Below are 49,960 nucleotides of genomic sequence, written 5' to 3'. Positions count from 1 at the left end.
GTTTGCTCTCCGACCAGACCGGCAACGACGACCGCGTCAAGACCGACGGTGACGTCAACGTCTTCGCCGCCTCCATCAGCATGCAGTTTTAAGGGGGGAGAACCTTATGATTCGCGGAACCTTTAACGGGACCCTCTACGGGGCCCTCTACGGAACGTTAGTCCTCACCACCGCCACCGTCCTCACCGCCTGTGGCGGCAGTGATGGCTCCAGTATGCCCGGCAATGACGCCAACGATGCTCAGCGACAAAGCCTCCTCTACGCCTACCCCGATGACGGGCAGGCCGAAGTGCCCACCAAGGCACCGGTGGTGCTGCGCTTCACCAGTGACGTGTCGCTCGGCGACGTGGAACAGAGCGTCACCCTGTGCTGTGACGCCGAAGGCGGCAACCTGGACTACACCGCCGAAACCGTGGGCCCGGACCCGCGCGGCGTGATCCTCACACCGGCGCAATCGCTGAGCCCGCTCACCGACTACACCATCGCCATCAAGAACCTGCGTCTGCGTAACGGCACCTCCGCCGACCGCACCCTGCGCTTCACCACCCGGCCACTGGCCGAAGGGCCCAGAAGCTTGGTGGTCAAGGACGACGACTTCGCCATCGACCGGCAGATGCCCAATGGCGACACCAACGAACCGATCATGGATTTCTCCAGCTTCCGGTTCCAGTTCACCCAGCCAGTGGACCGCGCCAGCGCCCGCTACGGCGACACCGTGGTGCTCACCGACAGCAGTGGCGCAACCGTGGAAGCCACGCTCCTGATCAACGGCCACTACATGACCGTGGACCCGAAACCGGAGTATCTGACGCCCGGCCAAAGCTACACGCTGAGCCTCACCAACGGCCTCACCAGCACCTTTGATGAAGCCTTCGCCGGCACCGAGATCAGCTTCACCCCGGCGGACTCCTCACCGCGTGGCGAACCGGCCATGCTGGTGCAACGCATCACCCAGAGCGGCCTGTCCCGCCTCACCGGCAAGAACATCAACCAGGTGCCCGTCAACGGCACCCTGCTCGGCGAAGACGTCAACGTCACCCAGGCCAGCGCCGACGCCGTGGTGGCCGAACTGGCGGACGTCACCGAATACCCCGACGTCACCCCGATCCGCCTGCCCCGCGGCACCAAGCTCAGCGGCAGCGCCATCGAAATGGTGATGATCGGCGGCGAAGTCCCCGCCGGCTTCGGCTCCGGCCCCGTGGACATGCGCCTCACCAGCGACGCCAGCGGCTACCTGGTGCCCAACCCCTACAACGTCCACGACCGCGCCGACGGCCTGCGCATCGTCCACCTGCTCATGGACGTGGGCATCGCCACCGAGGACCCGCGCGCCAACGGTGGCTTCACCCAGGACATCATGCACATCGAATTGGTGGGCGTGGCCGAAGTGGACACTGAAGCCGGCGTCCTCAACCTGGATGCCGTCGGCATGGTGGAACCCAACATCCTCGGCCAGGAATACGGCTACGGCCTGCTCAGCTTCCAGCTGCAGTCCTACAAAGATCAGCTCAACGCCCCCACCGCCCCGGAAGACACCACCGGCCCCACCCTGCAAAGCTGGACCCTGGGCACGGACACCATCACCGGCGAAGACAAGTCCCTGCTGGCCAAGCCGGGGGATCCGATTATCTTGAACTTTGATGAGCCGATAGATCCGCAGAGTGTGGAAGGCAATGTCATCCTCTATAAAACCGTGAACGGCGGAGCGGAAGAAGAAATGCCGGCGCAGGTGTATGTGGATGGCGCGGCGATTGTGGTAAAGCCGGAGGAGGATTTGCAGTATAGCCCGGAGGAGGCTCCGGTTGGTTATCGGCTATCAGTAATCGACATCCTTGATATTGGCGGAAGGACTCTCCAAAACCCCGTCAATGAGACCTTCTCTCTCTCAACCAAAATCGAAAATACCGGCCTTATCGCAAAAATGCCTTCCGGGCCTCCACTTCTAAGATATGACCTCCTACAGAGGCGAGAGACTGAAAGTGCCGCAGTTATCTTAGCAAGTTATCCTGGGTATCCTTGCGCATTAAAACAAGAACTTCTAAATGATATCGGTAATGGAGACAAAGACCCAACTCGCGACTTAACTAACAATAAATCCGGAATATGCGCCGGAGGCTTTCCCGGATTAGAGAGTACAAATGCCACCGAAGCAGATCGAAAACCGCTCGATGACGCCATTCCCGTGATGAGTCTACCGGAAAATCGCACCATATTTATCTCTCTATCAAAAGAGATCGATCCATCCAGTCTATCTTTAGGCACAACCTTTACAGTCGAAAAAATAGACAACCATGAAAACAAAATAGAAAATATAAACGGGAAATTATTTACAGAAGGAAACAACATCTATTTCACCCCAGAAAAACCTTGGGAGTATGGCACGTTATATAAATACACCCTAGCTTCATCAGGATATACCGTTGAGACGACCAGCAATGGATACGTTAGAAAAATAATATCTAATGATAATTATAAATGCGGAACAGACAGCGTCTGTGATAAATCTGGCCTCCCTATACAAACAGCGTCAATAGGCTTAACAACTATCAAAGAAGTTAGAAATGGCCCCAGTGGAATGACCTACAACTATGCAATGATACCAACAGGACCAGATTTAACTGCTGGCGGCCCCGACTTTACCCAATTTTTCCGGGGCGCCAAAGCCACAAGCGATGTCCTCCAGATTCTTACAACCGAACCTATAGCCGACACAAATCATAACTTTATGAGTGAACGAAGCAACATCGGCACCAGCACTCCACCGATATATACGGTTGGAGAATATTTATTTGACCTCGAAGAGTATGGTCCTGGCGAGCAGCTCAACGAAACGGACCCAAGTTTATACCCAAACTACGACCCTGCTGGACTCCAACCCGCTCCCAATAGTGCAAAAGTGCTATCCAGATTTAGAAACCCCAGCATTGAAAGCCGATTGGATTCAATAAATATATTTGGCTTGAATTTTGGCTGCTCGTACGACAATAACAATGAACCGATGGCATGCCCCGATCAAAAATTCACTTACTTAATTTCTGCAATAGCAGCAGAAGTAACTAACGAAATTGACGATACGGGCATCAAGGTAAAAATGTGGCCATCCATGGTTTATGGAACATCGTTAGACATATACACCCTTCAACAGCAAATACCTAGCGCCCCAATCCTCCCTTTTCCCGGAGCGACAGGAAAACAGATACTTAGAATGAGATACGATGGCCAACAAAGAGACGGAGCAATAATCGCCAGAATCAAAGAAAAAAATGGTAGGCCAGTGTTGACTGCCAGCCTGGATCTATATGTCGAAGCACCATATTCGGCTGAGCTAGGGATAACATCTTTACGTAATTCAATAAGACTAAGATCTTATGAAATATCAATGCATATGGAGGGACCAATTTCTTTCATGGATGATGGGCGAATGTACGTGGAGCAATTCAACACCAACCCGGTTGACATTCTCATGGTCATCCACAGTGACGTAGACGGAGCGTGGATGGGATACGCGGATCTCTTCATCCCCGAGCAAGGAAGCAGATTAAACTTCATATCAAAATCAATAAAATAACCCGGATAGGGAGGGGGAGCCTTTCCCCCTTCTCCCTAACCATTTTGCTTCAAATTCCACCTCACGATGGGAAGCCTTTCGGCCCAGCTAATTCTTGGGCTTATAGTCAGACTCCGTAAAACAATTCCCCAATATGGCTCACTCAACTCCACTTTCTGGCAGCTTATATATTTTCAGGCCCGCTAACCTCGACCCCAAGCCAGCCGCTCGATCCAAGCGCCCAAGGTATGAGCATACTGTCATGCGTGTTCCCCTACACCACTAAACACCTGAGGCAATCTCATGCTTCGCCGTACATCCCTTAGTAAGCCCCTTTGAATTTGTCTTCTCGAGTCAGGTACTCACTGTCTAGGTCTGTGTAACCGATCTTCTTGCGCTTCCTTTCCAGCTCCATCTTCCGGTCACGTGATAGCAGCTTTTTCCGTGCCCTCCCCTTGCCTCGATCTACTCCTGCGCTATGAGCTATGCTATCGGGCTCACCTCATCAACCCAAAAACTATATCGTGATCGTTCTCACAAATGCGTTTTGTCCGCATACAAATGTACTCAGCCTTCGATCCTATTCCATCGCTTGTTTCACGAGATCACGACGGCGTGAAGGTTGAGGCATTCAGCAACTGTTTCCGTAAGCCACACAGGAGTCAACGATACACTATGTTCCCTCACAACTCGCGTATCAATTCTTGCTTTCTACGAATGCCTAACGATAGCCGATGAATAGAGCCTCGCATACCACCATCGCGGCTAGCTCGGAGGCCATTATCATCTCGGTGTGGAGGACAAACTTTGTCGCGAATGAAAGACAAAATTCTCGTTTTTCATCAAGATGTAGTAGCAGATGATCGGAAGGCATCAGCCCCCAGCATCACGATTTCCGGCTCGGTCGGTGTGGAGAATCTGTTAGCGTATCTCATAAAAACAAAGCCCCGGCAAACTCCAGGGCTTTGTTAGCAACCAGAGAGGTGACCAAAGTCACCCTTTCACACTCTCACCCTATTACCATGCATTAGCGTCGTTATAGTAAAGATCTCCACTAATTTCACAACCTGATTCTACATGTCCTGGATTATAGATAGGCCCATTAAACGCAAAGTAAGAACCGGGTGAACCAACTCCATTGTTGTGGAACTGCACATCGTGCATGTGGCCATTGGAGATATTAATACCCAGGGCGGATACCGAGAAATTAATATTGCCTATGGAGCCAGTTGCAAACCCAGTATAAGGCGCCAAAGTGCCAGGGTTTGAAATAAAGCTATTGTCATCCCAGGTTGTTTCCTCTGAATCATCATCGGCATACCAGTAGGGATTGAAATTAAGATCAACAAGTCCACAAAGAATACCACCAGTCACGGACCCATCAATCACTCTAATGCTGAAATCATCACCTGTTTCGGTGTTCATTCGGGCTTGGCCGTTCAGTGTTAGAGTACAATCCAAGCCAACGCCGCATCGCAGAGACGTCTCGCCTGTAAACGGGAATGTATCCCCTGTCCCAGATGTTCCACCGGGACCGAACCAATCGTTCTGAGTCGTGTGATACCAGTTCCCCGAATCAGTCCATTCCATGCAGTCAAAACCACTAGTGTTAGTGGTAGGGCACCTCCCCGAGGAAATTGTGGCGGAGGCATTCAGTGCTATTGCGCCGAAGGATACAGCAGCCAGTCCAGCTATAACTTTCATCGTATTCATGATCTTCTCCATATTTAGTCGAACGAATCGTTACTACTTCCGTGGTTCGTCATGATTCAGTTATCCGGTTTGGGTGATCCCCCCTCGCCGGACTTTCGACCCTATCAAAACCACAAAAAGCAACAAGACAAAAACAAAGAATAATTTCCTGAAAACCAAACTTTATTTATGTAAAAGAAAACACCCCTTCAAAATCAAACACTTAACCTTTCACTTCTGCGCCATTTTTGGGGAACTTCTGGGGTATTTTTTTGATCTTTTTGGTCGTTTTAATTACCCCAGAAGTTGCCAAGGAACTTCTGGGGTAATTATTTTTTAGGCTAAAAAGGTTGGCGAAGGTGACATGGGTTTCTGTGGGGATGTTGGGGGAGAGAAGGAACGGCGGTTATTCGCTTGCTAGCAAGCTTCCCACAGTGGAGAAACTGTTGGCGGAGGAGCGAGTGCGAAGCCATAGGGGCGGAGATGGCCCGGCGGTTGTGTGGTGAAGAGGCAGTAGTTGATATTCGCTTGCAGCGGCCCGCCGCCCGGACAAAGCTCCTGCAGCGGCTTTGTTGTGAGGTGGTTTTCTGCCCCGGGGGGGGATGCTTCCTACACTGCCCTTTGCTTGTGGCGGACAGAGTTTTCCGTCAGGGCTGACAGACCGGGACCTTTCTTCTCCCCATACTGATTCTGCTATCCAGACAGATAATTCATTTGAGTGATTCGGCTTGAATCACTATGATTAACTTTGAATCATATATATCCAAGGAGCCCCATCATGGCCCGGACAGAAACCAAGGTATTGACCGCCCATATCCCCCTTCCTCTGGCCGAGAGAGTCGACCAGATGGCCCAACGGCTGGAGCGCTCCCGCGGCTGGATCATGAAACAGGCGCTGGCTGCCTGGCTCGATCAGGAAGATGAGCGAGAGCGACTCACCCGCGAGGCTCTGGCTGACGTGGACGCCGGTCGCGTCATCGACCATCAGGCCGTGCAGGCGTGGGCGGACAGCCTGGGCACCGATGAGCCCCAGCCAGTACCGCGCTGATGGAACTCAAGTGGACCAGCAAAGCACTTTCCGATCTGGCTCGCTTATACGAATTTCTGGCCCCCGTGAACAAACAGGCCGCCGTGCGGGCTGTGCAGGCATTAACCGAAGCTCCCACCGTCCTGCTGACCGACCCACGTCTCGGTGAGCGGCTTTTTGATTTCGAGCCTCGTGAAGTCAGACGATTGCTGGTCGGGGATTACGAGATGCGCTACGAGATTCAGGAATCCACCCTCTATATGCTACGGCTCTGGCACACTCGGGAAGGCCGCTGAGTTCCTGGTTGCCCGAATGCGGACGAAACGCGGCGCATACGAGTCGCGATTCGCTTGCGAGCAAGCTTCCCACAGCGGCTTCGTGCCCTCCCCTAAGGGAGCCTTCCTACACTACCCGTCACTTTCGACTGACGGTTCTTTCCGTCAGGGCTGACAGACGGATCGCGGAGTGCGCGTCATATTACTCCCCTGCTGATTTGGGGAGGATTCATGGGGGAGCACGACACCGCTTATAAATTTCTGTTTTCGCATCGCGCTCTGATGCGGGATTTGCTGCTTGGGTTCATGGAAGGGGACTGGGTCCGGGAGCTGGATCTGGATTCACTGGAAAAGGTCAGTGACGGCTACGCTACCGGTGATCTGCTTAGCCGCCACAATGACGCGCTCTGGCGGGTACGCTGGAAACGCGAATGGGTTTATCTCTATCTGATGCTGGAGTTTCAGTCCACGGTGGAGCGCTTCATGCCGGTGCGTATCCTCACTTACATCGGTCTGCTGTATCAGGACCTGATCCGGCGTGAGGAACTAAGCCCAGACCGCCGGTTACCACCGGTACTGCCCATAGTGCTGTACAACGGAAAGGGACGTTGGCGCGCTCCGGTGGCCCTGGACAATTTGATTCAGCCCCCTCCCCACGCCGTGCTCCCCTATTTGCCCCGGCTACAGTTTCTACTTTTGGATGAGGGCGCTCTGCTTCACGAGGGCGCCCTGCCTGGGCAGCGTAATCTGGTCGCCGCCATATTCCGGCTGGAGCAAAGCCAGGCCCCGGAAGACCTGTCTCGGGCCTTCTCCCATTTGCTAGAATGGCTCAAGGGGCCTGAGCAGAGTGAACTCAGACAAGCTATTCTGGAATGGCTACATCGCCGGGGCCCCAGTCTGGCTCCGGAAATCAGCTGGCGGGAAGTTCGAAACTTACAGGAGGCGAACACCATGCTGGAAGAACGCATACAAGAGTGGAAAGCCCAATTCCGCCGGGAAGGGCTCACCAAAGGCCGAGAGGAAGGTCGGGAAATAGGTTTGGAGGAAGGTCGGGAGGAAGGTCGGGAGGAAGGTTCCACCGCCGAGGCCCGAAATATTCTGCGGCGTCAGTTGATACGCCGTTTCGGTACAGTCCCTGAACACATCGATGTCAAACTGAACGGCGCCAGCCGGGAACAGCTGGAAGACTGGATCGACCGGCCTTACGAGGTGGAAGAGCTGGAAGACGTCTTTCGCTGATCAGGTCGGGGATTCTGGCTCGGTTCCGGTTCGCGAACCGGGATTCGCTTGCCAGCAAGCTTCCCACAGTGGCTTCCCGGCTCCGCGGGAATCAGAAATGGCAGCGCTCTTTTGCTCTATGGCTTATCGGTTTTCTGTAGGGCCGCGTCGAAGTAGATCACCTTGTTATTCGGTGCTTTTTTCATGGCATCCTTGAGTTCTTGCAACACCGCCCATTCATCAATGTCATCCTCATCGTCCACGGTGAGGCTTTCGGTTACTTTTTTCACCAGGGTTGGATCGCTGTAACCCCAGGCCACCGGGCGGGGCAGGAAAAGGCTCCAATAGCCGTTCTCCGGCATTCCAAACATCGAGACGCAGGGCACTTTCTCATCAATGGCGATGGTGTGGTTGGGCAGTTGCTTCACGGGCAGCTTCAGACACCCCCACACCAGATCCACATCCTCTTGCCCACGCATATCGGCCAGGGCCAGCAAGGTCAGCGGCTTGGTCTCGATTACAATGGCGGGGATCAGCAGGCCGTTTTCATAGGCGATGTCCCGGTGACCGACGGGCCTGGGAAAAGCACGAAGTACAAGCAACAGCAGCAATGTCATGACCAGCAGAATCAGCCACCCACTGGTATTGCCGCTCCTGTAGAGGGAGAAACTGCAGACGCCGGTGAACACGGCAAGGGCAATCACCACGTAAAACAGAGGACTGAACTTACTCGGGTATTCGTCATAGGTCTCCATATGAACAGGATCCGGCGGCATGTTCATGGCCCGTGTGGCAAACGTATCATTCCAGGACTCACCGACCTGTCCGACCCGGCTGTCATCATTCATTCCGCTCTCCTTGCACAAGGGATGATTCAAACAGGAAAACCTTAGCACACCCTTCTGCCCTCCCACAGCTTGAAGCGGCGTACCTGTGAACCGCTTGATCCGTGGGAGCCGGCTTGCTGGTTAATAACGGCACAAAGATGAAAAGATTCGCCAGCAAGCTGGCTCCCACAGCGGCTTCGTAGTGTGATCCCCAGGGACTACCCGCCTTCGGAGGGTTTCGCGATCAGGGCCGCCATGCCTCGAATATCGCTCTTGCCGGTCCGATATTCGATCAGAAACTCCTTGCTTCCCCGCCTCACGATGATCTCACCAATGCCGCTATCCACCACGGAGCGGCGGGCCAACAGGTCGTCTTCCTTGGTTCCCAGTGGATAGCCATTGGCGGAAAAGATAACGTCGCCTTTTTGGAAGCCGAACTTCTTGACCAGGTCTCCCTCTTCATCGATCACCCGGTAGCCATTGGCGGTCTCCGGGCTCACCGGTTCCACCCCCATGGTTTTCATGGCCTTGTCCCGGTCACTCAGCAGCTTTTCCACCTCCGAATCGTCTTTCTTGTCATCCCGAGCCGGCTGTGCCGAGGCCACGATCCCTGGCATCGCTTCCCAGTCGAGTAGCAGCAGCTTCTCCAGGCGCCCTCCCCGCTTGAGCAACACGTGATCGACCCGTAATGCATTCAGAGTGGCGCCACGGATCAGCTCATCGCCCACGTGATACAGCCCCGCTTCCCCGCCTTCCGGCTGGATGATCGCCCAGCCGTGCTGGTCCATCCGGTTATGGAAAACGCCGAGCAAGGTGAGTTTCATCCGGGTTTCTGGAGCATCGGAATGCACTTCAACCGTACCGCTCCCGGACAGGTACTCACCGAACAGATTCCAGCTCTCGATTTCCACTTTCGTCAGCGTTGGGTTTCGCGAAGCCGCGGTTACGGGGAGATCGTCCGCGGGCATCCGTTCCGGCGGCTTGGGGCCGTGGATCAGCAGCGTCACGGTCCACACCACCAAGTATACCAACACGCCAAGCAGCACCAGCGATATCAGGTAGCGTGCGGCGCGACCCAGCACGGCGATCAGAGCAAGACGGTTCATTGCCAAAAGACCTCTTGATCAACGCACCGCCGATTATTCTTCACTGTCGTCGCCCGGTGGGCTTTCACCCTCCTGTCTTGGGCTCTTTCTGGGCCTCCCCCGGGGCCGGCCATACACACGCTCACCGTATTTTTCCGCCACTTCACGGATGAAGCGGTCCGAGCCGGTAACCAGCCCCCGGGTCACCGCGTTGACGATGAAGTCCACTTCCTTCGGGTTGTTGCCCATACGCAGATATTCCCGGTAGGCGAGGCGACGCTCATCCCGGTTCGCCCCCAAACGCAGATACGGTTCCGGGTCGTCCAGCCAGCTTGTCTGGGTCTTCTCGCAGCGCATGCGCAAGCTGCTATGGGCGTACTGGTTGATCTTCTGCACCAGCCCCCGTGTCACCGGCAACAGCTCGATCATTCTCATGATGGTCAGCACCCACTGGCTGGGTTGTACCGGCGTGGACAGGAAGCGGCTTTCCCAGGGCGACTCCTCCCCATGGATCTTCTTGAAGAACAGCGCGGTGCGGCAAGACAAGCCTTTCATGAAGCGTGACACTTCCGTGGCCCGCCCGGTGGGGGTGATCAACAAATGGACTTCGCCGGGCAGCAGACACCAGGCGTGGATCTCGACTTCGTACTCCCTGCGCAATTCCAACAGCTGCCGCTCGCAGTAGTTGAAGTCCACCGTGGTACGAAAGATCGGGCTGCCGTCTCGGGTTTTATGCACTACATAGTGAGGGACACCTTGCAGCAAAACGCGTTCCTTGCTGCTCATAGCGCTTCTCCTTGTTATTGATTTCGCTGAGCTTCCCCGGCCCAGACTGCGCCGGGCTTACATAACATTACTTCCTGGTACGGTTATGAAACTAAAACCCTAACGCTTTTAGAGCTCTTTAGGAACCCTTTAATATTTACAGTCGTGCACTTTTAATAAGACAATGATTTTGTATTTCCTGCCCCCTTTTTAAGCACCCCATTTAAAGCCTTTTCCGGGATTAGCAAACGCTCACTTGATTACAAATCGGTGTATATTGAAACCGCCTTTGTATACCCGTTTTTGCGCCTTTCTCAGGTTCTTACGTCCGGCTTTTTGCATCCACACATAGGAACCAAATAAATCGCAATAAGCGGGTCTTCTCTTAGTCACTTTTGATGGACAGGAAAAGCTACTACGCGTCCATCTGTTCTCTATTGGCAAGAGGTCAACCAAAGCGGTTTACAAGGTCGCTCAAACCTCCTTGAAGAGCGGCGACAAAATTTTAGGGACGCTCCCTGGCGTGGCGAGAAGGAAAAGAGTCCCCCAGGGTGAAGCCGGGGGACCCTGGGCCACCGATATCAGCTGGCCGGCCGGACCGTGTAATGCATGTCGGAGCGAACGAAACGCGCGTCATCGTCCAGAAACTCCAGGGTGTATGGCGTGCTCTGGAATACATGGCGGGATTCGCCTTGATCCGAGGTCAGCACATACATGGACGCCTTTCCGTCCAACGCGGCCTCAAGGGCAATCCAGGTGCCACGTTCCACCGTACCCTCCTGTGTCAGCTCATAGGTGGCCACGCCGCTAGCAGGTGAGCCGTGCAGGACCAAGGTGGCCCCAGGGGCCACTCCGTTCTGTGCCGCCACCAAACGATTGAATACTGCGTTATCGTCCTGCGCCCACGCCGGAGAGAAGCCCATTACGAATACGGAACCCAACATCATCATCAGCTTTTTCATGAGACAACTCCTTTCAAGGTTACATTGTTGACTTGCTGCTTTGATGAGGAACCCATGGCGCTGTTACAGGAAAAAATAACTTTACTGAAATGGCCGCGCCCTAAGAAAAAAATGAACAAAAAAAACCTCCCGGCTGCTGCCGGGAGGCATAGGGTCTTTACTGTCAGCTCGCCGGACGAATCTCGTAGCCCATGCTGGAGCGGACAAAACGCTCGTTACTGTCCAGAACCTCCAATGTGTACCGAGTGCTTTGGAAGACATAACGCGCCTCCCCCCGGTTTGGCGTCAGCACATACATGGACTCATTGCCTTCAAGCGTCGCCTTCAGTGAGATCCAGGTACCGCGTTCCACCGAATCGCCTTGTTTCAGCTCATAGGTGGCGATACCACCGGAGGATGACTTTCCGTGTAAGGTCAGGGTAGCTCCAGGCGTGGACTGATCCCATGCGCCCACCAGGCGGTCGTACACCGTACTGTCATTTTGTGCCCAGACCGGAGACACCGTCAAAACCGTCAATCCGCTGAGTAACATCAGTAACCGTTTCATGATACACCTCCTTTCAAAGTTCTTTGTTCTATCGCTTTGATGAGACATGGGAGGTGTCGTTACAGCCGATCTATAAAAATCCTTTTTTCTTTTAATTAAAAATCGGATAAGGAGTATATCGATATACCGCCAAGGACAACTTCGCCCTTGGCTCAGCTCGCTCATTCTGCATTTCGCGCCCGCCAGCCATCGAAGTTTAAGAGAGCATCCTCTTCACGCAGCAGATAAAGAGCGAGACAAGCCGCCAACATGGGCCAGGCGGCGAAAAAGAGTAAATGGTCGAAAGGGGCCAAGTATTGCCGCCAGGAAGACAGCGTCGAAACCGCATGCATGACCAACACCAGTCCATAGCTGACGCGTCTCAGGACACCCGCCACGAAAGCGAGGACTATGATCATTTGCAGGATCGCCAGGACTGTAAAAACCGTGCTATCCAGCCCGCCCAGGCCATAGAAGTTGGTGAAAATTTTGCTGGTGTGCCCGGGGTTCAGAAACTTGTCCAGGGTCCACATGAACATAACGATGAATACTCCAAGACGAAGTGAGAGCAACGATACGGTCAGAGACGTCATGGTGAAGACCTCCTCGGGTTAGAGCTTACTTAGTTCCCGTAGATGCACGAAGATCGGGAACGTTACACTTGATGAGCCCGCCCCGGCGGGCGGAGCACGTAACCCAATTTCTTTCCACACCTTCCCCTATGACGCTGTAAGACCATGAAATACAATAAAAACTATGGTATCTGTACGGTGCCAGGAATGCCCCAACACCATTCGGATCAGTACCCGCATGGAAAGCTCGCACATCAGTACGGACGGATGACGCAACAACAATACCCATTTGGGAATGGCTTCAAAGGATCGATATGGAAAACATAGAGAATCCCGAGTTCGTCGCGCGATTACGGAGTGGTGACGACACCGCCTTTGCCCTCCTGGTAAAACACTATCACCCCCGCCTCCTGAGTACCGCCCGCAGTCTTCTGCAACCGGCCGATGCCGAGGAAGCGGTACAGGAAGGCTGGATTTCCGCCCACCGCGCGCTGCCCCGCTTCGAGGGCCGCAGTACCGTATTGACCTGGCTGACTCGCATCGTCATCAATCAGGCACGCATGCAACTACGCCGCGCCGGCCGGGAGATCCAGTTCGATCCCACCGCCGACGATGTTCTGTCGCACCGATTCAACGAGGATGGCCGTTGGCAGCTTCCGCCGCACAAGTGGGATATGCAAGGTCCCGACTCCCTGCTTACACGGGATGAACTGAAGGATTGCATGGAAAAACATATGCATGTCATGCCCGATAGCCAACGCTTGGTCCTGGAACTTCGTGACATTCAGGGGCAGGACTTCGATACCATCTGTAACATTCTCGAAATCAGCACATCCAATGTTCGAGTCCTGTTACACCGCGCCCGTACGCGGCTGTTTCAGATGGTCGATCATTTTCAGGAGACCGGCGAATGTTGAAATGCACAGAAGTAGTACAACGCGCCGATGCTCTGGTGGATGGGACGCCCTTGAGTTTCGCCGAACGACTGGCCTTGCGCTCTCACTTGATGCTTTGCCGTCACTGCCGCCGCTATGTGCGCCAGTTGAAGGCGCTCACCGAGCATTTGCGCGAGCACACTTTGGTCGAACCGTTGGATGACGAGACCGTAAACGCCATCTTGGCCCATCGTGATAACGCTAACTGACTTCAAAGGCCCGCGGGGAGAACGACCATGAACCGTCGTTTGAGAGATATCTGGCATTCATATCGTAGCCTGCCCCTTTGGGTTCAGCTTTGGGTCGGCCTGATTCTGATGCCCGTCAACCTGGCAGGCTTCTTCTTTCTCTCTTATCCGGCCGGGCAATGGATCGCGGTGGCCACCGTGCTGATTGTGCTCACCAATGGTCCGATCATGTGGTACTACGCCGGCATGAACAAAGCCATGTCGCTACCCCATCTGATTATCTGGATTCCACTGCACGTGCTGCTGATCGCTCATCTGGCCGGCGGCTTCAGTCCTCTGCCCATGTCCAGACCGGAATTCACCTTGATCATGGCGGTATTGACGGCCAACACCATCAGTCTTTTATTCGATGTGAAGGATTCCTGGGATTGGTTGCGCGGCGACCGTGCGACACCTGGCTTCTGATCTGTCCGGGTAAAGAGATCGCTCTCCATTTAGGCCCTTCACCCGCAAGTTCCGTAACGTTTTCCTGAACGCCGCATCCATACTCCAAATATCGTAGAAGGAGTACAAGATGAATCTCTATCTCAAAAGCATGATCGGTGGCTTCCTGGCCACCGTGGTACTGTCTCTGTTGATGATGCTGAAAGCACAGATGGGGCTGATGCCTGGTCTGAACGTCATTACCATGCTTTCCGGCATGCTTCACACTCAACTTGGCATTCCAGCGTCACCGGCCATCGGTTGGTTGATGCATTTCGCCATCGGCACGGTGATGTGGGGGCTGTTGTTCGCTTTTCTGTATGACCTTCTTCCCGGACGAGGTCCTATTGGCAAGGGGATGGCCTTCGGCTGCGCTGCATGGTTGATGATGATGGTACTGCCCATGCCGATGGCCGGAGCCGGCTTTTTCGGTCTGAAGATTGGCATGATGGCGCCGGTCATGACGCTGATCCTCCATATCGTCTGGGGCTGGGTTCTCGGTATGGTCGTCGGAGCCCTGCCGGGTAGCAGCAGCACCAAACCCTATTGAGGCTTGATCTGGGGCCGACACCAAGCTCCATGTTGGTCCCGACGGATCCATTACTCAGAAACCAACGATACAGGAGTTTTACCCATGAATGCCGATTATCAAATCAAAACCGACCCGGTCAATCTGGATACCTCCGATGATCAGGCTCGTCCCCTTTTGGAAACCGCGCAAAAAAACCTGGGATTCGTTCCCAACATGTACCAGGGCATGGCCATCGCTCCCGGCATGCTGTCCACTTATCTACACGGTTATGATCAGTTTCGCCGACATTCCGATTTTCAACCCGCGGAGCAGGAAGTGGTGCTCTTGACCATCAGCCGTTACAACGGCTGTGATTACTGTATGGCCGCTCACTCCATGATCGCGGAGAAGGTGTCACAGGTCCCAGAGCCGGTGCTGGAGGCGATTCGTAATCGCCAGCCGATTCCGGATCCGCGCCTGGCCGCCCTCTCCCGGTTTGTCGAGCGCATGATCGACAGCCGGGGCCTGCCCACCAGGGAAGACGTGGCCGCGTTCCTGGAAGCCAGTTTCGAGGAGCAACATATACTGCAGATCGTGCTGGCGATCGCGGTGAAAACCTTGAGCAACTACGGCAACCATCTCAACCATCCAGAACTGGACCCGGCCTTCGCGGGGCATCGCTGGGAAGGTTGAAGCACCGCCGATCGGTGCCCTATTCGCCAGCAAGCTCGCTTCCCACAGAGGTTCTACCAAGTCGCTGTGGGAAGCTGCCTGGGCAGCGAATACCTCGACCCCCTATCCCGTCCGCCCCGCACAGTAGGCAGCGGTAATCGGGTGGCTGGGGTGCTCGAATACCCGCAGACAAGTATCCGACTCCACCACGCAACCGCATCCCTGCTCCAGCCAACAAACGGTGACGGTGTCGGCGATCCTGCGCGCCTGGGCCAGATTGTGGGTCACCATCAGAATGGTGTACCGGCCCTTCAGCGACACAATCAGCTCCTCCACCACCTGTGACGATACCGGATCCAGCGCCGAGCAAGGCTCGTCCAGCAGCAGCACCCGGGGTTCCAATACCAAAGCCCGCGCTATACACAGGCGTTGCTGTTGCCCACCGGACAGACTTAGTGCGCTGGAGTGCAACCGGGAATGGCATCGGTCATGCGGTTAATGCTGCTTAACAAGCTGCTCTTGCCGCAGCCACTGGGTCCCACCAGGGCCATGAGCTCGCCCGCGCGCACGCTCAGGCTGGCTTGTTCGATGGCGGGCTCGCCACGGTAATGCACGGAAACGTGCTGTAATTCAAGATTGGGTGCGGTCATTACAACACACCTCCCGTTGGCCGCAACAGACGCCGCACCAACACATTCAGCATCACCAGAATGACGATCAGAACCAGGCCGGTGGCGGCCGCTCTGGGCATGCCACCGGGTACGTTCATGGCCAGATCATAAATATGCACACTCAGGGCACGACCCGAGTCCAGCAGTGAATCCGGCCTCCGCAACACATAACCGGCGGTGAACAACAGTACGGCGGTTTCCGCCAGGGCGCGGCCGGTACTGAGGATGACACCAACCGCAATACCAGGGGACGCCTGGGGCACCAGTACCCGTCGTACCCAGCCCCAGCGACTGATCGCCAGCGCCGTGCCGGCCTGACGATAGGAATCGGGCACCGCCCGCAACGCTTGTTCGGCGCTGCGAATCATCAACGGCAATACCATCAGGGACAGAGCCAGACCGCCGCTGAGAATGGAAAATCCCAACCCCAGGGAGATCGCGAAGAACTGATAGCCGAACAGGCCATACACAATGGAGGGTACCGCCGCCAGCATGTCCAGTACGCCGCCCAACCAATGCGCCCGGCGAGTGCCGGCCGGAACCTGCTCACTCAAATAAAGCGCGCAGCCCAAACCAAAGGGGATCGCCACCGCCAGGCACACCAGCAGAATCATGCCCGTGCTTAGCAACAAGGCAGCAATGCCGCCCTCCCGCCCGGCCTGGCGCGGATCAGTCAGCAGGAAGTCCACCGACAGCACGCCCGCGCCCTGCCGCCACAGCGACCACATCATCAGTGCCATGGGCACCAAAATCAGGCTCAGCAATACCCAGCCGGCCAGAGCGGCTAATCGATCACGCCAGTCCATATCCGCCTCTCCTCAATCGCCAGCTCAGCAGCAGGAGGACCAGGGTCACCAGCAATAAAAGCAAGCCGCTTACAAAAAGAGACAGGCGGTGGTCGCCGGTGGCATAGGCCATTTCCAGTGCGATATTGGCGGTCAGGGTTCGTAGCGGGTCAAACACAGAGGTGGGCCACTGCACCACATTACCGCTGACCATCAGCACCGCCATGGTTTCTCCCATGGCACGGCCGAATTGCAACACCAGTCCGCTAACGATGGCCGGCAAGGCTTGCGGTAACAGAACCCGGCGCAACATTCCGACCCGGGACAGCGCCAGTGCTTGAGCGGAACGAACATAGTGGCCCGGCAATTGCTCCAGCGCCGTGTCCGTGACCAACAGCGCCAATGGCAGAATCATCAATGCCAGCACCAGGGAACCCGCCAGCCAGGACGCTCCGGGCGGCACCCATTGGTTAATCAACGGTACCACCATCAGCATTCCCCAGAGGCCATAGACCACCGAGGGAATCCCCGCCATCAATTCCACCACGACCAGGACCGGCCGCCGCAGAGCCGGCATGAAATAGCGCAGCCAGGCGGCCAGCAACACCGACACGGGAGCGGCAATCGCCAACGCCAGAACACTGACCACCAAGGACCCGGCCACCATGGATGCCATGCCGTATTGCTCCTGGGCTGGCTGCCACTGCCCCTGCCACAGCGTGGCGCCATGACGAACCAGAAACGGCAGCGACTGCGCCACCAGCACCAATACGATACCACCCAACACCAGTGCCACCGCGCCGCCGGCAAGGCGCAGCAGCCACAGGAGCCAATAATCAGGGCTTCGAGGCCACGAAGTAGTAATCATGGTAGACCTCGGCCATGGACGGGTCGGTAACGAAATCCAGAAAAGCCTGGACCGTGGAAGAGAGGTTTCCCTGACTGACCAGATTCAGTTCACGACTCAACGGATAGCGTCCCCGTGCCACCTCCTCGAGCGTGGCGGGTATGCCTTCCAGCGGCAGCAGCCGTAACGGAGAACCCGACTCCGCTTCGTAAATGGCCGTGCCAATGGAAACATAGCCGATAGCCTTGGTATCGCCGGCCACCGCCTTGATCCCCTGCTGATTCTCACCGATCACCATGTCGGCACGCACCTGATCGTTGCTCAATCCAAAGTAATCCAGGAACAATTCCTGAGTGGAGCGGCCATTGGCCTTGTGCACCACGGTGATGGCGCCGGCATCGCCGCCTACCTCCGCCCAATCGTCAATCTTGCCGCTATAAATGGCGATAATCTGCCAGTCACTGAGTGCGGATATCGGGTTCGCCGTATTGACGATCATAGCCACGCCGTCGCGACCCAGGACATGCGCGGTGAGATCCGATTCATCAGGCTTCAGCGCGCGACTGACCATGCCCAGATCCGCCAGCCCCTGACGCACATCCTGAATACCGCGCCCGGAGCCGCCGCTCTGCACATCCACCTGGACGCCGGTTTCCGCTTCATAGCGCTCCGCCAGATCCGCCATCAGCGGCGCGATGGTGCTGGAACCGGTGATCACGATTTTATCGGCGGGCCCGACACAGCCGCCCACAGCCAGAATCACCGCGCCGAGTACAGCTCCCAGTCGTAGTGGTAATATCATTCGTTCCCTCCTGATTCATAGTACTTTTTTAGTATCAACATCATTGCCATACAAAAACATGTCTTTGTAAGGTTCACCAACCAATGTCGACACCTGGCCCGCTGGACTAACCTCACCGCTATCGTTTGATGCCGCTCAATGGGATTTCGTTACACGCCCCATTACCGCGCCATACCAGTCCGCCAGCAAAGCAATTGGCTGTTTCTGCTGCCTTCCATGGCGATGCGGCCAGTACGGTAAATTGATCGCCTCCATACCCGCTGATACATTCAAACGCGTATCGTCACGATGCCCTGAGCGTCCGGTATGACCTGTTTTTCAAAGCCCTCGTGGACGCGTTTCCACACACGCCTAGCGAAGCCAGCCTCTCGACAGCGAAAACAGACCCGATTTTCTGTCGGATCACGGAGCCCCCAATGAAAAGAACCGCGTTGTACTTGCTTACCCCCCTGCTCATCGCCCTCTCCCTGCCCACCCTGGCGGAACCGATCAAGCGCAAAGTGTGCGTGTTCGACATCGTCGGCAACGCCGGGCCGATCATGAACAGCGCCCGCGACTGGAAGACCACCGCTTTGTCCTGGGGCCTGGATGTGGAACTGCTGCCCTATACCAGTGAGTTGATCGCCACCGAGGATCTGAAGGCCGGTGTCTGTGACGCCGCGCTGGTGACCGGGATCCGCGCCCGCGGATTCAATAAGTTCGCCGGCACCATCGACGCCATCGGCGCGGTGCCCAGCATGGATCACTTGCGCATCATCTCCCAGGTTCTGGCCAGCCCGAAGATGGCGGACAAGTTGGAAGGCGGTAACTACTCCGTCGCCGGTTTCGCGCCGGCGGGCCCCGCTTATATCTTCGTCAATGATCGCAAGATCAATACGCTGGACAAGGCCGCCGGCAAGAAAGTGGCGGTGCTGGAATACGATGAAACCCAGGCCGGCCTGGTGTCGCAGGTGGGCGCCACGCCAGTGGATTCCGATGTCACCAACTTCTCCACTAAATTCAACAACGGTTCGGTGGATGTGATCTTCGCGCCCCTGGCGGTCTATCAGGCGCTGGAACTGTATAAAGGGCTCTCCCCGGACGGCGGCATCATCGACTATCCGCTGGTGCAACTGACCCTGCAGGTTATCGCCAAGACCGATCGCTTTCCCAAGGAGATGTTCCAGAAATCACGCAGCTATTTTTATGAGAACTTCGACCGCTTCCGGCAGCAGGTGGAACAGGAATCAAAAGCGGTGGATCCAAAATGGTGGGTGAAAATTCCCGATGAGGACAAAGCGGAATACGAATTGATGATGCAGGAAGCTCGCGATCAGCTCCGCGATCAAGGCTATTACGATCCGGACATGCTGACCATCATGCGCAAGATCCGCTGCAAGCTGGACGCCTCCCGGGCCGAGTGCACCTAATTTCACCACGGGCTGTGGGAAGCTTGCTAGCAAGCGAATATTGCAAACAGCTAAAGCGAACCCCATTCGCTTGCAAGCAATCTCCCACAGCGGCTAATGATCTGGCCGTTTGTTCTTTGCGCTGTCAATTATTCACCATCAACTGTCAACGGCCCTATTCCACCGGATTGACGCATTCCCCCCGGCTGGAATCCAGTTTACAGCGCACCTTGCGTTCCAGGGTCAGCATATCCGCGCTGTAATACCCCTTCCCGCGCAGGGTCAAACGGGCATCCTGCATCATCATCTCGTACTCGCGTTTATCCCGATCCGGAATTTCAATCCACCAGTGATCCGGCACCTTGGCCTGCTCTTGCGCCAGGCGCGCCATGATCCGGTCGTAACCGTTGAAGAATTCCTCGCGCACCAGTTGCGCCACTTCATTGGGGAATTTATCGGCACGTCCGATCAGTTGCATGGTGATCTGCGCCAACGGGTAATTGATGATACCGCCATTGGGCCGCATGCCCTTGTACAGCTCCAGCACTTCATAGGCCACGATCGGCGCCGCCAGCGCATCCACCACCCCATTGTTGAATTTGTTCGGCGCGGAAACGATGTCGGAATTGACCGGCGTGGCCCCAATCCGTGCCACCATTTCCGCCTGAACCGGATCGTAGTCCAATACCGCCACCCGTTTTCCGGCGGCGTTGGCCAATGTATTGATGGCGCGGTCATTGACGAAGACATAGGCCGGCCCGGCCGGCGCGATACCCAGCACCACATAGCCGTTGGCCACCATCCGCGGCGCCACTTTCGGGCTGGCCATGGCGCGCAACAGCAGCTTCATGTGATCGTCGGAGGGCAAGGCACCGATGGCATCAATGGTACCGGTATATTGATTGAATAAACGGGCGCGCAGGCCACTGATCAGGGCGGCGTCGCAAATGCCCGCTTTCAGATCCTCCACCACTACGCTTTCGCTGGTGTAGGGCACCATCTCAAGATCCACGCCGTACTTCAAAACCCGGATTCGCTGGTCCTCGGCGGCCTTGAAGATCGGGCCCGCGCGGCCGGCGATGTCCCAGATACAAATACGGCGCTTAACCGGCTCGCCGGGCGTGTAGCCCGCCACTTTTTGCATTGCCTGAATCCGCTCATCCAACGAGCGACTCTGATCAAAGGCGATGGCGCGCAGCTTCGCCGCCAGCTCCGGGGTCAACGCCACCCCCGGAGCATAGCGTTTGAGCTCGGCCTGCTGCGCGGGGGTCAGGTCCAGCGCCTGATCGGCGGCGGCCGCGAGAGACATGGAGAGAACCAGAGAAAAACAGAGCAGCCGTAAAATACGCACGAGGCCTCCGGTCAGCGTATCCAATAGTGGATTCTCATTATGGGCAAGCCGTTCTCCGGACGCCTGACCGAAACGACATGGTGAGGGGCGTTGATGCCAAACGAAAGCGTCACTCGCCTGTGAATTCGCCAGCAGGGCTGGCTCCCACAAACCCAACCACGAAGCCACCGTGGGAAGCTTGCTGGCAAGCGAATGGCCCGACACCGAAGGCCGGAATTCGCCAGCAAGCTGGTCTCCCACAGCCTTTCTACAGGGCCACCGTGGGAAGCTTGCTGGCAAGCGAATGGCCCAACACCGAAGGCCGGAATTCGCCAGCAAGCTGGTCTCCCACAGCCTTTCTACAGGGCCACCGTGGGAAGCTTGCTGGCAAGCGAATGGCCCAACACCGAAGGCCGGAATTCGCCAGCAAGCTGGTCTCCCACAGCCTTTCTACAGGGCCACGGTGGGAAGCTTGCTTGCAAGCGAATGTGCCAACGCCAGAGGCCAGGATCGGCCATCAGCGGAGGGCCGCCCCGACGGGCTCCTACAATTGGGACCGCCATGTTAACGTGTTTGGGTCGGGACTTATGGACCGGCACATTCAGTACTAAAGTAGCAGTGATCCGATTCCCCGGGCAGTGCTCAAATGAATCGGCCGATCACGGCCAATCTCTGACACGAATAACAATCGAGGAGCTCGCTATGTGGACCAAACCCAGCTATGTGGATATGCGCATCGGCTTTGAAGTCACCATGTACATCTCCAATCGCTAACGCTGGTGCCCGCGGGCCCGCGTTGGCGGGATCCGCGGGACCACGCTCTCGTATCAGGCTCTGACGCCTATGTATATCCGAGTTCTCGGCTCGGCGGCCGGCGGCGGCTTTCCTCAGTGGAATTGCCAGTGCGCCAATTGCGCCGGGCTGCGCCAGGGCACCATCGACGCGTTGCCCCGCACCCAATCCTCCATCGCCTTGTCCGACGATGGCGAGCGTTGGATTCTGTGTAATACCTCGCCGGACATTCGTGCCCAACTGGAAAGTACACCGGACTTACGCCGGACGGACGGCAAGCGCGGCACCGCCATCGGCGCCATCGTTCTGATGGACAGCCAGATCGATCACACCACCGGGCTGCTGATGCTGCGCGAAGGCTGCCCCCATGAGGTATGGTGTACCGAGATGGTGCACCAGGATCTGTGCACTGGCTTCCCGCTGTTCCGCATTCTCGATCACTGGAACGGCGGACTGCGCTGGAACCCGATCCCATTGTCCGGTGAGTTCCGCATCCCTTGTTGCCCGGGGCTGCGACTCACGCCAATCCCGCTACGCAGCGCCGCTCCGCCCTATTCACCACACCGTAATGATCCCCATCCCGGTGACAACATCGGTCTGCTGGTGGAAGACAGCGCCGGCCAGCGCCTGTTCTACGCGCCCGGCCTGGGCCAGGTGGACGCCGACTTACGCACCCTGATGGCCAGCGCCAATTGTCTGTTGGTGGACGGCACCTTCTGGCGCGAGGACGAAATGAGTCACGCCGGCGTTGGTACCAAGCCAGCCAGTGAAATGGGCCACCTGCCGCAGAGCGGCCCGGACGGCATGCTGGCCTTGCTGGCCGGTCTGCCGGAACCTCAGCGCCAAATACTCATCCATATCAATAACACCAATCCGATCCTCGACCACGGCTCCGAGGAGCGCGCCCGGGTGGAAAGCCAGGGGGTCGAGGTGGCCTACGATGGAATGGCGATCCGATTATGAGCGAAATGGCTTCCGCCCTGCCGCTGAGCCGCGCCGAATTCGAACAGGCGCTGCGCGACAAGGGCCGTTACTACCACATCCATCATCCTTATCACGTGGCCATGTACGAAGGCCGCGCCAGCCGTCGGCAGATTCAGGGCTGGGTGGCGAACCGCTATTACTATCAGGTGAATATTCCGGTAAAGGACGCCGCCATCCTCGCCAACTGTCGGGACCGGGAGGTCCGCCGCGAATGGGTGCAACGCATTCATGATCACGATGGCGCCGCCGGCGGCGAAGGCGGCATCGAGGCCTGGGTCCACCTGGGCGAGGCGGTGGGCCTGAACGCCGAGGAAATCCGCTCCCAGGAACATGTATTGCCCGGGGTGCGCTTCGCGGTGGACGCCTACGTACGGTTCGCCCGCACCGCCAGTTGGCAGGAAGCGGCCTGCTCGTCACTGACCGAACTGTTCGCGCCACAGATTCACCAGTCGCGGCTGGACAGCTGGCCCCGGCATTATCCGTGGATCGGCGAGGAGGGCTATCACTACTTCCGCAACCGCATGGGCGAAGCACGGCGCGACGTGGAACACGGTCTGCGCATCACGCTGGATCATTTCACCACCCGCGAAGCCCAGCGGCGGGCGTTGGACATTCTGCAGTTCAAGCTGGATATCCTGTGGACCATGCTCGACGCCATGAGCATGGCCTACGAACTGGAACGGCCGCCTTACCACACCGTCACCGAGGAAGGCGTCTGGCACCGGGGGTTACAGCAATGAGCGCGCCACATCAAGACGCCGTTCCTCTGTTGCGCCGGGGTTTCCGCCTGCAATGGGAGCCGGCGCAACAGGCCCATGTGCTGCTGTACCCGGAAGGCATGGTGAAACTGAACGACAGCGCCGCCCAGATTCTCACACTGGTGGACGGCGAGCGCAGCGTCGCGGATATCGTTGCCACGCTGCATCAGCGCTTCCCGGAAGTACCGGACCTGGAAGCGGACGTGCTGGATTTTCTCGAGGCCGCCCATGGCAATCACTGGCTCAGCAACCGTTGAGACGCGTCCCGGGCCACCTTTGTGGCTGTTGGCGGAGCTGACCTACCGCTGCCCGCTGCAATGTCCCTATTGCTCCAACCCGGTGGACTTCGCCGACCAGGATAAGGAGCTGAATACCGAACAATGGCTGGACGTGTTCGCTCAGGCGCGGACCATGGGGGCGGCTCAATTGGGGCTGTCCGGCGGCGAACCGTTGACCCGGCCGGATCTGGTCGAGCTGGTCTGCGGTGCTCGCGAACTGGGTTATTACAGCAACCTGATCACCTCGGGCATGGGACTGAACCGGGACAAGGTCGCCGCCCTGGCGGACGCCGGCCTGGATCACATTCAAATCAGCTTCCAGGACGCCGAAGAAGCCGGCAATCAGCTGATGGCCGGCTCCCGCAAGGCATTCCAGCATAAGTTGGAAATGGCCCGGGCGGTGAAAGAGCACGGTTTTCCCATGGTGCTCAACGTGGTGATTCACCGGCACAACATCGACCGTATCGGCGATATTATCCAGCTGTGCCTGGACCTGGAGGCCGACTATGTGGAACTGGCCACTTGTCAGTACTACGGCTGGGCTCACTTGAACCGGCAAGGCCTGATGCCTTCGCGGGTGCAGTTGCAACGGGCGGAACAGGTGGTGGCGGACTATCGGCGCCGCCTGGAAGACACCGCCAATCCCTGCCAGTTAATCTTCGTGGTGCCGGACTATTACGAAGAGCGGCCGAAACCCTGCATGAACGGCTGGGGCAGTATGTTCCTCACCATCACCCCGGACGGCACCGCGCTACCCTGCCACAGCGCCCGGCAGCTGCCGATCGATTTTCCCAACGTCAGGGAGCACACCATCGAAACCATCTGGCGGCGCTCTCCGGGTTTCAATCACTTCCGGGGCGACGCCTGGATGCCGGAACCTTGCCGCTCCTGCGACGAGAAGCACGAGGACTTCGGCGGCTGTCGTTGCCAGGCGTACATGCTCACCGGCGATGCCACCAACGCCGATCCGGTGTGCGCCAAGTCGCCGCATCACCACGTCATCCTGGCGGCACGGGGACAAGCCGGCACGCCCCTGGATCAGGTACCACCACTGACCTACCGCAATGAACGCAATGCCCGGCTCATCTACCGGGGCTGATCCGGCCTCACCATCACCACTGAGCGCCCGTCAGGCGGTGGCGGCAACGGTGGAGTTCGGCGAGTTGCACAGCAACGCGCAACGGGTGATCTGGACTCGCAGCGATCCCCGCGACGGCCGCTTTCGAGTTCAGGAGTGGACAACGGAGGGCCGCCGCACTCTGACACCGGAAGGGTTCAGCGTGCGCTCGCGGGTCTACGAGTATGGCGGCAGTGCCCTGTGCCTGGGCGAAGATGGCCTGGCCTTTGTCAACGAAGACGACCAGCAGCTTTACTGGCAGGGGTTTTCGGAACCGCGATGCCATCCGCTCACCGACCACCCGGATCGCCGTTACGGCGGGCTGGCCTACGACCATCGCCGTGACCGGATCATCGCCGTGGAGGAGCGGCCGGGAAATCCGAAAACCCGACACCGGCTGGTGGCGGTGGGGCGCGATCGCGTCTTGCGGATACTGAGCGAGGGGGCTGATTTTTATGCCTCCCCCGCCATCAGTGACGACGGCCAACAGTTGGCCTGGGTGGAATGGGATCGCCCCCATCAGCCCTGGACGGCCAGCCGCCTGCGTCACGTCAGCCTGGCGGACGACGGCCTGCCCGGGACGGCCCTCGCCGGCCTCGACACACCGGGCCACTCGACACAACAACCCCGTTTCGACCGGCAAGGACGCTTGCTCTGCCTGTTCGACGGCAGCGGACACTGGCGCCCATGGCGCTTCGAGCATGGACACTGGCGATGTCTGCCCGGCAGGGAAGCAGACCACACCCCCAGCCCCTGGCTGCTCGGCTCCCGCCATTACGATACCCTGCCGGACGGCAGCCCGGTGGTGGCCTGGTGGCGGGACGGCCGGGGCCATTTGAGCGTTACGAAAGAAACCGTCGCGCCAGCGGCGATGCCTTCGGGCTATCAGCATTTTCTCGCCATCAGCGCCGGCCCCCTGGGCGTGTTCTGTCTCGCCGCCGGGCCACGCCGGGGCACCGCGTTATTGCATCTGAACGCCGGAGAAGGCGGTGTTTCCACACTCGATTCGGCGCCTCTGCCTCTGGAAGCGACCACGGTATCCCCCCGCATTCGGAGGACACCTTCATTCGCTGCCAAGGCAGCTTCCCACAAAGGGAACCACAAAGCCGCTGTGGGAAGCTGCCTTGGCAGCGAATGGCTTGGAGCATCAGTAGTATCGGAACCAGAAACGTGGACGTTCGCCAGCGCCGGCCAGACAACCTGCCACGGTTTTTACTACCCGCCCTGCCCCGGCGACTGTACGCCGCCGCCCTTGCTGGTGACCGTCCACGGCGGCCCGACTTCGGCCAGCTTTCCGCTGTTCAATCCGGCGATACAGTTCTGGACTCAGCGCGGATTCGCGGTGCTGGACCTGAATTACCGGGGTAGCGTCGGCTTCGGCCGTGCATATCGTCAGTCCCTGGCGGGACAGTGGGGCGTCAGCGACGTCGACGATGTGCTGTACGCGGTGAAGGCACTGATAAGGGAACGGCTGGCGGATCCGCGCCGGCTGTTCCTGCGGGGACAAAGCGCCGGCGGCTTCACCGTGCTCAATACTCTGGCCCGCGCGCCGACCACATTCCGCGCCGCCACCAGCTTGTACGGCGTCAGCGATCCGCTCCGGTTGCGCCGGCAAACGCACAAGTTCGAAGCGGACTACATCGACTGGCTGATCGGTGATCCTGAACGGAACGCGAGCCGCTATCAGGCTCGCTCACCGCTGGCCAACGCCTCGCGTCTACGCACGCCAACCCTGTTTTTCCAGGGCCTGCGCGACGCCGTCGTGCTACCGGAACAAACCGAGGCCATGGTGGCGGCGTTGCACGCCAACGGCGTGCCGGTGGAGTGCGTGCGCTTCGCCGATGAGCAGCATGGCTTTCGCTCGCCACGCAACCGGGCGCTGGTGCTGGAACGGGAACTGGCGTTCTACCGGCACCATGACGCCATTGGCCGGGAGTCCGGCCAGTGACCGCGTTCACTGTCCACGACCGGCGACGCTTGCCACGCTCTGGTGCCCAGGCACGCCTTCATCATCACCATAGTGGTCTGCGCACCCTGTTGCTGCCGACGGCGGGCCAGCAGGTGACAGCCGTGCTGCAAGTCGGCGCGGGCAGCCACGATGAACCGGAAACCCGGCCGGGACTGGCACATTTGCTTGAGCACGTTCTGTTCACCGGCAGCGAGCGTTACCCCGAAGTTCACCACTTCGCCCGCCGCGTCCAGGGCTGGAATGGGCGCTACAACGCCAGTACCCTGGACGACACCATGGCGTTCTTTTTCACCGTGGACGCGGAGGGCCTCGCGCCTTGCCTTGCGCATCTGATCGACATGCTTAGCCGCCCCTTGCTGACACCGGAATCAGTGGCACGGGAACGACGGATTCTGGACGCCGAGTTCCGAACCCGGCTGGCCGATCCACGCCTGCATCGTCAGGCGCTATTGGCGCGGCTGGCACGGCCGTCGCATCCGCTGGCCCGCTTCACCGCCGGCAACGCCCACAGCCTGAGTGCCCCCCTGGCCTCCTTGACCGGTGAGGTCAGGGCTTTTCATGCCCGTTGGTTCCGCGCCGGCAACATGGCCCTGATTCTGCGGGGCGCGCTACCAGACAATGTGGATGGCGTGCTAACGGAAGCGCTCTCGCCGCTGCCCGCCGGCCCAACTCCATCCCGGCCTCCTCTGCCCACCGCCTTCCCCAGCGACATTCGGCAACAGGACTGGCTCTGGCGGGCCCCACAGTCCGATACCGGCTGCGCGCTGCTGTTTCCCCTGCCGGAGGAGGAACGGGTCTGGCCCTGGCTGCGCCACTGGCTGCGGGAACCCGGCCTTCACGGCGCACTGGGCGGCTTGCGCGCCGCCGGCATGGCGTCAACGATTACCGTGACCGGACAACGGCGCCAGCGGAATCAGGGGGAGTGCCAGATTCTGCTGGACAGCCCCGGACGCGGCCAGGAGTGCGCCGCCATGCTGGAGCAGTGGCTGTCACGGATGGCGGATTACCTGCCCTCACAATGGCCATCAACGGTGCGGCTGGCCGCCCCGGACCCGGAAGGTTTTCCCGCGCCGCCGGACGCCCGGCTGGCGCGCCTGTGCTATCTGGCACGCCGTGTTGCCGGGGAGCCGGAAGCGGACGCCGATACCTTGCTTGCGCCCCCGGCTCTGCCCGATGACCACACCTGGCGTACTGCTCTGAAGGTGCTGAGCGACAACGGCGCGCTGGTCATCGATCATGACGATGGCCGGGACTTCACTCACTTCACCCCCTGGACCGGTACCCCTTGCCGCCCCATTCCACGACAACGGCCGGCAGTCGCTGATCCGTTCCGGACATCGCTGCCGCTACCGGCGACAACCACCACGATGCCGCCCCCCTTGAAGAGGCTCATCCGCGTCCCGGTTGAAACCGGGGAGACCCTCAGACTCGGTTGGCACTGGCCCGGTGATCAGATAACGGCGCTGGAACGGCTGAGCCTGCATTGGCGCCTGCTGCTGGAGCATGTGTCGTGCACAGGTCCCAAAGCCGGTGTCCATCAAAGCGGCACCAATCTGATACTGGATCTTCCCGTTGATGACTCGGCGATCCGGACAACACTGGCGACCCTGTTCGCGCCGCTGGATGCCCGCTGGGAAGGCCTGATCAAACACCGGCACCGGATCTGGCGCCGGCAACTCGACGCAGCGGCACCGGCGCACCGCCTGCTCCAGGTTTTGCGGGATCGACTTGATGGCGTGGCGCGGGAAAACCAGAGACCTCTTTCCTCTCCCACGTCGTGGTGCTGCGCCTACCCACAAGCCTGGCCGGAGACACAGCTGAGCACCGCCCTGTCTCCCATAACCGCCCGCTTTGTCCCCGATGCCGCCACGCACACCGCCAGCGTCGCGGCGATCCCCACCGGAGAGCAGGCGGTCCCCTGCGCCTTTCCGGATCACGCGCGCCTGCTTTATCTGCCGGCGCCACGACGCAACGCGCTGGACCGTCTATGCTGGCGGTTATTGCAACGTCATCTGGCCGTTCCCTTTTATCAGCAACTGCGACTGCAACAACAATTGGGCTATTGGGTGGACTGCCGTTACCAAGAGGAAGCGGACGGCCACTGCGGCCTGCTGCTACTGGTGCAATCGCCGGCTCACGGACAGAGAGTGCTGCAAGCGGCCCTCGCCGGCTTTCTTGAACACGCCGGCACACTTTTGGCGGCGATGCCCCTGGAGGACTGGCAATGTGCGCTACGATCACTACGGGCGGAAGTGGGGCGGGAACACAGCGTTTCCGGGCACCCCTTTGAATACCGCTGGAAACAGGCGTTTTATCAGCGCTCCGGGGAAGCCAATGCGGAACCGCGCCTGTTGGCCCGCCTGACGGCAAAAGACTGGCGGGACGAGGTGCTGGAACGGTACGCCATGGCCCGGCCATTCACCCTCTACTCCACCACCGAGTGATTTGCGGCGGCAAGAAGACCGGCCTGCGAAGCCACTGTGGGAGGCTTGCTTGCAAGCGAATCGGGCTCCCGTTTCCAAAGAATTCGCTTGCAAGCAAGCCTCCCACAGCGGCCCTGTAGCGACCTCTGACTAAATCCCGGGCATGGGTTGAAACCCTGGCAGCGCTTTGACTCGCTCCATCCAGGCGTTCACATGACGATAGGGACGCGGGTCCACGCCCCCTTCCCAGGCCACCGCCAGGTAAGGAAACACCGCGCATTCGGCGATGGTGGGCCGGCCGGCGGCGAGCCATTGATGCGTCGCCAAATGCTTATCCAGCAATTCCAGAATCCGCTCGCTGCGTTCCAGCGCCAACGCCTTGTCCAGGGCATAACCGAATTTGTCGACCAGGCGCGCGGCATTGGGGCCATGCTGTATTTCATTGGCGGCCACCGACAGCCATTGCATCACCTCCCCCTGAAGGTGCGCCTCCCCTGGCCACCACGCCTCGCCGCCATAGCGCCCGGCCAGATACACCAATATCGCCTGGGAATCCCGTAACACCAACTTGCCGTCCTCGAGGATGGGCAATTCTCCCCAGGGATTCAGCGCGGCAAGACGCTCTCCTTTATGTTCGCCGGCGAGAAAATCCACCGCTTCGATCTCCAGCGGCAACCCCGCCAGCGCGGCGAACAAACGCACTTTATAGCAATTGCCCGAAGGCTCCAGATCATACAGCTTCATCATTGCTCTCCTATCGAGGAATCAGTCCTGCTCGGGAATCAGTTGATTGAATTCGAGAACGTTGCCGTCGGGATCGCGGATAAACAGCGCCACCCGGCGCGGACCGATCCGTTTCGGCCCTTCGGTAATGACGATGGCTTCCCGTTCCAACCAGGCCCGTAGCGCCGCCAGATCGGCCACCAGGAACGCCGGGTGCGTCATACCGGGCAGTTTCACCGGCTCATCCAGCAACACATTGCGACCACCTGGCCGACGGGCACCATTGAAAATCAGATTAATCCGCACCCCGGCGGCGGTAACCATTTCGTTGGCTTCGGCGCCGGGGAAATGATGGGTTTGCCGGAATCCCAAGCGCTCATAAAAGCGCAGGGACCGACGCCGGTCGGTGACTCGAATGCCCACGTGGTCATAACCGGTCACCATCACCGGACAGTCTTGCGACGTTGCCGGCTTCTCCATCCACATAGCCCAAAACCTCCACTTTCGGCCTATTGATTGGCCACCGATGCTGACCTAGTTTGGATGAATGAAAAATGGTCCCGGATGCAGAACAGTATTACGCGCGGCGCACAAATCGCCTCGTTCGGAGAGCCCGGAGAGCCCGGAGAGCCCGGAGAGCCCGGAGAGCCCGGAGAGCAAAGCATGGACAAACTGAAAGCGATGGCCACCTTCGTACGTATCGTCGACAGCGGCAGTCTCAGCGCGGCGGCGGATGCACAAGGGCAATCCCCGGCTTCGGTGGTGCGCAGTCTGGCGGCGTTGGAACGGTCCCTGAATGTCCGTCTCCTGAATCGCACTACCCGTCAGCTGTCTCTCACCGAGGAAGGACGAGACTATCTGACGCGCTGTCGTCGCATTCTGGCCGACGTCACCGAAGCGGAAAGCGTCCTGCAAGAGCGCCAGCGCGGCCCTTCCGGTACCGTCGGCATCACCGCTCCGGAGACCTTTGGCCGCTATCACGTGGCGCCCCTGGTAAACCGCTTTCTCAGCGACCACCCCGCCATGCGCGTCAATCTGGTACTGGAAGACAAAGTGGTGAACCTGGTTGAAGCGGGCCTGGATCTGGCGATCCGTATCGGACATCCACGGGACTCGTCCCTGGTCGTGCGCCCTCTCGGGCAAATGTCGACGGTGGTATGCGCCAGCCCGGAATATCTGGCCAGCAAGGGGGAACCCGCGATGCCCCGGGAACTGGAAAGTCGTCCCTGTGTCCTGTTCGCCCCTCAAGGACCACTATGGGGCTTTCACGGCGATACGGTGCGAATTGATCCCACCCTGGTTACCAACCAGATTGAAAGCGCCCGGCAAGCCTGCATCGCCGGCCTCGGCTTCGGGCGTTTCTATCACTATCAAGTGCGGGAAGCCCTGGCGGACGGCACTCTGGTCAAAGTGCTGGAGGCCTTCGAGCCGGATCCGATTCCCGTGCTGCTGACCTACCCGCACTCACAACTGCTGTCACGCCGGGTGCGCTATGTGATCGATTGGCTGGCACCACGCATCACACCCCGGCTGGCCGCATGATCATCTGCCATTCGCTGCTAAAGCAGCTTCCCACGAAAGAAACTACGAAGCCGCTGTGGGAAGCGAGTTCACTCGCGAATAACCGTTGTCAGCAATAGCCAAGCAACAGTGCCCCGTCAGGACGGTTGCGCCCAGCCATGCAGCCGGGCCAGATCCGCCTCGCGGCGACGCTTGGCGCGATACTGCTGTACCGCCAGCCAGACATGGACCGGCAACAGCACGGCGGCCAGCAGTATCCACACCGTCAACAGCAGTGAACGCCAGGGCCACTCCAGTTGGCGGGTGACATCCACCACCAGTATCGGCGCGCCCGAATCATCCTCGCCGCGATGGACCACCATCCCCTTCGCCGAAAAGGGCTCCGCGCTGCCCGGCGCGGTCAGGTCGACGAAACGCCGCCACAACTCGATATCCGTCATCGATGCCGGCGTCAGCGCCGGGTCACCCATCATGTGCACCAGCACACCACCTTTTTCGTTGTCATGGATCTCGCGGCCAAGGTCCGGCACCGCCTGCTCCGCCCGTTCCCGCCCCACCGCGCGTAAACGACGTTTCACCAGGCCAAGCTCGGATTGGCCAATCACCGCCTGCAAAGGTTTGTCGCCCTCATAGCCCATCACCTCCTCGCGCAAGGCGTCCCAATCGGTGGGCTGCTCTGGCAAGGAGACGCGGAGATGTTCCACGACGGTGTCGCGAAGATAGGCACAGGCGTGCTGTTGTCGCGTCCCGCAGGCATTTTCCACCAATTCAATCAGCGCCCGTGGATTTTCCACCAGTAACGGCGCCTGGCGCGGATCCCGACCGTACAGCTTCACCATCATTTCCACATAGGGATCACGGCGTGTTTTCACTACCTCGTCGGAGAACAGCTCGGCGGTGAGCTCATCGATTTCCACTCGGGGTAGCGCGGAGGTATCACCTCCCCAGCGAATCCAGTCACAGTGTACTCCGGGGTGCCGCCAATCCCCCATCGACGCGCGCACCTGGCACCGGCCCGAGCCGGACAGGTCCACCATGCTGCCCGCCCCCGGCGGCGACGCCAACAATGCCGACACCTCCCGCGCCTCGAGATAACGCCCCCCGGACACCGCGTTCCAGGTCAGCATGCCATCGGCCCAGGGCGCCCGTGACAACAACAGCGCCGCCAACAATCCAATACCCGCCACCAACGCCATGGTGAAATGCCGCCCCCAATAGGCCAACGGAAAGCGACGAATTTCCTCATCAAGAGACAACTGGCGGTTGTAATTGACCACCGAGTAATCGTCCACGCGCAGATCCATCTCCAAGCGCTGGCCGTCCTCATAGTCCACGTGGGAACGCCAGTGTTCCGGCAGGCTGAAGCTCAGCTTGTCGCCCAGGGTAGCGGCCACGGTCACCGTGTTACTGCCTTCGTCGAACAGTAGTGGCGTCAGGTTCAGCGTACCGGTAACCGTATTCACCTTTTGCGCGGGACCGGGGCGCCAGCGGCGCCAGAACAGCCACAACGCCAAGACCGCCAACAGCACGGCGGCGCCACTCCACAATGACATCGCCAACATACTGGTCCGGGCGGTGGCGATACCCAGGCCGATGAACGCCAGCATCAGTAACAGTCCCGGCAAAAGCCCCACGCCCCGGCCGCCACGGGCCTCGATCTCCGCCACGGTCTCGTCCCGCTGGGCGTAAATATCCACCCGGCGTTTGCGCGCCGCCGCCTCCTCGTCTTTCTCCTGGTCCCGATCCGGATCCTCGTCCCGATCGGTATCACTGTCGATGAACACGTCCTGCAAGGCACCGCGGGCCCCATCCTGCCATTGCTGATCAGCGGCATCCCGGCGTTGGTCCCGTTCCTGGGCACCGGGTAAATCGAATTCCTGATTCAATCCGACCACCACCGCCATCTTGCCGGCGAACACTACTTCGGCGCGGTTATGCTCGGCCAGGAACAGGTCGGCGTCGTAAGGCAGGAACACCTCCACACCGCCAATGGTGTCGTGCCAGGTGCTGGTCCCGTTGGATTCGATACCATGACGGGAATACGCGCCTTCCAGCGGAAACACCTCGTCGCTTTCCACCGTCAGCGGACGCTTCGGTTTGGCCGGATCGTGAATGGGCGGCAACGCCCGCCGCTCCTCCTCGCTCAGTCGGCGAATCGAGCCGCCCTGCTCGCGCATCGCCGCCAGCGCCTTCTTGCTCTGGCGACGGCGGGATGAATAGCCCACCAGGCTACTGACGGTGAGGCCCAGCACCACCAGAATGAACAGCAGTTTCAACAATCCCAATAATTCCAAGGCCTTATCCTCCTTGATAAAAGTGGTGCGTATGCTACAGCATTCTCCCTGGTACGAAAAATCAACACCTCATTCTGGAATCCACTCTTGCGGATCTGAATGCCGACAAGCCTCTGCAAACCCACGAACCGCCACAAGTCGGCCCGCTGCATGGCTGGTATATTCCCGCCAGAGACGGGGAAGAATCCGCGCCCCAGGCCTTTCACGATTAGCCGCGGGGATTCCCAAGCGGGAAAATCGAATGGCAAAGCCGCACCTATGTGGCACTGCTTCACCCCAATGGTAGCGAGCACGTGGTGCTGGCACTGGATATCACGGAACTGGAAACACAGCAAAATCATGGCGCCCTGCTCAGCACGGTGACCGACACCATCAGCTTATTGTTGGCGATTCTGTTGGTACGCTCACTGGCCCGGCGCCTCTCCGCGCCGGTCAAGGACATTGCCAAACGCCTGGCGTCCCTGGATGCGAGAGAGGCCGCCGCGCGCCTGCCAATCAACTACAAGAAATTGAAACTCATCACATCGCCGTGGCGGCCAATGGCCCCCTGGATCGGGTAGACAAATTCGGTGCGATCCGCATGAGCTTCTGCCCGCCCTGGTCCGCGATCATCAACACCTGGTGTCGAACAAACCGGTGGCTTTCGAACTCGCTCCCTTGCCCGCCATCGTCTTGAACGCCCCCGCCGCCATGCTGCATATCACCGTGAGCAACCTGCTCCGCAATGCCGCCGAGAACACTCACCAAGGATCCATCGGAATTGATGTGACGACCGATGAAGGCGTACTGCTACACGTCACCGATACCGGAGCAGGCTTCGACCTGGAACAGGTTGCCCGGGACTACACCCGGAGTCTGCGCGCCCCCCTGCTCCGGGAACAGGCCCCGGGCTCGGCTTGTTTCTGAGCCTGCGGATCTGTGAATATTTTGGCTGGACGCTGGATTTTGAATCGACACCGGAAGCCGGCACCCGGGCCATTCTGAACCTGACCGCCAGCGTTATCCCGTCACCTCGTCTTTAGTCGTGTCAGACTGTTCGCCGGCAAGCCGGTCTCCCACAACCCCACAACGGAGACACGAAGCCGCTGTGGGAGACCGGCTTGCCGGCGAACGCATTTGCCATATCAACATCCGATGACTGATCGGTTTCATGTGCTTGACAGCGGCGGCAAGGAGCGCCTATAACGTGACAAACAGGCGGCGCCCATCAACGGCGATGCGGTTACGCCAACCAGATTGCACAATGCCAACAGAGCAAATGGGCTCTTCCGGGACTTGTCCCGGAAGAGCCTTTTTTTTGGTTCGTCATCCGTGACGGCCACTCCATTTGCCCTAATGAAAACGACAACAAGAGGTACGAGTTATGCGTCATGGAGATATCTCCAGCAGCAACGACACCGTCGGCGTGGCGGTGGTCAACTACAAGATGCCGCGCCTGCACACCAAGGCCGAGGTTCTTGAAAATGCCCAGCGGATCGCCGACATGATCGTGGGCATGAAACAAGGTTTACCTGGTATGGATCTGGTGATCTTCCCTGAATACAGTCTGCAGGGGATCATGTACGATCAGGCCGAAATGATGGAAACCGCCGCCACCGTGCCCGGTGAGGAAACGGAAATTTTCTCGCGTGCCTGTCGCAAGGCCAACACCTGGGGAGTGTTCTCGGTCACCGGAGAGCGCCACGAGGAACATCCCCGCAAATCCCCCTACAACACCCTGATCCTGATCGACAACAAGGGCGAAATCGTCCAGAAGTACCGCAAGGTCATTCCCTGGTGTCCAATCGAAGGTTGGTATCCTGGTGGTCAGACCTACGTCAGCGACGGCCCCAAGGGCATGAAGATCAGTCTGATTATTTGCGACGATGGGAACTACCCGGAAATCTGGCGGGATTGCGCCATGAAAGGCGCCGAGCTGATCATTCGTTGCCAGGGCTACATGTACCCGGCCAAGGAACAGCAGGTACTGATGTCCAAAGCCATGGCCTGGGCCAACAATTGCTACGTGGCGGTGGCCAACGCCGCCGGTTTCGACGGTGTCTATTCCTACTTTGGCCATTCCGCGCTGATCGGTTTCGACGGCCGAACGCTGGGCGAATGCGGCGAGGAGGAAATGGGCATTCAGTTCGCCCAGCTGTCGCTGTCACAAATCCGCGATGCCCGCGCCAACGACCAATCCCAGAATCATCTGTTCAAGATTCTGCATCGGGGTTATAGCGGCATGCACGCCTCCGGCGACGGCGACAAGGGCCTGGCGGAATGTCCGTTTGAGTTCTACAAGACCTGGGTCAACGACGCGGAAAAAGCGCGCGAGAACGTGGAAAGGATCACCCGTTCCAGCGCGGGCGTGGCGCAATGCCCGGTGGGGAATGTGCCCTACGAGGGCCTGGAAAAAGAGGCTTGAGACGCGGCGGCGTGTCACCCGGCACGCCGCCTTCCCCTCGGACCGCTCTTATTTCCGGACAGTTTTTCCGCGCAACAGGGACACGCCATGCCCTTTCTCAACGACATGATCGACCAAAATCAGAGGCAACGGGATCAGCGTCAGGCTCTGAATCACGAAAACACGGCGACGCACGACGTCGTACAAGCCCATTTGCGCCACCATACCGCTCTGCAGAGCCGCTATCGCTTCGATGTCCGCGCCATCATGGAAACCCTGCGCGATGAAATCCTCGGGCAGGACCCGGCCCTGCAAGCGGTGGAAGACATCCTCAAGGTGGTGCGCGCCGACCTCACCGATCCTCGCCGGCCATTGTTCACCGCTTTGTTCCTGGGGCCCACCGGGGTTGGTAAAACCGAGATCGTGCGCGCTCTGGCGCGCACCCTGCATGGGGATGCCGACGCCTTCTGCCGGGTGGACATGAATACCCTGTCCCAGGAGCATTATGCCGCCGCGCTGACCGGTGCTCCGCCGGGCTATGTAGGTGCCAAGGAAGGCACCACTCTGCTCGACCAGGACAAACTGGAAGGCACCCAGGGCCGCCCCGGCATCGTATTGTTCGATGAACTGGAGAAGGCCAGCAAAGAAGTAATCCAGGCGCTGCTGAACGTCTTCGACAACGGCATACTGACCGTGGCGTCAGGCGAACGGACCTACAGCTTTCGTAATACGCTGATCTTCATGACCAGCAATCTTGGCGCCCGGGATATTCAGCGGTACGACGAACGGCGCGCCCGCTTTCCCGGTCGCCTGCTGTCGCATGGCCATGCCCGCCGTCATCACCACATCGACAAACTGGTGCGCGAAAAACTGCTCAAGGCGTTCTCACCGGAGTTCGTCAACCGCATCGACACCACCATTACCTTCAACTGGATCGAGCAGGACATCGTCGAGCAATTGGTGGCACTTGAGATCCGCCGCCTCAATCAGCGTCTGATCAAGCACCATTGCCGCCTGGACGTGGAACCGGAGGTGGTGTCGTACCTGGCACGGCAGGGGTTCGACCGCCAGTTTGGCGCCCGCTCCCTGCGCCGTGGCGTCCGCCGGCATCTGGAAGTGCCTTTGGCGGAGTATCTTCTTCGTCACCATCAGCCCTGCGACAATGGCGATACCCCAACGGTGTATTGGGCCCGGCTGGAACACCAGAACGTCATTTTCCTGCCACGGTGATATCGGGCTCATAACAATAACAGGAGACCTGTCATGCCCCACCATCCGGACCGCCCCACTCTCGGTCTGTTGTTCTCCGCCACCGGTGTCACCGCCGACATCGAGCGCTCCCAACGCTATGGCGCACTGCTCGCCATCGAACAAGCCAACCGCGAAGGGGGCGTGAACGGATACGCTATCGAGTCGGTCAGCCATGATCCCGGCGGCGATCCGGACCGTTACCGGTTATGCGCCGAGGACTTTATTCGCAATCAAGGCGTCAAGTTACTGGTGGGATGTTACATGTCTCACACCCGCAAGGCGGTGATGCCAGTGATCGAGCGGGCCGACGCCCTGCTCTGCTACCCGACCCCCTATGAAGGCTTCGAATACTCCCCGAATATTTTCTATGGCGGTCCGGCGCCAAACCAGAACAGCGCGCCCCTGGCCGCCTATCTGATCAATCATTACGGCGAGCGGGTGGTGTTCATCGGCTCGGACTACATTTATCCACGGGAAAGCAACCACGTCATGCGCCATCTCTATCGGCAGCATGGCGGCAGCGTGGTGGAGGAGATCTACATTCCGCTCTATCCGTCCGACGATGAGGTCAATCATGCGGTGGAGCGGATCATCAAAGCTCAGGCCGATGTGGTGTTTTCCACCGTGGTGGGCACCGGCACGGCGGAGCTTTACCGTGCCTTTGCCCGCCACTACAGCACCTCGGCGCGCCCGCCCATCGCCAGCCTCACCACCAGCGAGGCGGAAGTGAAGGAGATGGGCAACGACGCCGCCGAGGGCCATGTCGTTGTCGCCCCGTATTTTTCCAGCATCGACACCCCTGCCAGCCGCGCCTTCGTCGACGCCTGTCACGACTTTTTCCCCGACGATGTCACCATCACTGCCTGGGCCGAGGCGGCCTATTGCCAAACCCTGATGCTGGCCCGGGCGATGCGGGCCGCCGGCAGCTGGTACGTGGAGGATGTGCGGCGTCAGCTCTATCAACTGGAGCTGGACGCGCCACAGGGGCCGATCCGTATCGAAAGGCAGAACAATCATACCCATCTGACTTCGCGGATCGCCGAGATCGACGCCCGGGGTGCTTTCCAGGTCAAGTGGCAGTCCCCGCAACCGATCCGACCAGACCCTTACGTGGTGGTACACAACCTGGACGACTGGTCCGCCAGTATGGGCCGGGAGGAGCGCCGATGACCACCCCGACCAGCGCCGCCGCCATTCTCAATACGCTTCGGGACCTGCGGGTCCTGGTGATCAACCCGCCCGGAGACATCAGTGACGCTCTGGTACTGCAGCTGATCCGTATCGGTTGTTCCGTGCGTCACTTCTGGCCACCACCGGAAAAATGCGAGGTGGCGGTGGATGTTATTTTCACCGGTATCTTCCAAAGCCGTCACCACGAGGAAATCAGCGGCCTGGTGACCGCCGGTGATCCGCGCACCACCGTGGTCGCCCTGGTGGAATACGAAAGCCCGGCCGTTCTGTCGCAGATCCTGGAACTGGGCTGTCATGGTGTCATCACCCAACCCCTGGACAGCCATAAAGTGCTTCCAGTGTTGGTCTCCGCTCGCCGCAACAGCGAGGAAACAGCAAAACTGAAACAAAAGAACGCCCAGCTCCAGGACCGGATCGGGAATCAGACGGACATTAACCGCGCCAAGGTGCGATTAATGAAGCAACACAACTGGGAGGAAGAGCAGGCCCACACCTTTCTCTCCCGGGAAGCCATGAAGAAGCGGAAATCCATTCTCGAAATCGCCAGGGAGATCTTGCAACAGCAACCGGGACGGTAAAGAGCCGGCCCTGAATCATGCCAATAACAACAAGGAGCACACATCATGATACTCGGACTCACCCTGCTGTATGTCGGCGCCGTGCTGTTTCTCAACAGCATCTGGCTGATGAACAAAATCAGCGGCCGCGAGGTTGCCGTCATCAACCTTTTCGTCGGTGCACTGAGCCTGTGCATCGCTCTATTCCTGATTCTCGCCGAACCCTCGGGCCCGTTGTCGATCAAGGCCGGCGCATTCACCCTGCTGTTCGCCTTCACCTACCTGTGGGTCGCCGCCAACCAGTTTCTCAATGTGGATGGCAAGGGGCTGGGCTGGTTCTGTCTTTTCGTCAGCCTCACCGCCGGCATTATCGCGATCCAGTCACTGGCGAACATCGGTGACGATTTCGGCCTATGGAATACCTTCAACTGGATAGCCTGGACCGTGCTGTGGTTCAGCTTCTTTCTGCTGCTGGGGCTGTCGCGAAATATCCAAAAGCCGGTCGCATGGCTCACTCTGTTATGCGCCGTATTCACCGGCTGGATACCGGGATTGTTGCTGCTTGAACAAGTCGTGCAGGCCTGATCGGTCGGCATACACACCCGGCACTTGCCTCTCTACCCCTGCTGTAGAAGCCTGCCTTGCAGGCGAATGGGACAACATCGGAGGATCGGGATTCGCCAGCAAGCTGGCTTCCACAGATTTACGCTACGAAGCCGCTGTGGGAAGCCTGCTTGCAAGCGAAGGGCCGCCCCGACTGGCTCCTACAGAAGAGCATTCGAAAACCCGAGCCTTCTATTGATTATTCGGATGCTTAAAGCACTCCCACTCATCACCGTCGAAGCGAAGCAGCATCACAATGCTCCCAACCCGCATCCACCCTCCTGTAGACCTGGCCGCCATGACCGCAAACATACAGGTGTTTTCCCAGCTTACGGATTCTGTTCACCGGACCGTAATTCGGACCACCTTCCTTGTCGCCAGCGTCGTTGATCACTTCAACAGTGACGCCATCCCGGCTATAGCATCCACGAAGAACAGGTCCACCCGGCGATCATAGGGAACTCTGGAAGCCCGCACCGGGCCGATACAAGCCGCCACCTCATCAGGCTTCATTCCTGGGGTCAATCCAAAAGGCGGTTCCTCAGGGAATGCACGGAAGCCATCAACGCCACGGAGATAAAAAGTCGATGTGGCCGCCACCAACCCACCTTGAATACCATGTTCATCAAACAACTGCTCGTATTGCCCGGTCTCGACAAAAGTCAGAGAGCAGCCATAACGCCAATACTCAACGTTCCAGGCCGCCTCCCGATCATCCGCGACATCCGGCCAGTTAGCCAACGAGGCCTCCGCGAATGCCTTCCTGACTTCGTCATCCTTGTTGCCCTTCCCCAATGCCGAGAGCATTAACTGGTCTAGATTTTCGGTAGCCACCGGAGACACTCCCGCATCAGGCGGATCAGACTTCAACAGGCATGAACCTGACGAAGATGATCTCCCTGCTCTTGATATCAAGCTTGATGTTGACGGTGATGTTCGGGACGAGACCATCGTAGGTCAAAAAGAAACCACCGAAAAACTCCCCGCTATAGTCAGGCTCTCCCAACAGAGAAACAATGCCCCCCCCCCCGTCATATCCATTCGCAAGCCCAGCGGCAAATCACTGGTAAAAGGCCCGATATCGTCCTCGTACTTCGGATTCTGTGCTGTGACATCCTCCAGAAACAGCAGACCTTCACTGTGTGGTTTGCCATAAGTCTCGGCATAGGAGGAGGTGAACTGCAAAACGACCGTGCCGTTATCGGCCAGCAGCTCCGCGGAAGGCAGGTCCTTGGCTGTCAGCCTTTGCTCGATGCCCGACCCGATCAGAAAATCATCGAGTTCCGGATAGCTTGAGGCATGCCCGATAAAATCAATGGCCCTTCTGATATCCACACTCATAAAAGGCTGACCATGAAGGATTAACAATCAACCAGCGAAGGTGCATGAGTAATCAAGCTCGATGGCGAACCTAACCTTCTTCCTCAAGCTCAGTGATGACCATTTCCAAAAGATAAGTACCGAAATCGCTGGCAACCTTTTCCTGGGCCACCGATTCGGGAGCTCCCAGGCGTACCACGAGGACCGGACCTTCTCCATTCCCGTCTTCGCGACAATCAATGCACATCACCCCTCCCATCCCATCTTCGCCAATGGCCAGAAAGTGGGCAGGCAATCCCTGTGTGGCCCTTAGATGAAGGGTGTACCAAACGCCGTCAGGAATCGAGGAGTTCTCAAAGTCATCATCAATCACTCCATAGATCTCCACCGCACCGAAATTACCGGCCCCCAGCTACAGAGTAAAACGTCGATAAGAAGGAGGGAACACCTGCCCCAAAGCCTTTTCAGCGAGCTCAATCAACCTTTCTTCAGGTGGCCCGACAAAGGTTCCAACATCAGGATTCTTTTGAATTAGCGCTATGGCTTCGTTGCACTCTTTCATTCAAGACAAACCATCTTGATCCCATAAAAACAGGAAAATATTGATTTACTGTATCAAAACCGAGCTTACTGGTTGTTCGGATGTTCAAAGCACTCCCACTCATTACCGTCGAAGCGAAGCAGTTTTTTCGGCGAAAGAGCCCAAAGAACACCATCTTTGGCTTCAATATCGGAGACGTCTCTCAAATTCAGTTTATCACTGATATCCAGGCGTTCCGGCTTCTGATTCCGCATGGAATAAATGCCGTCGTCAGCGGAAAGGTAAACGGCGCCCTCATAGGAAGTAATGGACAAAAAATCCCATTCCGATGTTTTTCGGGCAACAACGTTGAAACCCTGCCGCGCATTGCCCCGCAGCACCGTCCCCGCACTCCCCGCGATCCACAGCTCCGAAGGCGATACGACATGAATACAATTCAGGTGGGAACCGGTAACACGATCCAACTGGTTCCAGACCTTGCCATCGTAGTGAGCCATAAAGCCATCACTACCGACGACATACAGGTCATCCTCATTCGGGCCGTTGATATCATAAAGCGCGATTTCATGATCCATTGCATCGATCATGCTCTGGATCATTTTTTTCCGCTCTTCTTCCGTTATTCCCGAAGAGTTCTGAACGGAAGCAGGAGCCTGCAGCAGACCAGCATCACAATGCTCCCACCCCGTATCCACATTTCTGTAGACCTGGCCGCCATGACCGCAAACATACAGGTGTTTGCCCAGCTTACGGATTCTGTTCACCGGACCGTAATTCGGGCCGCCGTCCTTATCGCCGGCGTCGTCGATCACTTCAACGGTGACGCCATCCCGGCTGTAGCATTCGACTTCGCCGTCGATACTAAGTGCATAGGCCTTTCGTGTTTCGTTGGCCCTTGGCTCTGGGAAACACGTTGAGACCACCTCCCAGCCCGGCAGCTCATGATAGAACCATTTCTCTTCCGTCTGATCCTGGTAAATAAACATCACGGAATAAGGAGTATCTTCCGACTCGGCCCAGACGTCCGGGGAAGAAGCGATGTAAAACATATCCCGATTTATTGCGCAACCATTTACGAATGTAATCGGTGAACCTTTCGTGTTTGACATAGTATTGCCTTCTCTAGAATTCCCCGGGGCCTTCACTACCCAAGTCGCCAAACGACAGCTCACGCGTCAGTTTGCCGCTCTTATTAGCCCTGACCTTGAAATCCGGCCCCATTCCCTTCGCCTGATGGTAAGCGCGTAACTGAGCCGCGAGGCTGGATGTCTTGCAACCGGTGACCGAAGCCGCGGCTTTAGCCCCCGCCATCTCTAAAGCAAGCAGGCTGGCCGTTCCCGGAGGGGAACCAAGTGCACCGATTCCAGGCTCATACTTTTGATCGTATAGCCGGTGCACTCGGGTATGCTGGCTTCTAGTCAGGCAAATCACAAGGCCCTCTGGCTCGGATAAACCACCAGGGATCTGACGTCTTCCAGCGCCTTTACGAGCTCCAAGTCTGAACGCTCGATCGGGAACGACGTGATGTCCAATCTTACTTTCCGCCTTACACGTGTCGGGCCGGTAAGGCCTGAGAACACATTTCCCCCGCCCCTTGGTTTTAGCGCCATCGCCTTTTCCATCTTTACCGCCGCCGCCCGTTGAAGGCTCATCCGCCCTTTTTGCCCCCTGCTCCGTCGCTTCCCTGGCCCCCTTGCCCGCACCTTCCAGGGCGTCCGCTCCTTTGCGCACACCCTTGGCGGCTGTGGCACCCCAACCGGCGAAGGGAATCATGGCGGCTGCGGACAGGGCGGCGCCGGCGTAGTCGCCGCGTGCCAGGCTGACCAGGGCATTGATCCCGTCGGCCACCTCTCCGACCACAGGAATCAAGCCTGCGCCATCAAGGACCAACTGGGTGCCATCCAGAATGCCTTCACCGTTCCGGGACCAGAACCCATCCTCTTCTTCGGTTTCCGATTCCACCGGAGGGTTGGCCTCGCTGGCCGGTCCCGGAGTGGCGCCGGTTTCGCCAACCACTCGCCCTATGGTGTTACCACCGCCGTGGCTCTGAATGGAGCGGTTCTGGCGGCCAATGGACGCTTGCTCTTCCTCCTCGTCCGGCGGTTCGAACTCCGGCAGATCCAGTTCCGGGTGAGCCTCCCGATAGGCGGCGTAGTCATCGTAGCTGAGCAGTTCCCGGGACAGCGGCGTTTCGATGGTCTCATCCGCCGGGAACACCTCCATGAGAACCCCCTCGGTTCTGGGGTCCACATGCAGCCAATCGCCGTTCGGCAGTTCCCTGCCCCCGTAGATCGTGATCGGGGGGAGTACGATGACGTCATCCATCTCCGGCATCCTTTCCCATAATCGCTCCGGTCCCGCTGCTTAGCGGCCCCGCACCTTGACGATGATGACGTCCGCCACCCGCCAGCGACCGTCTTTGTCCAAGGCAATCGGCGCATGGAAAAAACGCATCAACGGCGCCCGCGGCATCTGCTGCCGTTCGAACACCGGCTTCCCGGAAATTTCCGTGAGGCGCCAGCCTCCTATCCTGGCCACGCCGTCTTCACTGATCATGGGCGCGGAATGGTCGCGCAGCTCGCCGATCAGGAAGCCGTAGTCCTGCTCCGGCTTTTTTTCGGACAAGACTTCAATCAGGTTTGCTTTGAGCGCTTCCAGATCCGCCATGGTGAGCGGGTGGACGCCATCGGCGGTATTCACTTCGATGCTGCTCATGGTGGTATCCATTGGCGGGGGCTGCCCGCTGTTATTTCCGTTATTGTTTCCAACGCAGGCCTGAGTCAGGGCCGTCAGGCACAAGAGACCCAACAAAAACCAGCAACGCTCCATGTCCCTGAGCATATTCATTCCTCCTCAGGCGGGGTGTCGCCTTCACCCGGGCACTTCCATACCGAGCGGGGCACTTTTCTTTTACGTGCCGTCTCCTCCTGCCCCGCTATGCGGTCTCCTTTCTCCGGTGGTCGGGTATTGCCATCGCTCAGTTGCACGTCACCGGAAGCGGTCACTCCCACCGGAAAGGGGGCGTTTGGAACCGCCGGGATAGGATAAGTCTCTTGTACGAACCGTTCGATGTCATCCCGGTTCGGCACGAGCGCGCCATCCGCATTGGTGGTCCTGAACTCGAACCCGTCGATACTCGGGGCTGCCATCCCCCGTTCAATGGTCCACGCCTCGGTTCTGTAGTAAGCGTCTTCCTCCATCGCCTGCCGGCTCATGGACGGGTCCTGATGTTTGTGTATCAGCTCGTGATAAGCGGTGGTTGCGGCGGCCTGCGCGGAACCGGTAGCCAGCATCAATAAAGAATCGCCGCCCCAGGAGCCGCCGCCAGGAAAGCGGTCAACAATCCATTGGCTGCCGTCGTAGATAAGGTCGTCATAGTAGATATCGTCGGCAATGTAGACATCGGTCTCGGCCAGATCGTCCACCACGTCCTTATCCTTGGGGCATAACACTTTCAATAGCTCGGCGATGGTCCAGTTGCCACCATGGCTGCCGTTCATCCAGAATTCGTCGTCATGGCGAACAATCGGCTTGCCCTGTACAAAGACGCTGCTGCTGCGTCCCTTGGGCCAGCTCGCCGCCCCCACCGTACCACTCTTCACCCCCTTGGCACTGCCGGCGGCATCCCCCAGGGTTTTGGGCACCAGACTGGCGTCGAACAGCACCAATTCATGGCCGTTGGCACGCACCGTGGCCGCGGTCTTGCCGCTCTGTGCCAGCTCGGCGGTAACCGGGTACGGCACCGGCGGCGTGCTACTGCCCATCGGCGTCTTGCAAACATCCGGGGCCAGGCTGACCACCTTCCAGCCACCTTGCTTGCGGGCAATGTAATCATCCGCCATCCGTGGTTTCCTCCACTTCAAGCCTGGTCTGATCCACCTTTACCAATGGCGCTTCCGGATCGGTCTCAAACCGGGCTTCGATGGCACGTACCGGCGTCCCTTGGGGAATCGAAATCCGATGCGTCACATGCAGCTCCATGGTGTCGGTATCGACGATCAGGGTGTCGGTCAGCAGCGGCATCGGCACCATGGCGCCGTTCTCCATGCGCAGCAAAACAAAGGGCTTGTGTTGCGGCAGCTCGGTTCGCAGATAACCGCGCGGTGTTTGCGACGGGTCGGTCAGATGCCACAACTCAAGACGCGTTCCCGGCAACGGATACTCGATCTGTTGATCCACCGGCGCGCCATTCCAATAGGCGAAATCGAAGTTCTCCGGCAAACCCGGCCAGCGCTGTTGCAGCCAGTCATCGTCGTAAGTCCCGGCATGAGCCAGCCGTGGCGCCCAGGCGCGGCCGACAATGCCAAATCCCGCCGGCGTGGCACCATATTCAGCAGCCAGATCCGCCATTGCCCGGGCATCCTGTTCACCGTCCGGATGACGGCCCCGCACCAGCTCACGGCATGGCTGTTGCGGGTTTTCAATTCGTGGCGCCGGCAGCCGGGTCAGCGGTTGACCGGCTTTGTTCGCCAGGCGGCGATGACGGCGCTCGATCCAGCCGCGGCCCAAAGGGTTACTGAAACAGACTTCGTTAAGCCAATGAGACGGCGCGGACGGATCGCCGGCATGGCCGGGATTGGCGACTTCACTACGCCCACCAAAGGCATATTCCCAGCGCAACGGCACCGTCCGCGCACGGGCCGGGCGGGACAGCCACCAGCGTCCCCAGCGGCGTTTGAAATAACGCTCCCCGGTGACTTGGAGCACCTTGTCCATCAGCACGCGGGCGGTGGGCGCCTGTAATCGAGTCCGCTCCGCCTGCTGAAGCTCAAGCTGCCACTGATCCCGCTGTTTTTCCGACAACGGCATACGGGGATTCAGCGGCCGCGGCGGCGGTGTCTGTATCTCCGCGGGAGCCACCGGCAGACTCAGTTTGAAGCGCACCCGCCATGATCGGGATGGCTTGCCCCCGGGCGCGTGAGCCTGCCCTCTGAGCAGGACATCGCACTTGGGTTTGTATGGCGCCAGATCGCTTTCCTCGAAAGCACTGGAGTGCCCCGGCTCTCCGTAGTAACGGTCTTCCATACACAACGGCAGCGGCTCATCGTCCACCACCCGGGCATGAAACACGCCGGCCTCGTTGTCGTCGGGTACAAGACGGTAGCCCACTTTCATCGCGATAATTCGATGCTCGGCGCCGGCCGGATCCAGACCACCGTAGCAAAGCGCATCGAAAGGCGTGAGGTTGCGGAATTCCATCATCACCTAGTTGATATCCACGTCCTTGCCGATGATGTGAACCGGCCCGCTGGCACCGAATTCAAACTGCACGCCATTGATGCGCACGGTGCCATCGGACTTCATCACCAGCGAGGACTTGCCGACGGTGATGGCCAGCTCATCCCGCGCATTGATGGTGAAACGCTTGCCCACCAGAACCGATTTATTGATCCCCACCTGCTCCGACTGGGACAACCCCACGGTGGTGTTCATGGCCGCGCCCACGGAAACCTGATAAGCACCGCCGATGGTCAGCGCCTTGGCCAGGGCCACGGTTTCCGCCTTGGCCTGTTTGATCAATTCGGTCTGGTTGCCGCCGATCACCACATTCTCATTGCCGCCCACGTCCTCGGTGCGATTGGCACCGATGGAAATGGTCTCGTTCTGGTCCACCCTTTCGGTGCGGTTGTTGTGCACCGTGATGGTTTCATCGCGATCCACGGTTTCGGTGCGGTCGCGTTTGATGTGGCTGGTTTCATCACGGTCGATGGTTTTGACGCGATCCTGGCCGACCCAGTGGGTCTCGTCATTCTCGACCTCAATATCCTGGTTCTTTTCCGCGTGGATCCAGAGCTGCTCCTCGCCCTTCTTGTCCTCGAAGCGGATGGCGTTGGCGTTGTCATAACCGCCGCCCTGGCTGGAACGGGTCAGGATCCCGGTCTGGGTTTTGTTGGCGGGCAGATCCCACGGCGGCATATTGGCCTGGTTATAGACCCGGCCGGTGATGATCGGCTTATCCGGGTCACCGTCCAGAAACTGGACCAGCACTTCCTGACCAATGCGCGGCACCGCCATGAAACCAAAGCGCTCACCGGCCCAGTTAGAGGCCACCCGGACCCAACAGGAACTGGCCTCATTACTCTGGCCCTCGCGGTCGAAATGAAACTGCAGCCGCACCCGCCCATACTCGTCGCAATAAATCTCCTCGCCACTGGGGCCGACCACGGTGGCGGTCATCAGCCCGTACAGTTTGGGCTGCTGGCTGTTGAAGCCGCGCCCGGGTCGCCAGGGCACTTTCTTGCGCAGACACTGAAAGCGGTTTTCGTAATGGGAAGCCGACTCCTTGCCGAGGTAATTGTTGCGCGCCTGATGGTGCGCCTCCACCACCAGGAACTGGTGGTCGCTCTCCTCCTCCACATCATGATCGAAATGATCCACCAGTCCGAACCAGCGGCCCGGCTGCAACCGGCTGCAATCCCCCTCACCCTGGAACACCTTGGCGTGGGCCTCGATTTCCTCCATGCGGCGGCGGCTCTGCATTTCTCCGCTCTCCCGGGCCTTGAAACCGTAGGCGCCGGCGTACTCGTAAACCTCCAGGTCCGGCACCATGCCCTGCTCATTGACGGTGGCGGCGCTGGCCATCTGCGGTTGCGGATTCTTGAAGTTGAAGCTGGAAGCGCTGTAAGCGGTGGACGCCAAACGGCGATGGGCGAACCACTCACTGATGGCATCGCTGACCCGGCTGCCTCCTTCCTTGTGATAACGCACCCGTTGTGAGCCATCGACGGGTTCCGAGGTGGCCGAGTCATCACTGAGCACCAGCGTATGGCCGTCGGCCCGATGCTCGTACCAGTAATACCAACCCCGCTCTTCCCAACGACGATGCAGATAGTTGTAGTCGGATTCATCCCACTGCATGGCGAAGGTTAACGCGGCATCGTCTTCCGGTTTGATAAAATGAGTACGATAGTCCCGCAACGGGTAATCCGCGAAGACCTCCGCGGTCTGATCCGCCACGGTCTGGTTCTGGAACAGGTAATTATCCTTACGCAACTTCAGGAAACTGAGCCACGGCCCCAGCTGTATTTCATAGGTGGCGTAGCCGCCATCGGTACCGCGCCGGGAAAACTCGAAAACATAACCATTAAAATAGCGAAGAGAGCCATCCTTGCGCACCAGTTCCAGCGTCACCATGCGACCAATGAAACTTTTGGCATTCAGATGGGCATCGTCGGATATCAACGTGACCGTATAACTGAAATCCCGGCACAAGCCTTCCACCGCATCCAACTGCTCCGGCAGCAGTACCGCATCCGGTCCGTCGTCATGGGGAAACTTCAGTCGCAGCAGGCGATTGTGCTGCTCGTTGATCAAGGAACGAAAAGCTTGCACAAGCATGCTCATAACGCCGCTCTACGATATTGGGAAAGGAGGCAATCGGAAGAAATGCGCGGAAAGATCACAGATGAAACGCTCCCTGTTGATAACGTCATTCCCATATCCGTAATAGGAATCTCTCAGCCCGTCTTTTTCTTTTATACCATCAAGTTTGTCAACCAACTAACCCCAACGAACAGACTTTTATGAAGCGGTTATAACGGATCGCAAAACGCCATGATCCCATCCGTTGAAGACAGCTCGATGACAGTAAGGAAAGCGAATCGTATCAAAGCGATAACGCCAGCTCTTCGGCATGGAATGAGGAAGCTTTTCGGTACGGAAACAAAACATTTTCATATTCTCAGCAGACTTCAAGAGGATATTCTTCGCCACACAAGTGACATTCTCCGATCTGTTTTTGTGATGATGGTCACGCTTTCCAAGCGCCGTCTCCCAAACCAGATCACGAAGCCGCCGTGGAAGCTTGCTTGCAAGCGGATTGCCAACGGCCCGAAGGAGCATTCGCGGCCAAGGCCGCTTCCCACAGCAACAAACCACGAAGCCGCCGTGGGAGACTTGCTTGCAAGCGGATTGCCAACGACCCGAAGGAGCATTCGCGGCCAAGGCCGCTTCCCACAGCAACAAACCACGAAGCCGCCGTGGGAAGCTTGCTTGCAAGCGAATTGCCAACGGCCTGGAGGAGCATTCGCGGCCAAGACCGCTTCCCACAGCAACGAACCACGAAGCCACTGTGGGAGACTTGCTCGCAAGCGAATTGCCAACGACCCGAAGGAGCATTCGCGGCCAAGGCCGCTTCCCACAGCAAC

General features: G+C 58.6%; 50 protein-coding genes and 1 pseudogene. 25 read left to right on the top strand and 26 right to left on the bottom strand.

What is annotated here, in order from left to right; all coding sequences use genetic code 11:
* Positions 1 to 106: 106 nt before the first annotated feature.
* Complete coding sequence (locus tag E0L37_RS19895) at positions 107 to 3,568, top strand: Ig-like domain-containing protein (RefSeq protein ID WP_133493389.1); 3,462 nt, start codon at positions 107 to 109, stop codon at positions 3,566 to 3,568.
* A gap of 996 nt (positions 3,569 to 4,564) precedes the next feature.
* Here the strand turns inward: E0L37_RS19895 and E0L37_RS19890 are convergent.
* A complete protein-coding gene (locus E0L37_RS19890) occupies positions 4,565 to 5,260 on the bottom strand; it encodes a hypothetical protein (protein WP_133493388.1) in 696 nt (231 codons plus the stop codon).
* Between the two features lie 757 nt (positions 5,261 to 6,017).
* On the opposite strand from E0L37_RS19890, the gene E0L37_RS19885 reads away from it, so the two are divergent.
* The 3 genes from E0L37_RS19885 (at position 6,018) to E0L37_RS19875 (ending at position 7,780) form a co-directional block, all read left to right on the top strand.
* Positions 6,018 to 6,287 carry a CopG family ribbon-helix-helix protein gene (locus E0L37_RS19885; RefSeq protein ID WP_133493387.1) on the top strand — a complete coding sequence of 90 codons (270 nt, stop codon included), beginning with the start codon at positions 6,018 to 6,020 and terminating at the stop codon, positions 6,285 to 6,287.
* Positions 6,287 to 6,562 carry a type II toxin-antitoxin system RelE/ParE family toxin gene (locus E0L37_RS19880; protein ID WP_133493386.1) on the top strand — a complete coding sequence of 92 codons (276 nt, stop codon included), beginning with the start codon at positions 6,287 to 6,289 and terminating at the stop codon, positions 6,560 to 6,562. Before E0L37_RS19885 ends, E0L37_RS19880 begins: the two co-directional genes overlap by 1 nt.
* A gap of 210 nt (positions 6,563 to 6,772) precedes the next feature.
* Positions 6,773 to 7,780, top strand: coding sequence for an Rpn family recombination-promoting nuclease/putative transposase (locus E0L37_RS19875; protein WP_133493385.1), 1,008 nt, complete (start codon positions 6,773 to 6,775; stop codon positions 7,778 to 7,780).
* A gap of 116 nt (positions 7,781 to 7,896) precedes the next feature.
* Here E0L37_RS19875 and E0L37_RS19870 read toward each other — a convergent pair whose 3' ends face one another.
* From E0L37_RS19870 to E0L37_RS19845, 6 genes are all read right to left on the bottom strand, one after another.
* On the bottom strand, positions 7,897 to 8,607 hold the full coding sequence (locus E0L37_RS19870) for a DUF3239 domain-containing protein (protein ID WP_133493384.1): 711 nt from the start codon (positions 8,605 to 8,607) through the stop codon (positions 7,897 to 7,899).
* 197 nt (positions 8,608 to 8,804) lie between these two features.
* Positions 8,805 to 9,692: a type II secretion system protein N gene (locus tag E0L37_RS19865; RefSeq protein WP_133493383.1), complete on the bottom strand. Its 888-nt coding sequence runs from the start codon at positions 9,690 to 9,692 to the stop codon at positions 8,805 to 8,807.
* A gap of 33 nt (positions 9,693 to 9,725) precedes the next feature.
* Complete coding sequence (locus tag E0L37_RS19860; RefSeq protein WP_133493382.1) at positions 9,726 to 10,457, bottom strand: transposase; 732 nt, start codon at positions 10,455 to 10,457, stop codon at positions 9,726 to 9,728.
* A 560-nt stretch (positions 10,458 to 11,017) separates the two neighbouring features.
* Positions 11,018 to 11,398: a hypothetical protein gene (locus E0L37_RS19855; RefSeq protein WP_133493381.1), complete on the bottom strand. Its 381-nt coding sequence runs from the start codon at positions 11,396 to 11,398 to the stop codon at positions 11,018 to 11,020.
* A gap of 163 nt (positions 11,399 to 11,561) precedes the next feature.
* Positions 11,562 to 11,945: a hypothetical protein gene (locus tag E0L37_RS19850; RefSeq protein ID WP_133493380.1), complete on the bottom strand. Its 384-nt coding sequence runs from the start codon at positions 11,943 to 11,945 to the stop codon at positions 11,562 to 11,564.
* 161 nt (positions 11,946 to 12,106) lie between these two features.
* The gene (locus tag E0L37_RS19845; protein WP_133493379.1) at positions 12,107 to 12,517 is read right to left on the bottom strand and encodes a hypothetical protein; all 411 of its coding nucleotides are present in this window, start codon (positions 12,515 to 12,517) and stop codon (positions 12,107 to 12,109) included.
* Positions 12,518 to 12,810: 293 nt separating this feature from the next.
* Here E0L37_RS19845 and E0L37_RS19840 point away from each other — a divergent pair, with 293 nt between their 5' ends.
* From E0L37_RS19840 to E0L37_RS19820, 5 genes are all read left to right on the top strand, one after another.
* Entirely contained in the window at positions 12,811 to 13,413 is a 603-nt protein-coding gene (locus E0L37_RS19840) for an RNA polymerase sigma factor (protein WP_133493378.1), read from the top strand.
* Entirely contained in the window at positions 13,407 to 13,640 is a 234-nt protein-coding gene (locus tag E0L37_RS19835; RefSeq protein ID WP_133493377.1) for a zf-HC2 domain-containing protein, read from the top strand. Before E0L37_RS19840 ends, E0L37_RS19835 begins: the two co-directional genes overlap by 7 nt.
* Before the next feature lie 27 nt (positions 13,641 to 13,667).
* The gene (locus E0L37_RS19830; RefSeq protein ID WP_133493376.1) at positions 13,668 to 14,084 is read left to right on the top strand and encodes a hypothetical protein; all 417 of its coding nucleotides are present in this window, start codon (positions 13,668 to 13,670) and stop codon (positions 14,082 to 14,084) included.
* A 109-nt stretch (positions 14,085 to 14,193) separates the two neighbouring features.
* Positions 14,194 to 14,652: a DUF6789 family protein gene (locus E0L37_RS19825; RefSeq protein WP_133493375.1), complete on the top strand. Its 459-nt coding sequence runs from the start codon at positions 14,194 to 14,196 to the stop codon at positions 14,650 to 14,652.
* 84 nt (positions 14,653 to 14,736) lie between these two features.
* Positions 14,737 to 15,306, top strand: coding sequence for a carboxymuconolactone decarboxylase family protein (locus E0L37_RS19820; protein ID WP_133493374.1), 570 nt, complete (start codon positions 14,737 to 14,739; stop codon positions 15,304 to 15,306).
* A gap of 102 nt (positions 15,307 to 15,408) precedes the next feature.
* Here the strand turns inward: E0L37_RS19820 and E0L37_RS21810 are convergent, their stop codons facing one another.
* The 6 genes and pseudogenes from E0L37_RS21810 to E0L37_RS19800 form a co-directional block, all read right to left on the bottom strand.
* Positions 15,409 to 15,675, bottom strand: a complete 267-nt coding sequence (locus E0L37_RS21810; RefSeq protein ID WP_240687519.1) for a hypothetical protein — start codon at positions 15,673 to 15,675, stop codon at positions 15,409 to 15,411.
* Positions 15,676 to 15,705: 30 nt separating this feature from the next.
* Positions 15,706 to 15,756 (bottom strand): annotated as a pseudogene (locus tag E0L37_RS21805) (hypothetical protein); the annotation flags it as partial.
* Positions 15,738 to 15,935, bottom strand: coding sequence for an ATP-binding cassette domain-containing protein (locus E0L37_RS21800; protein ID WP_240687516.1), 198 nt, complete (start codon positions 15,933 to 15,935; stop codon positions 15,738 to 15,740). The pseudogene E0L37_RS21805 and the gene E0L37_RS21800, both read right to left, overlap by 19 nt.
* Positions 15,935 to 16,762, bottom strand: a complete 828-nt coding sequence (pstA, locus tag E0L37_RS19810) for a phosphate ABC transporter permease PstA (RefSeq protein ID WP_133493373.1) — start codon at positions 16,760 to 16,762, stop codon at positions 15,935 to 15,937. The genes E0L37_RS21800 and pstA overlap by 1 nt, the downstream gene beginning before the upstream one ends.
* Complete coding sequence (gene pstC / locus E0L37_RS19805) at positions 16,749 to 17,609, bottom strand: phosphate ABC transporter permease subunit PstC (RefSeq protein WP_133493372.1); 861 nt, start codon at positions 17,607 to 17,609, stop codon at positions 16,749 to 16,751. The genes pstA and pstC overlap by 14 nt, the downstream gene beginning before the upstream one ends.
* Positions 17,578 to 18,390 (bottom strand): phosphate ABC transporter substrate-binding protein, encoded by an 813-nt coding sequence (locus E0L37_RS19800; protein ID WP_133493371.1) that lies wholly within the window; start codon positions 18,388 to 18,390, stop codon positions 17,578 to 17,580. The genes pstC and E0L37_RS19800 overlap by 32 nt, the downstream gene beginning before the upstream one ends.
* A gap of 416 nt (positions 18,391 to 18,806) precedes the next feature.
* Between E0L37_RS19800 and E0L37_RS19795 the strand changes: the two genes are divergently transcribed.
* Positions 18,807 to 19,799, top strand: a complete 993-nt coding sequence (locus E0L37_RS19795) for a putative solute-binding protein (protein ID WP_022996532.1) — start codon at positions 18,807 to 18,809, stop codon at positions 19,797 to 19,799.
* 154 nt (positions 19,800 to 19,953) lie between these two features.
* Here E0L37_RS19795 and E0L37_RS19790 read toward each other — a convergent pair whose 3' ends face one another.
* On the bottom strand, positions 19,954 to 21,087 hold the full coding sequence (locus E0L37_RS19790; RefSeq protein WP_133493394.1) for a putative solute-binding protein: 1,134 nt from the start codon (positions 21,085 to 21,087) through the stop codon (positions 19,954 to 19,956).
* Between the two features lie 234 nt (positions 21,088 to 21,321).
* Between E0L37_RS19790 and pqqA the strand changes: the two genes are divergently transcribed.
* The 7 genes from pqqA (at position 21,322) to E0L37_RS19755 (ending at position 29,450) form a co-directional block, all read left to right on the top strand.
* Complete coding sequence (gene pqqA / locus E0L37_RS21955) at positions 21,322 to 21,882, top strand: pyrroloquinoline quinone precursor peptide PqqA (protein WP_370450638.1); 561 nt, start codon at positions 21,322 to 21,324, stop codon at positions 21,880 to 21,882.
* 69 nt (positions 21,883 to 21,951) lie between these two features.
* Entirely contained in the window at positions 21,952 to 22,863 is a 912-nt protein-coding gene (gene pqqB / locus E0L37_RS19780) for a pyrroloquinoline quinone biosynthesis protein PqqB (protein ID WP_133493370.1), read from the top strand.
* Positions 22,860 to 23,624, top strand: coding sequence for a pyrroloquinoline-quinone synthase PqqC (gene pqqC / locus E0L37_RS19775; protein ID WP_240687515.1), 765 nt, complete (start codon positions 22,860 to 22,862; stop codon positions 23,622 to 23,624). The genes pqqB and pqqC overlap by 4 nt, the downstream gene beginning before the upstream one ends.
* Complete coding sequence (gene pqqD, locus E0L37_RS19770) at positions 23,621 to 23,899, top strand: pyrroloquinoline quinone biosynthesis peptide chaperone PqqD (protein ID WP_133493369.1); 279 nt, start codon at positions 23,621 to 23,623, stop codon at positions 23,897 to 23,899. Before pqqC ends, pqqD begins: the two co-directional genes overlap by 4 nt.
* Complete coding sequence (gene pqqE / locus E0L37_RS19765) at positions 23,871 to 25,019, top strand: pyrroloquinoline quinone biosynthesis protein PqqE (protein WP_133493368.1); 1,149 nt, start codon at positions 23,871 to 23,873, stop codon at positions 25,017 to 25,019. The genes pqqD and pqqE overlap by 29 nt, the downstream gene beginning before the upstream one ends.
* On the top strand, positions 24,994 to 26,985 hold the full coding sequence (locus E0L37_RS19760) for a S9 family peptidase (protein WP_166643106.1): 1,992 nt from the start codon (positions 24,994 to 24,996) through the stop codon (positions 26,983 to 26,985). The genes pqqE and E0L37_RS19760 overlap by 26 nt, the downstream gene beginning before the upstream one ends.
* Complete coding sequence (locus tag E0L37_RS19755; protein WP_133493366.1) at positions 26,982 to 29,450, top strand: insulinase family protein; 2,469 nt, start codon at positions 26,982 to 26,984, stop codon at positions 29,448 to 29,450. Before E0L37_RS19760 ends, E0L37_RS19755 begins: the two co-directional genes overlap by 4 nt.
* A 129-nt stretch (positions 29,451 to 29,579) precedes the next feature.
* Here the strand turns inward: E0L37_RS19755 and E0L37_RS19750 are convergent, their stop codons facing one another.
* Both E0L37_RS19750 and E0L37_RS19745 read right to left on the bottom strand, forming a co-directional pair.
* Positions 29,580 to 30,176, bottom strand: coding sequence for a glutathione S-transferase family protein (locus tag E0L37_RS19750; RefSeq protein WP_201303834.1), 597 nt, complete (start codon positions 30,174 to 30,176; stop codon positions 29,580 to 29,582).
* An 18-nt stretch (positions 30,177 to 30,194) separates the two neighbouring features.
* Positions 30,195 to 30,638, bottom strand: a complete 444-nt coding sequence (locus E0L37_RS19745; RefSeq protein ID WP_201303833.1) for a VOC family protein — start codon at positions 30,636 to 30,638, stop codon at positions 30,195 to 30,197.
* Positions 30,639 to 30,815: 177 nt separating this feature from the next.
* Between E0L37_RS19745 and E0L37_RS19740 the strand changes: the two genes are divergently transcribed.
* Positions 30,816 to 31,694: a LysR family transcriptional regulator gene (locus E0L37_RS19740; protein ID WP_133493365.1), complete on the top strand. Its 879-nt coding sequence runs from the start codon at positions 30,816 to 30,818 to the stop codon at positions 31,692 to 31,694.
* A gap of 116 nt (positions 31,695 to 31,810) precedes the next feature.
* On the opposite strand, the gene E0L37_RS19735 is transcribed toward E0L37_RS19740, so the two are convergent.
* On the bottom strand, positions 31,811 to 33,967 hold the full coding sequence (locus E0L37_RS19735) for an IgaA/UmoB family intracellular growth attenuator (protein ID WP_166643105.1): 2,157 nt from the start codon (positions 33,965 to 33,967) through the stop codon (positions 31,811 to 31,813).
* 260 nt (positions 33,968 to 34,227) lie between these two features.
* Here E0L37_RS19735 and E0L37_RS19730 point away from each other — a divergent pair, with 260 nt between their 5' ends.
* From E0L37_RS19730 to E0L37_RS19700, 7 genes are all read left to right on the top strand, one after another.
* Entirely contained in the window at positions 34,228 to 34,527 is a 300-nt protein-coding gene (locus E0L37_RS19730) for a hypothetical protein (protein WP_133493363.1), read from the top strand.
* A gap of 76 nt (positions 34,528 to 34,603) precedes the next feature.
* Positions 34,604 to 34,873 carry an ATP-binding protein gene (locus E0L37_RS19725; RefSeq protein ID WP_205655659.1) on the top strand — a complete coding sequence of 90 codons (270 nt, stop codon included), beginning with the start codon at positions 34,604 to 34,606 and terminating at the stop codon, positions 34,871 to 34,873.
* A 457-nt stretch (positions 34,874 to 35,330) separates the two neighbouring features.
* Positions 35,331 to 36,371 (top strand): aliphatic amidase, encoded by a 1,041-nt coding sequence (locus tag E0L37_RS19720; RefSeq protein ID WP_133493362.1) that lies wholly within the window; start codon positions 35,331 to 35,333, stop codon positions 36,369 to 36,371.
* A gap of 87 nt (positions 36,372 to 36,458) precedes the next feature.
* Positions 36,459 to 37,580: an AAA family ATPase gene (locus E0L37_RS19715; protein ID WP_133493361.1), complete on the top strand. Its 1,122-nt coding sequence runs from the start codon at positions 36,459 to 36,461 to the stop codon at positions 37,578 to 37,580.
* Positions 37,581 to 37,613: 33 nt separating this feature from the next.
* Positions 37,614 to 38,771 carry an aliphatic amidase expression-regulating protein AmiC gene (amiC, locus tag E0L37_RS19710; RefSeq protein ID WP_133493360.1) on the top strand — a complete coding sequence of 386 codons (1,158 nt, stop codon included), beginning with the start codon at positions 37,614 to 37,616 and terminating at the stop codon, positions 38,769 to 38,771.
* On the top strand, positions 38,768 to 39,370 hold the full coding sequence (locus tag E0L37_RS19705) for an ANTAR domain-containing response regulator (RefSeq protein WP_133493359.1): 603 nt from the start codon (positions 38,768 to 38,770) through the stop codon (positions 39,368 to 39,370). Before amiC ends, E0L37_RS19705 begins: the two co-directional genes overlap by 4 nt.
* A gap of 45 nt (positions 39,371 to 39,415) precedes the next feature.
* A complete protein-coding gene (locus tag E0L37_RS19700; RefSeq protein WP_133493358.1) occupies positions 39,416 to 39,934 on the top strand; it encodes an AmiS/UreI family transporter in 519 nt (172 codons plus the stop codon).
* Positions 39,935 to 40,342: 408 nt separating this feature from the next.
* On the opposite strand, the gene E0L37_RS19695 is transcribed toward E0L37_RS19700, so the two are convergent.
* From E0L37_RS19695 to E0L37_RS19655, 9 genes are all read right to left on the bottom strand, one after another.
* The gene (locus E0L37_RS19695) at positions 40,343 to 40,786 is read right to left on the bottom strand and encodes a hypothetical protein (RefSeq protein WP_133493357.1); all 444 of its coding nucleotides are present in this window, start codon (positions 40,784 to 40,786) and stop codon (positions 40,343 to 40,345) included.
* A gap of 123 nt (positions 40,787 to 40,909) precedes the next feature.
* The gene (locus E0L37_RS19690) at positions 40,910 to 41,293 is read right to left on the bottom strand and encodes a hypothetical protein (protein ID WP_133493356.1); all 384 of its coding nucleotides are present in this window, start codon (positions 41,291 to 41,293) and stop codon (positions 40,910 to 40,912) included.
* A 70-nt stretch (positions 41,294 to 41,363) separates the two neighbouring features.
* On the bottom strand, positions 41,364 to 41,684 hold the full coding sequence (locus E0L37_RS19685) for an SMI1/KNR4 family protein (RefSeq protein WP_133493355.1): 321 nt from the start codon (positions 41,682 to 41,684) through the stop codon (positions 41,364 to 41,366).
* Positions 41,685 to 41,899: 215 nt separating this feature from the next.
* Entirely contained in the window at positions 41,900 to 42,862 is a 963-nt protein-coding gene (locus E0L37_RS19680) for a hypothetical protein (protein WP_133493354.1), read from the bottom strand.
* Positions 42,863 to 42,935: 73 nt separating this feature from the next.
* Complete coding sequence (locus tag E0L37_RS21705; protein WP_205655658.1) at positions 42,936 to 44,138, bottom strand: hypothetical protein; 1,203 nt, start codon at positions 44,136 to 44,138, stop codon at positions 42,936 to 42,938.
* Between the two features lie 39 nt (positions 44,139 to 44,177).
* The gene (locus E0L37_RS19670) at positions 44,178 to 44,528 is read right to left on the bottom strand and encodes a hypothetical protein (protein WP_133493353.1); all 351 of its coding nucleotides are present in this window, start codon (positions 44,526 to 44,528) and stop codon (positions 44,178 to 44,180) included.
* 128 nt (positions 44,529 to 44,656) lie between these two features.
* Entirely contained in the window at positions 44,657 to 45,655 is a 999-nt protein-coding gene (locus tag E0L37_RS19665) for a DUF4150 domain-containing protein (RefSeq protein ID WP_133493352.1), read from the bottom strand.
* Positions 45,645 to 47,015: a DUF2169 domain-containing protein gene (locus tag E0L37_RS19660; RefSeq protein WP_240687518.1), complete on the bottom strand. Its 1,371-nt coding sequence runs from the start codon at positions 47,013 to 47,015 to the stop codon at positions 45,645 to 45,647. Before E0L37_RS19660 ends, E0L37_RS19665 begins: the two co-directional genes overlap by 11 nt.
* 3 nt (positions 47,016 to 47,018) lie before the next feature.
* On the bottom strand, positions 47,019 to 49,151 hold the full coding sequence (locus tag E0L37_RS19655; protein WP_240687517.1) for a type VI secretion system Vgr family protein: 2,133 nt from the start codon (positions 49,149 to 49,151) through the stop codon (positions 47,019 to 47,021).
* Positions 49,152 to 49,960: the final 809 nt, after the last annotated feature.

Origin of the sequence: Alcanivorax sp. 24 (assembly GCF_004360225.1) — a bacterium.
GTDB lineage: Bacteria > Pseudomonadota > Gammaproteobacteria > Pseudomonadales > Alcanivoracaceae > Alloalcanivorax > Alloalcanivorax xiamenensis.
This window is presented reverse-complemented; position numbering and strand designations above follow the sequence as displayed.

What these genes read in the sequence shown, in the direction of transcription:
- E0L37_RS19895 (WP_133493389.1), top strand. Translation starts at nt 107, where the DNA reads ATGATTCGCGGAACCTTTAACGGGACCCTCTACGGGGCCCTCTACGGA.
- E0L37_RS19890 (WP_133493388.1), bottom strand. Translation starts at nt 5,260, where the DNA reads ATGAATACGATGAAAGTTATAGCTGGACTGGCTGCTGTATCCTTCGGC.
- E0L37_RS19885 (WP_133493387.1), top strand. Translation starts at nt 6,018, where the DNA reads ATGGCCCGGACAGAAACCAAGGTATTGACCGCCCATATCCCCCTTCCT.
- E0L37_RS19880 (WP_133493386.1), top strand. Translation starts at nt 6,287, where the DNA reads ATGGAACTCAAGTGGACCAGCAAAGCACTTTCCGATCTGGCTCGCTTA.
- E0L37_RS19875 (WP_133493385.1), top strand. Translation starts at nt 6,773, where the DNA reads ATGGGGGAGCACGACACCGCTTATAAATTTCTGTTTTCGCATCGCGCT.
- E0L37_RS19870 (WP_133493384.1), bottom strand. Translation starts at nt 8,607, where the DNA reads ATGAATGATGACAGCCGGGTCGGACAGGTCGGTGAGTCCTGGAATGAT.
- E0L37_RS19865 (WP_133493383.1), bottom strand. Translation starts at nt 9,692, where the DNA reads ATGAACCGTCTTGCTCTGATCGCCGTGCTGGGTCGCGCCGCACGCTAC.
- E0L37_RS19860 (WP_133493382.1), bottom strand. Translation starts at nt 10,457, where the DNA reads ATGAGCAGCAAGGAACGCGTTTTGCTGCAAGGTGTCCCTCACTATGTA.
- E0L37_RS19855 (WP_133493381.1), bottom strand. Translation starts at nt 11,398, where the DNA reads ATGAAAAAGCTGATGATGATGTTGGGTTCCGTATTCGTAATGGGCTTC.
- E0L37_RS19850 (WP_133493380.1), bottom strand. Translation starts at nt 11,945, where the DNA reads ATGAAACGGTTACTGATGTTACTCAGCGGATTGACGGTTTTGACGGTG.
- E0L37_RS19845 (WP_133493379.1), bottom strand. Translation starts at nt 12,517, where the DNA reads ATGACGTCTCTGACCGTATCGTTGCTCTCACTTCGTCTTGGAGTATTC.
- E0L37_RS19840 (WP_133493378.1), top strand. Translation starts at nt 12,811, where the DNA reads ATGGAAAACATAGAGAATCCCGAGTTCGTCGCGCGATTACGGAGTGGT.
- E0L37_RS19835 (WP_133493377.1), top strand. Translation starts at nt 13,407, where the DNA reads ATGTTGAAATGCACAGAAGTAGTACAACGCGCCGATGCTCTGGTGGAT.
- E0L37_RS19830 (WP_133493376.1), top strand. Translation starts at nt 13,668, where the DNA reads ATGAACCGTCGTTTGAGAGATATCTGGCATTCATATCGTAGCCTGCCC.
- E0L37_RS19825 (WP_133493375.1), top strand. Translation starts at nt 14,194, where the DNA reads ATGAATCTCTATCTCAAAAGCATGATCGGTGGCTTCCTGGCCACCGTG.
- E0L37_RS19820 (WP_133493374.1), top strand. Translation starts at nt 14,737, where the DNA reads ATGAATGCCGATTATCAAATCAAAACCGACCCGGTCAATCTGGATACC.
- E0L37_RS21800 (WP_240687516.1), bottom strand. Translation starts at nt 15,935, where the DNA reads ATGACCGCACCCAATCTTGAATTACAGCACGTTTCCGTGCATTACCGT.
- pstA (WP_133493373.1), bottom strand. Translation starts at nt 16,762, where the DNA reads ATGGACTGGCGTGATCGATTAGCCGCTCTGGCCGGCTGGGTATTGCTG.
- pstC (WP_133493372.1), bottom strand. Translation starts at nt 17,609, where the DNA reads ATGATTACTACTTCGTGGCCTCGAAGCCCTGATTATTGGCTCCTGTGG.
- E0L37_RS19800 (WP_133493371.1), bottom strand. Translation starts at nt 18,390, where the DNA reads ATGATATTACCACTACGACTGGGAGCTGTACTCGGCGCGGTGATTCTG.
- E0L37_RS19795 (WP_022996532.1), top strand. Translation starts at nt 18,807, where the DNA reads ATGAAAAGAACCGCGTTGTACTTGCTTACCCCCCTGCTCATCGCCCTC.
- E0L37_RS19790 (WP_133493394.1), bottom strand. Translation starts at nt 21,087, where the DNA reads ATGTCTCTCGCGGCCGCCGCCGATCAGGCGCTGGACCTGACCCCCGCG.
- pqqA (WP_370450638.1), top strand. Translation starts at nt 21,322, where the DNA reads ATGGCCCGACACCGAAGGCCGGAATTCGCCAGCAAGCTGGTCTCCCAC.
- pqqB (WP_133493370.1), top strand. Translation starts at nt 21,952, where the DNA reads ATGTATATCCGAGTTCTCGGCTCGGCGGCCGGCGGCGGCTTTCCTCAG.
- pqqC (WP_240687515.1), top strand. Translation starts at nt 22,860, where the DNA reads ATGAGCGAAATGGCTTCCGCCCTGCCGCTGAGCCGCGCCGAATTCGAA.
- pqqD (WP_133493369.1), top strand. Translation starts at nt 23,621, where the DNA reads ATGAGCGCGCCACATCAAGACGCCGTTCCTCTGTTGCGCCGGGGTTTC.
- pqqE (WP_133493368.1), top strand. Translation starts at nt 23,871, where the DNA reads ATGGCAATCACTGGCTCAGCAACCGTTGAGACGCGTCCCGGGCCACCT.
- E0L37_RS19760 (WP_166643106.1), top strand. Translation starts at nt 24,994, where the DNA reads ATGCCCGGCTCATCTACCGGGGCTGATCCGGCCTCACCATCACCACTG.
- E0L37_RS19750 (WP_201303834.1), bottom strand. Translation starts at nt 30,176, where the DNA reads ATGATGAAGCTGTATGATCTGGAGCCTTCGGGCAATTGCTATAAAGTG.
- E0L37_RS19745 (WP_201303833.1), bottom strand. Translation starts at nt 30,638, where the DNA reads ATGTGGATGGAGAAGCCGGCAACGTCGCAAGACTGTCCGGTGATGGTG.
- E0L37_RS19740 (WP_133493365.1), top strand. Translation starts at nt 30,816, where the DNA reads ATGGACAAACTGAAAGCGATGGCCACCTTCGTACGTATCGTCGACAGC.
- E0L37_RS19720 (WP_133493362.1), top strand. Translation starts at nt 35,331, where the DNA reads ATGCGTCATGGAGATATCTCCAGCAGCAACGACACCGTCGGCGTGGCG.
- E0L37_RS19715 (WP_133493361.1), top strand. Translation starts at nt 36,459, where the DNA reads ATGCCCTTTCTCAACGACATGATCGACCAAAATCAGAGGCAACGGGAT.
- amiC (WP_133493360.1), top strand. Translation starts at nt 37,614, where the DNA reads ATGCCCCACCATCCGGACCGCCCCACTCTCGGTCTGTTGTTCTCCGCC.
- E0L37_RS19705 (WP_133493359.1), top strand. Translation starts at nt 38,768, where the DNA reads ATGACCACCCCGACCAGCGCCGCCGCCATTCTCAATACGCTTCGGGAC.
- E0L37_RS19700 (WP_133493358.1), top strand. Translation starts at nt 39,416, where the DNA reads ATGATACTCGGACTCACCCTGCTGTATGTCGGCGCCGTGCTGTTTCTC.
- E0L37_RS19690 (WP_133493356.1), bottom strand. Translation starts at nt 41,293, where the DNA reads ATGAGTGTGGATATCAGAAGGGCCATTGATTTTATCGGGCATGCCTCA.
- E0L37_RS19680 (WP_133493354.1), bottom strand. Translation starts at nt 42,862, where the DNA reads ATGTTTTACATCGCTTCTTCCCCGGACGTCTGGGCCGAGTCGGAAGAT.
- E0L37_RS21705 (WP_205655658.1), bottom strand. Translation starts at nt 44,138, where the DNA reads ATGGATGACGTCATCGTACTCCCCCCGATCACGATCTACGGGGGCAGG.
- E0L37_RS19670 (WP_133493353.1), bottom strand. Translation starts at nt 44,528, where the DNA reads ATGAGCAGCATCGAAGTGAATACCGCCGATGGCGTCCACCCGCTCACC.
- E0L37_RS19665 (WP_133493352.1), bottom strand. Translation starts at nt 45,655, where the DNA reads ATGGCGGATGATTACATTGCCCGCAAGCAAGGTGGCTGGAAGGTGGTC.
- E0L37_RS19660 (WP_240687518.1), bottom strand. Translation starts at nt 47,015, where the DNA reads ATGATGGAATTCCGCAACCTCACGCCTTTCGATGCGCTTTGCTACGGT.
- E0L37_RS19655 (WP_240687517.1), bottom strand. Translation starts at nt 49,151, where the DNA reads ATGCTTGTGCAAGCTTTTCGTTCCTTGATCAACGAGCAGCACAATCGC.